Source organism: Solwaraspora sp. WMMD406 (assembly GCF_029626025.1).
In the GTDB taxonomy this organism is placed as follows: domain Bacteria; phylum Actinomycetota; class Actinomycetes; order Mycobacteriales; family Micromonosporaceae; genus Micromonospora_E.
Map to the genome: position 1 here is coordinate 6,745,979 of NZ_JARUBF010000001.1, position 55,994 is coordinate 6,801,972.

Consider the following 55,994-nt stretch of genomic DNA (forward strand, 5'->3'; position numbering starts at 1 on the left):
TGGTCCCCGAGTGCGTCGCGACGAACCCGCTCGGTCTGGACCAGTGCCATGTGCGGAGGACCGGCGCCTTCGACATCGAACGCCGCGCCGCCGCGACCCAGACCCTGCAGAACCTGGGGGTCATCGTGATCGATCCGACCCCGTGGTTCTGCACCGACTCCGTCTGCCCGGTCGTGATCGGCAACACGCTGGTCTACCGGGACAACAACCACGTCAGTACGACCTACATCAAGCTGCTGACGCCGCTGCTCGCCGACCAGCTGCCCGCCTGACCACCCCTGCGGACCCCGGTCATTCGCGGGTGGTGGCATCGCTGGTCGAGCCGCCGGCCGGCGTACCCATGCCGCCGCTGGTCGCGTCGCCGGTCGTCGTCGGTGTCACCTTGCCCCGGCCCCGGCCCCGGCCCCGGCCCTGCTCGCCTCGCCCGGATTCCTTGCCCCGGCCAGGTTCTTTGCCCCGCCCGGGACCGGCTGCGCGACGGACGCTGGCCGGTCCGGCGGTGCCGCCGGTCGTGGTCAGCCCGCCACCGGAGCGGGTAGGGCCGCCGTCGCGCAACACCTCGGGCGGGATCGGCACGTCGGCCGGGTCGTCGAGGTCGCGGTCCTTCGCCTCCCGGACCGGGTCGGTCGGCGGGACGGTGACGTCGTCGAGGATCCCTTCCCGGTACGCCGACCGCTGCTCCAGCTCGTCGACGAACGCCTGCCCCTCGTCACCGGCCCAACGGGTGTCACCGTCTCGACGTGCCATATCGCCACCTCTTCCGTCCGTCCCGTCCCGGCCGGATGCCCCGATCGGCGGCGGCAAAACCCGCGCCGGTGAGCCTGCGCTGCCGGTGCTCGGTGGTGAGGGTAGCGTCGGCCCCTCGAAACGAGGAATCGGGCGGGAGTGAGGCGTTCGTGGGCAAGAACAGCAGGGACCGGCACAAGGCCAAGCGGAAGGCCGCCGCGGCGGCCCAGCGGCGCCGGGCCGCCGAGTCACCGGCCGGCGACCCGCTGGGCCGGTTCGACGACCCGCTGGGCCGGTTCGACGGGCCGTCGGGACTGTTCGACGGGCCGTCGGTGCCGCCCCAGGCGGCCGAGCGCCAACTCGCGGAGCAGATCTTCGCGCAAGCGGTGCACGCCCAGAACGACGAGGACATCGACGAGCGGGACCGCTGCCTCGACCTGCTCGTCACCGGCCCCGGCGGCGCGGCCGGACGCAAGGTCGTCGACCGGGCGGTGCTGGCCGTCCTGATGCGCGCGGTCGAAAACGCGTGGCTACGCGGTTGGCAGCCGGCCGAGCTCGTCCGGGCCGGCCGCCGCGAGTACGCCGTACGGCACGGCCGGCTGGTGGCCGACGTCATCGCCGGCCAGATGCGCTCCTATTCGGCGGCGACCGTCGACCACCGGTGGCGGGCCCAGCTGGCCGCTGTCGACGCGCGAGTGTGGTGGGAGCACGACGACCACTTCGTGACCGCGTTCGGCGAGCAGCACGGCCTGGACCGGGCGGCGGTGCTCGGCACCGCGATCGACGTACTGCATCTGATTTCGGTGATGCCGCCGGTCGAACACGTCGGCCCGTTGCCCGGTGCCGCCGCGCCGGCCCCGGCGCAGTCCGACGTGGACCAGCGGATGCTCGACCGGGTGCGGGCGCTGCTGGCCAAGGCGGAGTCGACCGATTTTCCGGAGGAGGCCGACGCGTTCACCGCCAAGGCACAGGAGTTGATGGCCCGGCACCGTATCGACCATGCGCTGTTGGTGGCAAGCCGGGGCACCACCGCGGAGACGCCGGTGACCCGCCGGATCGCCATCGACAACCCGTACGAGGCTCCGAAGACGCTGTTGTTGCAGGTCGTCGCGGAGGCGAACAGTTGTCGGGCGGTGTGGATGAAGCGGTTCGGCCTGACGACTGTCGTCGGTTTCCCGGCCGATCTGGAGTCGACCGAGCTGCTGTTCACGTCGCTGCTGGTGCAGGCGACGAGGGCGATGACGCAGGCCAAGCCGAGCACCGACGCGTACGGGCGCAACACGACCCGGTCGTTCCGGCAGTCGTTCCTGACCGCGTACGCGTCGCGGATCGGGGAACGGCTGAGTGAAACGACGCAGGGGGTCGACCGGGAGGCGGCCGAGTCGACAGGTGCCGCCAACCTGCTGCCGGTGTTGGCGGCCCGGGACGACGCGGTACGTGATGCCTTCGAGAAGCAGTTCCCGGAGCTGGCCCGGACCACGGCGACGATCAACAACCGGCAGGGCTGGGCGTCGGGTCGGGCGGCGGCGGACCGGGCGTCGTTGCAGGGGCGGCAGGCGGTCGCCCACGGGTGAACCGCGCCTGCCGTGCCCGCGCCCCCGTGCCGGGCTGGGCCGTCACACGTGCGTGACGAAGTGGTAGTTACCCGCGCCGACTGTGGACTCCAGAGTCTGCACGATCGCGCGCGGGTCGTCGTACGGCCCGGAGATGTAGAGCGGCTGGCCGTCGCGGCCGAACCGGATCGGGGTGGGGGTGGCCGGCCCGCCGAGGTAGGGGGCCGTCGGGGCGAAGTCCGGGTGCGGTTCGAAACCCAGACCCCGGGCGTACGCCGCCGCCCCGTGCACCAGGTGCTGGGCGAGTTCCAGCGGTGCGACCAGCGGTGGGGCGTCCAGTGCGCTGAAGAACTGGCGGCGGAAGTCGTCGATGGCGCCGGCGCTCATCGGCACCGGGCCGACGGCGTTCTTGACACCGAGGCAGTAGACGTCGACCAGAAAGCCGCAGACGGTGGCGCGGCTGGCGCGTTCCTGGCGGGCGACGAGCACGTGCACCAGGCCGCTGGGGCCGGCTTCGACCCCGGCCTGCGGGTCGGCGGCCGCCCATTCCTCGGGTGCTTCGGCCAGGCCGAGGCCGACGCTCCAGCCGGGGCTGATCCAGCAGCCGAGCAGGGCCCGGTCGGCCGGGTCGGCCTGCGCCTGCTGGGCGGCCGCGATCTGGCGAACCAGTGGCGCCACGGCCGACGGCGCCATGCCGAGGGCTTTGGCGATCTGCTTGGGTGAGCTGCCCCGGTCGCGCAGTTCGCGGACGCGGGCGAGAAGGTCCTGATCGGTCACCCGCGCAATTATGCCGCCCGTCGACCCGGCCGGCCGACCGCCTCCGGCGTCGCGATCCTGGATGGTTCGGGTCAGTCGGCCAGCAGCGACCAGGTGCCGGCCCCGTGGGCACCTCGACCTGACCGTCCGCAACCTCTCCGGTGCCGACCAGCAGTGGTCGCGTACGGCCGTTTGACGAACCGCCCGAGCCCGGTCCCAAGCCGACCCCAGCGGCTGGCGGTCACGCCAGCGTCGACACGACCCGGTCGTTCCGGCAGTCATTCCACACCGGGCTCCGCGCGACGGGCGGGGTCGACGGGCCGCCGCCACCACGTCTCCGGAGGATCCGGGTTACCCGCTGTCGTCAGCGACGCCCGCCAGCAGCGCGGCACCGACGAGCACGGCGGCGTTGCCGAGCCGCGCGGTACGCAACGGCAGCTGGTCGATCCCGGGCAACGCCGCCGTGTGCAGCGCGGCGCCCACGCCCGCGACGAACCGGTCACCCAGTCCGACCACGCCACCGCCGAGCACGACGACCTCGGGATCGAGCAGGTTCGCGGCAGTGGCCAGACCAGCACCCAGCACCCGGGCCGCCAGGTCGATCACCTCGACCGCGACCGGATCGCCGGCGGCCGCCGCCGCCGCGACCTCCTCCAGCGGAGGTGCCGTATCGCGACCGGTCCTGGCCGCGTACTCGGCGGCGATCGCCGGGCCGGCGGCGTACGCCTCGACGTGGTCGATCGCGCCGCAACCGCAGCGCCGGCCGAGGTGCCGGGCCGCTGGCAGGTGGCCGACGCTGCCGGCGTACCCGTGCCGGCCCGCGACCACCTCGCCCCCGACCACGATCGCCCCGCCGATCCCGGTGCCGACAGCGACGACGAGCGCGTCCCGTGCGTCGGCGGCGGCACCACGCCGTGCCTCGCCAGCGGCCATCGCGTGTACGTCGTTGGACACGACGACCCGCAGGCCGAGGGCGGCGGTGAACGCCGCCCGCACGTCGGTGCCCCGCCAGCCGGGCAACGTGTCGGTGGCATGAGTGATCCGGCCCGCCGGGTCGACGGTGCCGGCGGTGCCTACCCCGCAGGCGACGGGGGTTCCCGCCGCGTCCCGCCTGGCCTGACTGGCCAGGTCGACCGCGGCGGCGAGGACTGCGGCCGCGCCGTCGGCCGCTGGTGTCGGCACCCGACGCAGCGGTCCGACGGCACCGTCGACACCGACGAGCGCCGCGGCGATCTTCGTGCCGCCGATGTCGACGCCGATCGTGACCCCGTCGTCCGGACCGGTCGTGTCCGCGTCCATCAGCACTGCCTCGCCGGGCTGGCGGTACCGGCCGCGCCGACCGGGTTCGCCGCGCCGGCAGCGCGCGGAGCGACCGCGGCGAGGCTCCGGGTCAACGCGACCGGGTCGGTGATCGCGGTTCCGACGACCGTCGCGTACGCGCCCACGGCGAACGCGGCGCGCACCTGGTCGGGAGTACGGAACCGCCCTTCGGCCACGGTGCGGACCCCGGCGGCGGTAAGCGCCGCGACAAGGTCGAGGTCCGGTGCCGACTGTCGTGGGCTGTCCGGGGTGTACCCGGACAGCGTCGTGGCCACGAGGTCCGCGCCGGCCGCCCAGGCGGCGAGGCCCTGGTCGACAGTCGCCACGTCGGCCATCACGGGCAGATCGAGCTGGCCGTGGACGCGAGCGACCAGCGCGTCGACCGGCAGCTCGGCCCGCCCGGTGGCCTCGACAGCGACCACGTCGGCACCGGCGGCTGCCAGTGCCTCGACCAGTTCCCAGCGCGGGGTGATGAGGTCGCGGTCGGCGGCGCGCTCCTTGTGCAGCGCGATCACCGGCAGATCCACGACGGACTTCACGGCCCGTACGTCGTCGGGGTGGTTGACCCGCACGGCGGCGGCACCACCGAGGGCGGCGCACACGGCGAGCCGGGCGATGACCGACGGCACCCGCAGCGGATGTCCCTCGGGTGCCTGGCAGGAGACCACCAGGCCGGCGGCGATCGCCGCCACCGGGTCCCGCAGCGGGGTCACCGGGTCCGACGGCGGGCTCATCGGGCACCCCGCGAGGTGAGGAACTCGCCGTATCGGTCGTAGAGGTTGCGTGCCGCCGGCCACACCGAGTTGGGGCTGAGGAAGTGGGAGAACTCGAAGGTGATGATTTTCTCCACGTACGGTTGGACCGCGTCGAGCTTGTGCGCGAGCTTGCGCCAGTCCGTCGGGGGGAACCGGATCGGCATGTCCCGGTCGAAGGTCTCGATGTTGGCCCAGGAGACGATGCCGTGCCGGCTCGCCGCCTCGGCCGTCGCGGCGAAGTACTCGGCCGACCGGGCCAGTTCCACGGTGCCGTCCTGGAACGCGCAGTAGTCGACGAGTCCGGCGTACCGCTGGAAGATCTCTTCCCAGATCCGTACGTGCTCCTCGGGCGAGCGGGGCCGCTGGCGGGGATCGGTGCTGGTGGCCATGTCGGCGCGGCCGTGGAAGAACGGCGAGACCAGGACGGGCAGGTCGCTGACCTCGCGCAGCCGGGCCGCCAGAGTGGTGTTGATGTCGACGATCCGCAGACTGCTGTCGGTGGTCTCGTGCGGCAGGTACCAGCCGCGCAACGCCGGCGAATCGCCGTACCGCTGCCACATCTCGTCGATCACGGCGAGGTTGACGTCGATCTCGGTCTGCCAGTCGTAGCGGTACCAGTGGTAGTGCGAGTCGTAGAGACCGAGGAAGAAGTCGATGTTCCGTTCGGCGGCGAGGTCGAGGAAGAGCCGGACCAGGTCGACGTGGACCGGCAGCGTGGGCAGCCGGTCGCTCACCGCGCGGCTCGGGCAGGCCAGCCGCTCGCCCAGGCCGAGCCGGATGAGTACGACGGTGTCGATCCCGGCGTCGACGAAGGTGTCGAACTCGCGGGCCCATTCCCGCTCGCCCCAGTTCTGTGACGGGATGTCGACGCTGATCTCGTCGAGGAAGGTGCCGCTGATCGCCTGGTACGGCATGGACGTTCCTTTCGCGGTTGGTGCGGTCGCGGTTGGTGCGGTCGTGGTCACTTCAGTCCCTTGGTCGCGATGCCCTCGACGAAGTACCGCTGCCCCAACAGGAAAATGATCAAGGCGGGGAGGGTGAACATGACGCTGGCCGCCATCAGCGGCCCCCAGTCGACGCCGCGCTCGGAGAAGAACGCGTACAGCCCGACCGACAGCGTGTACTGGCTGCTGTCGCTGAGGTAGATCAGCGGGTTGAGGAAGTCGGTCCAGGTCCAGACGAACTGGAACACCGCCACGGTGGCCAGCGCCGGCCGAGCCAGCGGAAGCACGATCCGCCAGTACACCCGGAACTCCGAGGCGCCGTCGAGCCGCGCCGCGTCGAGCAGCTCGTCCGGGATCCCGACGAGGAACTGGCGAAGCATGAAGATGAAGAACGGGATGCCGAAGAAGCTCGGCACGATCAACGGGAAGTAGGTGCCGACCAGGCCGATCTTGTTCCACAACAGGTACAGCGGGACGAGGGTCACCTGCGGTGGCAGCATCATCGAGCCGAGGACGAGCGCCAACATCAGGCCGCGTCCCGGCCAGTGCAGCTTCGCCAGGGAGTACGCCACCAGCGGACAGGACACCAGGCTGCCGACGACGCAGAGCCCGGAGACCAGCAGGGTGTTGCCGAGGTAGCGCCAGAACGGCATCGCCGACAGGGCCGCCTCGAAGTTGCCGAACTCCCACTGCTCGGGCAGCAGTCGCGGCGGAAGCGAGAACACCTCGGCCGGCGGCTTCAGCGCGGTGCCGATCATGACGACGAACGGGAACAGCATGCCGAGCGCGATCGCCCAGACGAGCGCGTGGCGGCCGGCGAACCGTGCTTTTCTATCCATAGTGTACCCATCGCCGCGAGGTAAGCATCAGGACCGCGGTGACCGCGAGCGTGACGAGGAACAGCACCCAGGCCAGCGCCGACGCGTAGCCCATCTTCAGGAACACGAACGCGTTCTGGTACACGTACATCCCGTAGGTGAGCAGCGAGTCGTCGGGACCGCCGGCGGCCGCGTTGAGCCGGGTCTGCGCCAGCAGGTACGGCTGGGTGAACATCTGCAGGCTGGTGATCAGCCCGACGATCAGCTGGAACAGGGTCACCGGGCTGATCGCCGGCCAGGTGACCGCCCGGAACCGCTGCCACGGTCCGGCGCCGTCGACCATCGCCGCCTCGTAGGTCTCGCTCGGCACGTCCTTGAGCGCGGCCAGGTAGATGACGGTCGTGCCGCCGACCATCCACAGCCCGATCAGGATGATCGCCGGCTTGGTGAACGTCGGATCCTCCAACCAGTTCGGCTGCGGCAGGTGCAGCAGGCCGAGGATTCGGTTGAAATAGCCGTACTGGGCGTTGAGCAGCCAACGCCACACGTACACACTGACCACGAGCGGAATGATCGTCGGCAGGTAGACGATGGCCCGGTAGAGCGGCAGGCCGCGTACCCGCGAATTGAGCGCCAGCGCGAACGCCAGCGACAGGGCCAAGGCGAGCGGTACGCCGAACACGGTCAGGTAGACCGTGTTGAACAACGCCCTGGCGAACCGTTCGTCGCCGACCATCACGCGGTAGTTGTCGACGCCGACGAAGGTCGGCGGCTGGAAAAGGTTGAAGTCGGTGAAGCTGTAGTACCCGGACGCGACGATCGGTCCGAGGATCAACACCACGAAGCCGACCAGCCAGGGGCTCGCGAACGCCAGCCCCAACCGGAGCTGGCGTCGCGAGGTCGTGGACCTACGGGGCATAGGAGCTGACCTTGTCCGCCACGTCAGCGAGCCCTTCGGCGGGCGACGTGCGTTGTTGGGCGATGTCGTCGAAGGCCTGGCCGAGGTCACTGGTGTACTCGGCGGACCACGGCGTGCTCGCCAGCGACTGTACGTTCGGGCTGCGAAGGGCGTCGAGCCAGGTCGAGAACTGCGGCAGCGTGTCGTAGCGCGGGTCGTCGAGCAACGAGATGCGGGCCGGCAGGTTGCCCAGCGCCAGGGTGAACTGGACCATGGCGTCCTCGGACAGCAGGTACTTCATGAACTCCCACGCCTCCTCGGGGTGCTTGGCGTTGCGCGGGATGAACAGGGTGCTGGTGGTGACCTGGGTGGTGTCGGCGAGTTCCGGCCGCGCCGCCGGGTACGGCAGCGGTGCCACGCCCCAGTCCAGGTTGGGGGCGTATTGGTCGATGAACACCGACTGCCACTCGCCGTCGATGATGGTGGCCACCTTGTCGACGTAGAACGGATTCTGCGCGGAGGCGTACTCGCCGAAGCCGGAGGTGAAGTCCCGGACCTGCTCCACGCCGTAGGCGCCGGGGATGTTCTCGGTGTAGAACTCCAGGCCGGCGACGTTGCCGGGGTCGGCCGGGGTGGGCCGGCCGGACTGGTCGTCCCAGGCGCCGCCGAACATGAACCCGAGCGTGGTGAACGACGTGTTGATCTCGGCGTTGGCGTAGCCGAGCTGGGTGATCGTGCCGTCGGCCTCCTGCTTGGTGAGCTTGGCGATCTGCTCCGCCCACTCCTCGGTGGTCTCCGGCGGCCCCTCGATGCCGGCCTCGGCGTAGAGCTTCTTGTTGTACAGCAGCATCTGCGCGTGCAGGGCGATCGGCATCGAGTAGGTCTGACCCTCGTACCTCATCTGGGACATCGCCGCCGGCACGAAGTCGTCGGTGTCGAGCCGGTCCGCCTCGATGAAATCGTCCAGCGGGGCCAGGATGCCCTTGCTGGCCCAGGCGCCGACGCCGTTGCCGAAGTGGTCGGAGATGTCGAAGCTGCCCTGCGCACCGGACATCGACGTCAACTGCTTCTGGAAGTCCGGGTTGGAGACCCCGCGGACCTCGATCTCGTCCTGGCTGTCGTTGAAGTCGGCGATGATCCGCTCAAGCGCGGCGGCCTCCGCACCGGCCCAGAGGTAGGAGAAGACCACCTCGACCCTGTCGTCGCCGCCGTCCGACCCGCCACAGGCACCCAGCGCCGCGGCGAGGACGCCGGCCATCGCCGCGGCGGTGACCCGCCGGAAGTAATCCCGTCTCACGTGCACCTCCAAAGATCATCTCTGGTCTAGTCCAATTGTCAGTTCGGGTAGCGTAGACCGGCAGACCGCGCAGCGCTAGTATCATTTTGGTTTAGACCAGCCACTCCCCTGGAGCTGACATCTCGGATGACCGCGACCAAGCACGAGCTGCTCCGCAGCCATTTGCAGAACCTCATCGAGCGCGAGCTCGCCCCAGATGAGCGGCTACCCACCGAGCGAGACCTGGCCCAGGAGTTCGGCGTCAGCCGAATGACCGTGCGCCAAGCCCTCGAACGCCTGGAGAACGAACGGCTGGTCTACCGGGTGCGCGGAGCCGGCACCTTCGTAGCCCGACCAGCAATCACGAAGAGTATCGAGCTTACGTCTTTCAGTGATGACATGCGGCGACGCGGCCTGACACCCGGTGCCCAACTGCGCACCGCCGAGGCGATACCGGCGGGCGCGAGCGTCGGCTTCGCGCTGGGCCTGAGCCCGGCCCACGAGGTGGTACACCTGGAACGGGTCCGCACCGCCGACGGCGTCCCGATGTGCATCGAGCACACCTACCTCTCGGCCGCCCTCGTCCCCAAGCTACTCGACCGACCGTTCGACAACTCGCTCTACGACCTGCTCCGCGACCATTACCACATCCGGCTCGTCCGAGCCGAGCAGTCCATCCGCGCCACGGTCCTGGACGAGGAGGCGGCCACCCTGCTGCAGGTGCCCGCTTTCAGCCCAGCCCTGCTGGTCGAACGAACGGCCTACGACCAGCGAAACCGCCCAGTGGAGCGGGCCATGTCGACATATCGGGGCGACCGCTACGCCTTCGAGATCGAGGTCGTCCGCCCCACGACCGACGGCGCCCAGTAAGGTTCCGCGACGTCACTTCGCCCTCGACCATCGCGGTCGAGGGCGCTCGACTGACGAACGCGCCCCGCTCGCCGGTTGGGCGGCCCGCCCGGCCGAGGCCACGGACCCGCAGGCGGCACCGCAGGCGATGAACACCCCTTCGGGCCGCCGATTCCGACGATTGCCTTATACGTCGCACCGCACGCTTTTTTTGCTGCTCTCCGACCGCTCTAATATCGATCAACTTATATGCTTTCCTGGTTGGTCCACCAGCGTTGCCCGTGATCCCTTTCTCGGCATGCTGGCGGAACCTGGACCCAAGGGGAGGATGGGAATGAATCTCTCGCGCGTCCACTGGCGTCGACTGGCTGCGGCCGGCGTCGCCACGACCATGCTCGCCGCCCTGGCGGGCAGCCCCGCCGCCGCCGCGCCGCCGACCGGCGAGATCCGCCAGGCAGTCGGGGCGCAGGCCGTACCGAACAGTTATGTCGTCGTCCTCAAGGACAGCGCCGTCGGGGGCCGGGCCGGCACCCGCCAGGCCACCGTCCGGGACCTGGCCGCGAAGCTGACCACCCGGTACGGCGGCAGCACCGGCCAGATCTACGGCGACGCGCTCAACGGCTTCGAGGCGCGGCTGTCCGAACTGGCCGCCAGGCGGCTCGCCGCCAACCCGGCGGTCGCCTACGTCGAGGAGAACCACGTCGTCCGTACGACGGTCACCCAGTTCAACCCGCCGTGGGGACTCGACCGTATCGACCAGCTCAGTCTTCCGCTGAGCGGCACCTACAGCTGGGTCAGCCAGGGTACGGGCGTCACCGCGTACATCATCGACACCGGGATCCGGATCACCCACCCCGAGTTCGGCGGGCAGGCGGTGTACGGCATCAACGCGGTCACCGGCGGCACGAACGCCGACGACTGCAACGGTCACGGTACGCACGTGGCCGGTACCGTCGGGGCCACCACCTACGGCGTGGCGAAGGACGTCAAGCTGGTCGCGGTGAAGGTGCTCGACTGCGTGGGTGCGGGCACCCTCACCAGCGTGATCACCGGAGTCAACTGGGTGACCGCCAACCACCTGCCGGGTCAACCGGCCGTGGCGAACATGAGCCTCGGCGGTTCCTACAGCTCGAGCCTCAACGCGACCGTGAACAACTCGATCAACGACGGCGTCACCTACGTCGTCGCCGCCGGGAACTCGGCCGCCAACGCCTGCAACTATTCCCCGGCCAGCGTGCCGGCCGCGATCACCGTCGGTGCCACCCAGGCGAACGACGCCCAACCGGCCTTCTCCAACTGGGGCCCTTGTGTGGACATCCGGGCACCGGGCGTGGGCATCCTCTCCACCTGGATCGGCCCGGCCACGAACACCCTGTCCGGTACGTCGATGGCGGCACCGCACGTGGCCGGCGCGGCGGCCCGGGTGCTCCAGATCAATCCGGGCTGGCCTCCCGCCCAGGTGCACGCCTTCCTGGTCGGCACCGCCGGGCCGACCGGCATCGTGTACCTGCCTCCGATCTACTGATGACAGCCGATCCCCGTACCTGAGGCCGAGACGGGTTCCCGGGCCGTCAGCCGGCCGGCTCGGCCCGGGGACCCATACTCCGTTCGGCACTGATCCCGCTGCGGGATCATGATCCCGCAGGGGGATCACAGCGGAACACATATTCGTTCCCGAGGGCGGGCCGTGGGGTCGCCCAGTAGCAGGTCCAGGTCGTACCGGCTGCACAGGTTCTGCATCGACCCGGGGTTGGCAGAGCGCCTAACATCGGCATACGTGGTCTCATACGTACTGTCGGCCACGTCACCGGCAGACGACCCGCCGGTGCTGCTGACCGCCGCCGTGTGGTCCGTGGTGGTGATGGCCGCACTACTGGTCAGCAGCCTAATGGCCGGGGTACCTGGGTTGGCTCCTCGGAATGCCGCTCCCGGTCGTGATGGTCGCGTGGGTCACTATTCGGAGCATTCGGCAAAGCCAGTTCGATGAGCAATGGCCGCCAGTGGACGTGTCTGCGGACGATCCGGTCAAGGTCCGTCGCGCCCTACGCCAAGTCGTCGACAAGGGCGCCGACGAGGAGCACCAGAATTCCATCGAATTCTACCAAACTCTTACCCACCTGCTGGATGAGGTGGTACCAGCGCTGCGGACCCGCCGGGCCGAGCGCCGATTCGGCATTTCCGCCACCGACGTCGGCCCGTGCCGAGGACGAATCCTTACCTGATACCGCAGGTTGACGCGTGCCCCGGCTCCTCGGATGTCCGGACCCCGAGGTTCGCCGGGCGCTGGCCCGGTCGCCGCTGTCGACCGGGCCAGCGCCTCGGCCCGGGGACCCATACTCCGTCTGGCGCTGATCCCCCTGCGGGATCATGATCCCGCAGGGGGATCACGGCGGAACGCACATTCGTTTACCGCCGGGGGCCGCCCGGGGTAGCTGGCAGCCGGGGTCAGGGTGCGGGCTTCCTCGGGTGGTCGGTGGTGGTGGTGTGGGTGCCGTCGGGGTGGAAGCGGACGGTAGCGGGGCGGCCGGGCTGGGTCGCGGCGAGGTGGCGTACGGCGGCGATGAAGGCCGTGGTGTCGGGTGCCGGACCGGCGGTCGCGGCCCGGTGTGGGACGGGCATCGGGGTTTCGGGGTTGGTGGGGATGGTGGCGCGCAGTGCGCCGTGCAGGTAGCGGTAGCAGAGGGCGACGGCTTCGGGCAGGCAGGCGCAGGTCGGCATCGGATCGACGGTCAGCGGCGCGGCCGGGTCGACGACCCGTACCGCCCAGGAGTGGCCTTGGGACAGTCCGGGCCGGCCGGTGTTGCGGTGGTGGTCGGTGACGGTGACGTCCAGGGCGAGGCCGAGTCCGGCGATGAGGCGGGCGAGGTCGGCGAGGGTGGGGCCGGGCCAGTCGGTGGCGCGGACCAGGAGTCGGCCGCCGTCGTGGGTGGCGCCGACGTCGGCGAGGTACGCGGTAACCGGGTCGGTGTCGGGGTGGACGACCATGCTGACCCCGTTGCGCAGGTGCTGGTAGATGACGTGTTCGCCGTCGATGTCGGTGAGGTCGGTCGGTACGACGCCGAACTGCGCTGCCAGCGAACCGATCTGGTAGTGCTCGGCGAGTTGCCAGACGGTGGCGCGGCTGGGTGGTGCGGCGAGCGCCTGGGTCGGCGGCGGCTGGTCGTCGTCGGGTCGCCAGTTGCGGTGCACGGTCCGGCCGCGTAGGTCGGTGACGGTGACGACCGCGCCGCGCCGGACCCGCCGGGTGCCGTGGCAGTCCACACAGTACGGCGGGTCGAGCGTGTCGGCACAGCGGGCACAGGGGTGGGTGGGGATCGCCTCGCCCCAGTATTTCGGGTGGGGTGGTTCCCAGCCGCGTACGTACCGGCCGGCGGTGTCGGCCGGTCGGAGGCTGCTGTGCCACCAGTGCCGGTTGCGCCAGACAGCCTGCGCGCCGCCGTGCTGGTCGGCGTCGGCGATCATCCGGCGTTCGAGTTGGTCGAGGTCGTGGCCGCCGGGATGTCCGTCGAGCCCGACCGGCACCGGGTGTGGGGTGAGCGCGTCCTCGGTCAGGTAGTGGGCGGGTAGCTGCGAGTTCGCGGTCGTCAGGCCGGTGACGGCCTTGTCGGCGGGGATGGCGGCGAGCGCTGTGGGCAGGTCGGCCGCCCAGCGGTGCGGGTAGTCGGGCACCGGGCCGCCGGCGAGTTCGAACCGGATGTCCCAGCTCAGCCGGCCTTTCGTGGAGCTGGGTCGGGCTTCCAGGACCAGGTCGACGTGCAGCTGGTCGGCGAGCGCGCACAGCCGGCCGAGCAGCCGGGCCGGGTCCGCCGGTGGCGGCGGCTCGGTGGCACGGCCGATCAGGACCAGCCAGGGTGAGGTGGTGCGCTCGGCGAGCGCCGCCGCTTCCCACCGCAGGCGTTCCCGCTGCGGGGCGGTGGGCTGCCATTGCATGGGTAGGCTCAGCCCGGACGACGGCAGCCGGCCGGGTTCGTCGGGGAAATCCGGGTCCCGCAACGTCGACGCGGCCACGCCCGCGCGGCGCGCGAGGTCGGTGACGATCGGCGCGTACGGCAGCCACCAGGTGCCGTTCGGGGTCGGCAGCGGCGTGAACGAGCCGGGGACGAGGCTGGTCGACGCGACTGCCCCGGTGTCGAGGTTGGCGACGGTGAAGACGAGTTGCGCCCGCCGCCGCTCCGACCCCGACCCGGTGACGTAGAGGGAGCCGGCCGACACCCGGTCGACCCCGGTCACGCCGCGACCCCCACCCCGGTCAGGCTGGTCTGGGCCTGCTGGAACTGCTGTGACTGCCAGTCCCGCAACGCCTGCTTGATCCGGGCGTTCTCCTCCTGGGTCGAGTGCAGTTCGGCGCGCAGGGCGGCGAGTTCGTCGGCGACCAGGTGCAGGAAGGCCCGTACCTCGGTGGGGTCGAAGCCGTGCCGGGTGCGGTCGCCGAACCGGCGGTCGCGGACCAGGCCGGGGCTGATCGACGGCCGTACGGCGGTGCCGTACAGCCGGGCGGCGGTGTTGGGGCCGGACCGGATCTGCGGACGCGGCCGGCCGGCGGCCGCCGCTGTCGTGTCGCGGCTGTGCTGGGTGATTTCGGCGAGCAACCGCCGGGTGCGCCGGCTGCGGACAGGCCGGCGGAACAGGTCGAAGAGGCCACGCACGGGAGGACCACCTTTCCAGGTCACGGGTCAGACAGGAACATCAGAGGGAGTACGGGTGGGGAAACGTGGTTCACGTCGTGGTGCCGCCGGGTCGGCGTTGGGCGGGGGTGCGTACCCAGCGCAGCCCGGCCCGTTGGACGAAGATCTCGCGCCGTTCGCGGGCTTCGCCGTCGGGTGCCAGCACGTAGCCGGTCAACCACAACCAGCCGTGGTACGTCGGCTTCGGGTCCACAGTCGTCACCCGGAACACGAAGCCTCTACCGGCCGCGAACTGCACACTCGCCCGCCGATCGATGATCAACAAGTCACCGGGCCGGGGATCCGCCGGAGGCTGACCGGCCGACACGCTATCGATCCGCCGTCGACACCGTCGTACCGAAGAAGTCGAGGAGTCTGCTCACGGTAGGACCGCCTTTCGAGGTCACATATCGGGCAAGGACTTCGGGGAGGGACAGGTGGAAGGGCGGCCCGACCCCGAGCGGGAGCAGAGGTCGGGCCGCCCGCCCTGCGAGCGCAGCCTCGATCGGCGGTACGCCCGCAGGGCAGTCAGATACAGCCGAGGCGGGTCGCTTCACTGAAGGAATGGGTCGCCCTATCCAGCGACGCGGCCCCGCCCCGGCTGCCGGGCTGGGCACACCCGGAGGGTGGAAGGCCAAGCTGCCGAGCGAGGCGTTCCGGGAAGCAATGTTAGGTAGCTAAGTTACCTGAGTCAACATCGGTCTTGTAGGTAGCGAAGTTCCATGGTCAAATCGAGGTGCCGAGCGAGGAGTACCTTGAAATGCCCAGTCGAACCGCCGACTACCTGCGTGTCGTCGAGGACATCACCAAACAGATCCGGTCCGGCAAGCTGTCGCCGGGCGACAAGCTGCCGACCTACGCCCAGCTTTCCGACACGTACAAGGTCAGCGTCTCCACCGCCCAGGCCGCCCTGCGGCTGCTGCGCGACCGTGGCCTGGTCGAAGGCCACCAGGGTAAGGGCACCTACGTCGCCGAGGGAGCGACGGAGATCTGATCTCCACCGCCCGGCTCGCAGCCAAGCACCACGCTCCCGCTCAGCCCACGGCCCGGCGGCCGAGGTGGCGTAATCGAGATTCCTGTGCACGCTGGAACCGCCTCTCAAGATCACTAGCAGGCATGATCGAAGATCACGCAAGGTCAGTGAGCAACCCGACCCCGACCGGCGCATGGAGGCCGGACAGCCCACCCTGCGAGCACACAGCCCCGATCGGCGGTACGCCCCCAGGGCCGCTTTGCGGCGTGGGCCAGATCTAGCAGCGACTGCCGTGGTCAAGTACCTCCTGCTCTGAGGCGCTGCCGTACCGGGGAGCAGCACAGTTACGGATTGCCGGAGTGACATCGGGCAGCAAGGTAGCGATGAAGCAACGCTCCTTCGCGTCCGACGCCACCCCGGCAGGACGCCCACAGTGCCTAGCTGGGGGGACCCAGGAGCCACTTTACCGACGTTGTTGGTAAAGTCAACGTTGCGCTTGAAGTCATCTCACAGCTTGTGATCGAATGTGTGGGCCTAGCTGGGGGTTCCCGCATGCCCACACGTCAGTTCGAGCCGCACTACCGACGCATCATTGCCGACATCCGGCAGCGCATCGCCTCTGGCGAGTGGCCGCCGGGGCACCGGCTTCCCTCAACGCGGGAGCTGGCCGACCTGTACCAGGTCAGGAGCCAATCGACCGTCCGACAGGCCATCACCATTCTGATCGAGACGGGCGAGCTGTACGGACACCAAGGACTCGGAGTCTTCGTCCCCAACGAGACCTCGGCCCAGTAGGTTGGCGACACCTGTGGATCCGAGTTGGACAACCGGCCAGCTCACTGCTGAGGGATTGGCTGCGTCCCTGCCGGATGTCCTGCGGCCTGCTCGCCGAGTGCAGGTCTTCGACCGCAGAGGCGAGATCCGGACAGCACGGAAACGCCACAACCGCGAGCCGTCATCACTTCTAGCTGCTGTAACAGAAGAGAATTTGAGCAGTCGCGGTCCTCGACAAGGACTACCATGAAGAGACACATGGGCTGGCGTTTGACCACCTCCGCGCGACCGCGCTCTCACCCGCCGAATCGCTGGCCTTCCTGCGGTTGAGGGCCGAGGCGATACCGGCGCAGTGAGCAAGGGAGAGCACCGAATGACCACCACCCCCCGTGGCCTGGATCAAGCGATCTGGCGCAAGAGTTCCCGCAGCAACGGACAGGGTCAGTGCGTCGAGGTGGCCACCAACGTCCCCGCCACAGTCCTCATACGCGACAGCAAGGACCCCGCTGGCCCGGCACTCACCTTCTCCCCCGCTGGCTGGACGTCCTTCCTCATCACCCTCAACCCCGACACCCGCCCCTGACCCGAGACTCTGACCGACTCCGGCCCCCCGAGCGTAGGCCGTTCCCCGATCGAGGTGCGCTGGACGCAGCGCAGGGGCATCGCTAGATATCCACTTGGCAACAAGAGCAAGTGATAATCACCACAGAACTTCCACCCACCGGTCATTGACTTCACCGATGCATCGGACTCGGCGGACGAAGCTGTCCCAAAGAGGATCTTGCAATACGTGATTGACATACAGCGATGGGATAGATACCGTCTGTATCAGAGAAGGTCCCGGTTCGAATCAACAGATAAACTGTGCGTCCTACTCACTGCCAGTCGGCGACTTAACGTCCGACCATACAACGATCTCGGCCCACAGCTGGACATCGTTAAGCTATTGCTAATCAAATACGCGGAGGTGAGACGCGCACCTGTTGATACAGAGACAGTTCACCGCACTCCTGAAAGGAACCAGCATCGTGAAGCTAATGACTCGCGCCTTTTTCTACACGATCGCCGCAGTCCTGGTAGCTGTTGGCCTCACAGCCTCTCCGGCTCATGCAATCAATGTCAACGACTGCAGCAACACAGGCGGATCATGGAGGGGAAGCGCAACTGGACAACTCTCGAACGGTGAGCTTCAAGCCGGATTTTGCGTGGATTCTGACCGAAAAGCAACCCGTACTACGGTCCAGTACGTAAAAACGGGTGGTTCGACCGTGACCCTACGATTTGGCTGGCAAATCATCAACAGCTCTGGAACAACAGTTGAATACACAGCATGGGACCAAGGGGCATTCACGCAATCCGCAGGTCAGACGAAATACTTTCGGTTTGAGTACCCAACATGGCGACCCTCGTACGATAGCAACTATCCATGTGGCCGCGGAATTATGCGGGACCAGAACACCGAGGTAACATACGTTACCAAGTTAGTGTGCAACATGTGAGATCGGAGCTATGATGGCCTGGCCAGTGAAGGGCCAGGCCATCGATTGTGGAGGTTTCGTGTTAGAGCAGTGGCTATTAGCTCAGTGGCTGATTAGTCCGACAACGATCACGGCTTGGACGGTTGGGACCGCACTCGCTGTCGCCATCTCACTAAGAATTGCCCGATCGAAGGGATTTCCCGTACTACCGGCCGCTGCGGCCGCCGTATCAATAGTTCCAATATTGGTACTATCAGTCCTTCCATTTCCCGGATCTTCTTATTCAACACCAGCAAGCGGTGCCCTTGGCAGCTTTCTTGGCCAGTTTACCGACCCCTCCCTGATCTGGTACATTATCATCAATTTTGGGAACTCTGCCGAAAAGGTCGCTAACATTGCGATCTTCACACCTGTCACCCACTTTGCCACAATCGCCACGCGCAGTCCCGGTCGGGTTCTACTTTTTCTAACGACAATGTCGCTGCTCATTGAGGCGTTCCAGACAGCCACCGGAAGGCTCGGCGACGTAGGCGATGTGCTTCACAATTCCGCCGGAGCATTGATAGGACTACTTCTTGCCCTTCTTACCCAGGCGGGCAAGAAGTCCATCCAGCAGATCAAAATGCGACCGGCATCACATATTGATGGCGCGAGATAGAAGCACATTTGATGCACAGGGACAGGAATTGCCTTCTCGGACATTCTCCCTGTAGCGCGCTACCGGAACTCGATGACGTGCGCTCTGAAGCGCTCAGGTCGCAGCCTACCGAGCATCAGAGTCGATTTGCCGTATCGACAGCACTGGCGAGCATGGCGTCGATCTCGGGGTCGAAGTCCGACTCGACATCCGGATCGAGTGCCGCCTTCACCAAGAGTTCAGCAGCGTTGGCGTCGATCTCGTGCGCGTTCACCGGAGCAGCTGCACGTAGCTCGGCAACAAGCCGCAACCCAACACCATCACGACCGCCCGACCCCACACCAACTGTCCGAGTTACACACCGTCACCCACGGGACTTGGGACTACTTACCTTCAGAGGAGTCGGCCTTCTGCACGAAACGGCGCGCGAATCGATCGGCCCGGCTGCCGGCCCCCTGTGCTTCCTCTACGAGCCGCTCGCCGGAGACATCGATTCTGGGTCCAGCCGGAGGCGCTACACCTGGAGCAATGTGGCCGACGTACTCGACGATGTGCTCGCAGATATCGTTCAGGATTCCGGCGACCCGGTCGGCTTTAGCCCCAGCGATCTTTACCTCGCTGATCGCCGTCTTGATTGACTTATCGTCGCTTCCCTGAGCAGCTTCGGGGTAGTGAGCCGCTGCCTGGTCGGCGTCGGCTTGTGCGCGGTTGGCGGTCACGGCTGCCGCGATGAGACGCTCACGCCCGGCGTAGAGCTGTGCCACCACGTCGCCCAGGGTCCCAGACATCAGAGCTTCGCCACGTACTCGTTCGCGTTCTGCATCGCAGCCTCGAACCGCCGGATCGCCAACTCGACCTCACGTTCCAACGAGTCAACCTTCGCCTTTGCCTTCTCCACCTCGTCATGGGTGCTGTCATGCATCGTGGCCCGAGCCAGAGCACCCGCCTCCACTGCTTCGGCGAGCGCCTGCTCAAGGATCTGGCACCCCTGCCGGACTGCTTCGTTGCCCAGCTCGACGGTGCGCTTCACATCGTCAACGCTCATTGACCACCGCTCCGTCGCCTCCCGCCACAAGCCGAACCTACCGAACCCTGGCACCGTCCAACAGGGTCGGACAGTGTCGGGTCCTACTCGGGGAGGCCGCAGAGCAGGGACAGGGCGGTGCGGTCCGCGCTGAGGGTGGACAGCTCGGTGTTGATGAAGTCGGTGTAGAACTGTGCCGGCGATCCGGATAGCCGGCACCTTCGTCGGCGTACCACTGGTGTAGCCACAACTCCAGCTCCCGCAACACCCGCTTCCGCAGCCCGGACGGCTTGTAGCGCTGCTTCGACAATAACACCCACCAGGCGCATTGCGACGGCGGTACGGCCGGTAGCACCGGACACGACAAACACGGCGAGCCTCACTCGCAGTGCGACGTTGCGGTGGCTGGCTATTCGGTCGGCAGGTCGCGGCCTGGCCGGGCCGGGAGCCAACCGTAGTGGCGAGCCGTGTTTCTGAGGATGTCCATCAGTTGGGGCGCGAGGCCGAACCGCTCGCAGTGGATCTCCAGAGCCTGTGCGAGGTCGCCGTCCCGGCCGCGTTCGGCAGCCGCCTTCCAGTCGGCAAGCATCTCGATCAGATCGACCAGGGTCATGTCGCGGACGCCGTTGGGAAAGTGCTCCGGATGGTGCCGGTTGTTCGCGTAGTGGTGGGCAAGGCCGTCACCCATCGCCGCCACCACGGCCTGGTACTCCTCGCTGCCGTACGTCGCGGTGTTCAGCTTCGGCACGAACTCGTCGTACGTCGACCGCTCCGGCTCGATGGTCTTGCTCAGGTCGTGACGGATGGACCGGTCGAGCAGTTCCTTGATCGGCGAGCTCATGAGGTCAGCGACGCGCAGGCTGTGCCGGAGTGTGTCGGCGGTGGAATCGAACGGCGTAGTCATGTTGGCTCCCAGGAAGCGGACGCGGTCGGTTCGCCCTATCCTTGCGCGATCGGGACGGACGTGTCGTCGGACCATGAGCGCTCCGACCGGACCCAGCGGCACAGCGCCGGTGACGGATATCCGTCGCTCAGGATCCCGCTCCCGCGAGGTGTCGGCCCGGCACAGGTAGCTGTCACGTCTGGCCTGCCCACTCGGGGAGCAGCGGAGCAGGGACAGGGCGGTGCGGTCCGAGCCGCGACCAGCAGTTACCGCAGAACGCGATGATCCTGCGACCACCGCACCCCCTCGCGGCGTGCCGACCAGAGCCTGCGGCAGCACGAGGTGATCATTACTGCGGGTACGCGTCTCATCACTCACATCTTGCCCAAGAGCGGGTAGATAGTTAGACTTCGAAGCCTCCCGGTTCCTCGGAGGATCCCCTTCAGCGCGATCATTGGAGATTCATGAGGCGCTATCTGCGACGCGTCCTGGCATTCTTCGCCGTGGCTTTTCTGGTCGCCGGATCGTCGACACTGGTCGCCGCGACACCCGCTCAGGCGTTCGGCAACGAGACCTTTGGCTGCCGCGTGGTGCCGGGGTCAGATGCCATTTGGCGGACCTACTGCCTCAACACGGTTCCTGCATATTCCTACAATGTCGGCTTCGCGGTCCTCAACCAATCGGGCGGCGGGTACACCTACTCGTGGAACATCAGCGGGACCTACCAGCACGTGATCACCGGTTGCACCTCCACGTCGTCATCGTGCGCGGTGGCCGTGTCGAACAACCAGGATCACTTCATCGACGCCACGGTCACCTACAGCAAAGACGGACAGAGCGCGACCAGGCACGCCTCGGCCGCCATCCTCATGTACTGCGGCGACCTCCTCTGCTGACCCATGCTGCTGCCGGGCGCAGTGGTCGATCAGACTCGCCGGCATCCCGATACGAGGTCACGCGGGCTAGGGTCCTCGGCGTGGATGACGATCCCCGGAGCATTGACGATCCCCGGAGCATTGTGGCTGGCCTCGCCGAGCTGGGCGACGTGACGGGGGTGTGGGAGCTCGCCGAGCAGAATCTCAGTGCCGGCGACGCGCGCTTCGTCGCGGATCTCGGCATCGCGGCGTGGCGCAGGTACGGGGGCGACCCGACAGCGCCGTGGCAGTACCGCAGCTTTTTCGACCGGACGCTGCGGCTGCTGACTTTGACGCCAGGGGCGATCGACCAGGCTGTCCGGCTGATCGCCGTCGTGCAGGACCGTCGCCAGGTCCGGTACGCCGCGTCCCTGCTCGCTTCGGCCCACACCGTCGCCGACTTGGACGTCGTGTTCGACGCGGGCAGATCGGAGGAGCTGCGGGCCTGCCTGCTGCAGGAACTGGTGTTGCGCGGAGCCGAGGTACACCATCGATGGGCTGTCTCGCCGCATTGGCGCCATCATCCGCTCGGCTGGCTTCCGTTGTCGTTGACTCCGATCGAAGGACGCCCCGGCCTTCCCCGGTACCACATCGGAGGGGAAAGCCAGGACCTACCAGCCATGGCGGCGGAGCCCGTTCACGGGCACGGTCCTGTTCCCCGTTGGCAGGAGACGACCGCATCCAACGAGGCGGTCCCGCTCAGTGCGGCGGTCCACAACTGGGCCGACGAATCCAACGGCCGTATCGAGGCACGGACGTTCGCGTTCGACGACGACCTCCCGCCGGACGCGGTCGGTGATGCGCTGGTGAGCGTCGGCCTGGAATGCGCCCAGGGCATGACAACCGGACTCGGCGCATGCTCGGCGCTGCAGGCATGGCAGCAGTTGTTCTCAGCGGCGTCGACCGGGGGCGCGTACAACCGCGGCGAGTACGGAGCGTACGGAAGGTTGCTGGCCTGGCGGTCCGTTGCGGCGCTGGCCGGTGCCGCGCACGACGCCCCTGCCGGTGACGTCGAGACGCTGGCGCATCGCTGCTCGTGGTTTTCGTTCGCCCGCTCCACCGCATGGTTCGACAACATCGCCTGGGACATCGGTCTGGCAGTGGTGTCACCGGACCGGCGGCGACTGGCAGTGCTGGCTGCCAGTGACACCGACTGATCCAGACGCATGGGGCTGCCCGTACCCATGTGTCTGTTGCGGTTACCAGACGATGACTGAACCACCGGGATCGCACGAAACCTGTCGTCCGACAGCAGGAAACGCCGGATCGGGGCCCTCGACGAGCGCGGCGACGATCGGCTCCGGGCAGTGCGGTGCACCCGGTACGGTCGCTCCATGGCTGGTGGCAGGGCATCTGGAGAGCTACTGCGGCTCTGGCACCGTACGCCGCCGTTTCGTTGGTTGCTGGTCGACGAGGACGAAGACGAGGACAGCCCGAGCAAGGCGATCGCCGCGTGCGTCGACATCGAGGGGCTGTTCGACGAGAGCCAGTCCCCCTCGCTAGCGGTGGCTCGGCCGGCGGTGCTGCTCGGATGCCAGCCGATGCCGCCGATGGGACGTGCTCTCGACGCGCTAGCTCTCGACGTGGGCAACCCTGGTGGGGCGGCCTGGCGCCGGCGGATTCGTGCCTCCATCGCCAGCCTGGCAGACGACGGCAGCGCAACCAAGGTGGTCGGCGTCCATCTCCAAGGTGCGGTGACGGCGGTCCGCCCATCGGCCCTCGGCGGTGGTCTGGTCGATGTCACCCTCGACACCCCCATCGCCAATCCCATGCCGTACGGGGCACGAAGCATCTGGGAGCTCTGGCGATCCGGCCGACCGGCCAAACCCGGCCGATGGGCGGGCTACGACCGCGATCTCCGGCACCAGTGGACGATGACAGCGCTGGCGTACCACCGCCACGACGCCCCGGACAAGCCGGCCGGCAGCATCTACGAGGTCGACGGACGGAACGTCACCGACGTCGGAGGCTTCTACTGCGCCATCGGTGAAGCGGTCAACGGGCCGGGCGGCTACTTCGGCTCGAACCCCGACGCGCTACACGACTGCGCCCGAGGCGGCTGGGGCGCGGCGTCGCCGTTCAGGCTGGTCTGGCGGCACTCGACCGTGGCTCGGGAGCACCTGGACCGGCCCGACCGTGCCACCGACCCCACGTTCGGGCAACTGCTGGGCTGGCTCACCGAAGACAGCATCGACGTCCGTACGGACTGACCCGTACGACATGGTGGCTTGCCTGCGGGTAACGCCGTCTAGCGGGCCAGCACGCCGCGAATCCTGGGCGACGGGTGACGCAGCATCGCGTTCCGTACCGGCGGCGGCAGCTCACGACGGCGGCGTAAGCCCGCACCCGCCGGCTGCCGATGGCGCGGGCATCTGTCGTCCGCGCGGCGAGTGCCACCGTGTAGCACCCCGTGCTACACCATGCTAGGCTTCCGGTGTGGCAGCGGAACTCACTCAACGGGATCTCCGGGCGAAATCGGGACAGATCATGGATGCGGTGGAGCACGGTGAGTCGTTCATCGTCACTCGCAACGGCACCCCCATCGGCGAGCTGATCCCGCTGCGTCGGCACCGGGTGGTCACCCGTGAGCAGTTCGCGGGCGTGTCAGCCAACGCACCGGTCATGGATGCTGCGCGGTTCCGTGCCGACGCAGACAGCGCCATGGACGGTGGCCTCCGGGACCCGTATGAAGTCTGAGACGCACGGCCTACTCGACACCAACATCCTTATCCTGCGCCGGCAGATCGACCATGCCCGGCTGCCGGACACGATGTCGATCAGCAGCGTCACCCTCGCGGAGCTGTCGGCAGGTCCGCATCACACCGATGATCCAGCCGAGCGCGCCCGCCGGTTGGACGTACTTCAGCGGGCCGAATCCGAGTTCGATGCGCTGCCGTTCGACGCGGAGGCGGCACGAGCGTTCGGCAGAGTGGTCGCGGCCGTGCTGGCGGCAGGTCGCAAGCCGAGAGCACGGACGGCTGATCTCATGATCGCGAGTGTCGCCATCGGAAACCGCCTACCGCTCTACACCACCAATCCCGACGACTTCGCCGGTCTGAACACCCTGATGACGGTGGTGGCGGTGCCGCTTCCTGACTGACACGGGACGGATATGGCCGATCTCCACGATGTGGCGACGGAATACATGGTCGGACGATAGCGGAGCCTACACACTGTCCATACCTGCCAGCTCGCCATGCCGAAATCCCTATAACATCGTCGGGGTGGTTACGCGGCTGGTGCAGATCAACATGAAGGCCCGGAGCGACTCCGCGTTGGGCGGTTTCTGGGCGGACGTGCTCGGCTGGGAAGTCTCCAGCGAGGGACCGGGCGTGACCAACCTCGAACCCGAAGGCTTCGTCTACCCCGACCCGGTTGCCGTCTGCATCGACCTGGTCGTCTCACCGGAACCCAAGACGGTGAAGAACCGCGTACACCTCGACCTCGCCACCACCTCGACGGCCCATCAGGCAGAGCTGGTCGCCCGGCTGCGGAAGCTCGGCGCGACCCCCGTCGACATCGGCCAGGGTGACGTGCCGTGGACCGTCCTGGCCGACCCGGAAGGCAACGAGTTCTGCGTGTTGGAGCCCCGGCCGATCTACGCAGACACCGGGCCGATCGCCGCGGTCGTGGTCGACTGCGTGGACCCGCGAGCCATGGCCCGCTTCTGGAGCCAGGTCACGGACTGGACCCTGTACGAGGTGACCGACGACACCGCGCGGCTGCGCTCCGCCGCTGGTGTCGGCCCGTACCTGGAGTTCGTCCGTACGCCGGACGTGAAAATTGGGTGGAACCGCGTCCACCTCGACGTCCGCCCGTACCCGGATGACGACCTCGACGCCGAAGCGGCCCGACTGCGTGCCCTCGGCGCCGCCCCTGTCGATCTCGGCCGAGACGACATCCCGTGGAGGGTCTTCGCCGACCCGGAAGGCAACGAATTCTGCCTGCTCACCCCCGGCTGACCGGCCGTGGCGTGCCGGCTCTACCACTGACGGATGCGAATCGCAGGGGCGTAACCGCACGATCGTACGGCTGGTGGCTGGTGTTGTCCGCCCGCCCCGCACCGCCTTCGGACGGCCGACAAACGCTCACTCGGCTGGTTGTGGCCACATGATCCTGGTCGGGTGCGGGCTGGGCCCAGTTAAGCGCATTCTCCCAGTGTGCCGGTCAAGGTGCATGAGGTGGAGGCGGCCGGCGCGAGGTACATCATCGTGTAGAAGACCTGCGTCTGCGTGTCGGCATACGTCGAAATGACCAGGATACTTCCGTCGGGGAACAGCTCCGGCTGCATGGTGTACCCGTCGGTGGAGACCGGTTTGCCCTCGGGCCCGAGCCGGTTGAGCGCCTCACTCGTGTAGCCCCGGGCATCGACACCGGGGCAGAAGCGCTCCGGCAGCCCGGTGCGTACCTCGGTCGGTACGCCGGCTTGGCGCAGGTCGGCGGCGAGACCAGCTGGATCATCAAGCCGGTCCCACTCCACGATCAGCTCCACCGAGCCGTCCGGGTTCGTGGTCACCGCGTACGCGGGGGTGGTACCGCCGGGGCCGCCTGAGACGATTCGGCGTCCACCCGCCAGTCCGCGACGGGATCCGCGCCGCACATCAATCGATCGGTCTCCATCATTGTCCTCCTTCGTTTGCCAGCGGGGAGAGCGCGGCGTCCGCAGGCGTCCTGGTCGCGGTCGGCGCCAACACGGCCGCCAGGCGCCGCCGGGCCCGAAACAACCGCACCTTGTACGCGGTACGACTGCACCCCATGACGGTGGCGGCGGCGGTGGCGTCGAGCCCTTCCCAGGCGGCCAGCCGCAGCGCCTCCTGGTCTGCTTCGGACAGTTGTGCCAGCGCGTGGCGTACCCGTACCTGGTCGATCACGACGTCGGCGTGGTCGGCCGTGACCGTCTCGACGACCGCGCCCAGCCGGGTCGTCAGCCTCGCCTGCCGCTCCCGGCCTCGGATCTCGTTGCCGATCAGGTGCCGGGTGGTGGCGTACAGCCAGGGCAGCGGGTCGGTGGCCGGCACGTCCGGCAGGCGTCGCCAGGCCACCAGAAACGCCTCGCTGACGAGGTCGGGCGTCGGGGTTACCGTCGGCACCAAGGAGCGCTACCACCCGTTCCCCTGTTGCTGCGATCGGTAGAGCACCGCGCTAACGAGGGACAGTCGTCAACGAGTTCGCGGTCGGGTCGGTCAGGAGGCGGAGTAGCGGCCCGGCAGGTCGGAGACGGCCGCTGGTGGGTCGTACTCCTCGTTGAGCCGATCCAGGACGTACGCGCGGGAGTCGAAGATGTCGAGCCTAGATGGACAGTGCAACCGGCCCCATCCGGAGCCGGGCGGCGGCGTTCCGGCTCCCACTTGAGCGGCACCGGCTCCACCTGCCGGTGAACGCGGGCGGCTGGACTCCCCCGCCGGGCGTACCCGGGTAGTCAGGTCGTGGGCTGACGACCAAAGCCCGTCGTCGGCCGCAGCATTTGGGCGCTGAACGTCTGGACCGAGTAGTCGCGCCGGCAGCGAACGAGGGTCTCGCATCGGCGGTGACCGTAGTTCCCGAGTATTGCCGCTGCTGGAGGCGGATGTCTTTTCTGCCGTGATCCCCTTGGGGGATCATGATCCCCCAAGGGGATCACGGCAGAAACGAGTATCGCCTCCCGGGCCACCCGGGCCACCCGGGCCTGGCGACCGAGCCCGCCGACCGGGCCTGGCGATCAGGGAATCCGGGCCACCGCGCCGTACATCGAGACGTCGGACGCCCCCGGGCGGGGCCGGGGCTCGTCGTCGGTGCGCCAGTCGCTCACCGGCACGATCCCGGGCGGTACGAGGTCCAAGCCCTCGAACAACGCGGCGAACTCGGCGCGGTCCCGGGGCCAGATGTCGGTCTGCCCGGCGGCCAACATCTTGTCGTAGACCGCCGCGATCGGCGCCGGCAGGAAATCCTTGGTCGCGTTGGTGACGGCCAGGTAGCTGCCCGACGGCAGCGCGTCGACCAGCTCGGCGACGACCGGTGCCGCCGCCCCCGCACCGGGCAGGAAGTGCAGCACCGCGACGAGCATCAGCCCCACCGGCCGGGACAGGTCCAGGGTGGCGAGCAGATCAGGATGATGCAGGATCTCGCCGGGCTCGCGCAGGTCAGCTTCGATGTACGACGTCCTGCCCTGCGGGGTGCTGGTCAACAGGGCCCGGGCGTGCACCATCACCATCGGATCGTTGTCGACGTACACCACCCGCGACTCCGGCGCGATCGCCTGCGCGATCTCGTGCGTGTTGTCGGCGGTCGGCAAGCCGGTGCCGATGTCGAGGAACTGCCGGATGCCGACCTCACCGGCCAGGAACCGAGTCGCCCGCCCCAGAAAACGACGGTTCTCCCGGGCGGCGATCGGCGCGCTCGGCCAAGCCGCCGCGATCTGGTCCGCCGAGGCCCGGTCGACGGCGAAGTTGTCCTTGCCGCCGAGCCAGTAGTTGTATCGGCGGGCCGGATGCGGCACCGACGTGTCGAGCCGGCTGGACAACGCGCCGTCGTGGTCGACCACGAAAACCTCCGGATCCCGATCCGTACGCCCGAACAGCCGGCTGTCGTACCACCGGCGCGACGGCTCGACCGATCCTACTGGACGGTCTACGGCCGGCTGACCCGCTCGTCGATCCAGGCGAGCAGCGGACGGATGTAGTCCATCCCCGGTTAGCCGCCGACGCGCTCGAATTCGGCAAGAAGATCGAGGACCTGAACCTGCCGCTGTCACCCAGCAACCGGGTCGTGTTCACGTCCGCGATCGCGACGCCGTGGTGGCCCGCGCACGGGGTGGCCGAACTGATCAACCGTACCGCCGAGGTGTTGCCGGAGGCCGCGCGCCGAACCCTGTCGGCGTTACAGAGGTACGACATCGCGCACAAACGCAAGATGGCCTGGGCCACCATCAGCGCGGCCGCCACCACCGCCGCCGGAATCGGGGCCGTGCCGATCCGCGCTGGTCGCCGCCGTGCTCGGTCCCGGCGCCGCCACCCTGATCGGCCGGTACGCCGCCGCCGGGCTCATCTGAAGCGGCGCTTCGCCGACGCTTTCCAGCGGGTCAAGACCGACGACGCCGGTAACCAGCAGCCGGGCGTGCCGGCCTAGCCCTGGTCGGTCCGTCGCTGGTGACTCCGCTGATCCGCGCGGAGTCACCAGCGACGGGGGTCGCCAAGCGGCGGCGTCACCAGGGGATGACGCCGTCGTCGTTGACGAACGTGCCGGTCGGGCCGCCGTCGGGCAGCGTGGCCAGCCGGATCGGGGTGGCGGCGGCCTCCTTGACCGGACGTCCGACACCGCCGGTGAAGTCGGTGGCGACCAGGCCGGGGCAGGCGACGTTGATCAGGATGTCGGTGTCGGCGAGGTGCCGTACGTAGTGCACGGTGATCGCGTTGAGGTACGTCTTCGTCGGCGAGTAGGCCGCCATGATCGGGCCGACGTTGATGTCCGGGTCCGACTGCCAGGTCAGTGAAGCGACGCTGCTGGAGACGTTGACGATGCGCGGCGACGGCGACCGACGCAGCATGGGCAGCATCGCGTTGGTCACCCGGATCACGCCGTACACGTTGGTGTCGACGATCTCGCGTACGGCGTCGATGTCGAGCGTGGTCGGGTCCTGCTCCCACCCCGGCCCGGTCTCCCCGGAGATGCCGGCGTTGTTGACCAGGACGTCCAGTCCGCCAGCGGTACGTTCGATCAGTCGTGCGGCTTCGGCGACGCTGCGGTCGTCGGTGACGTCCAGCGGTACGGCGAACGCGTCGACGCCGGCCGCGCGGAGCGCCTTGACGGCCGCCTCGCCACGGGCGGCGTCGCGCGCGCCCACCGCCACCCGGTGGCCCTTCGCGCCGAGCCCGGCGGCGATCTCGTAGCCCAGTCCCTTGTTCGCGCCGGTGACCAGCGCGGTCTTCGTGTCGGTCATGACGCCGATGGTGGCGCGGCGATCGACACCGTCGTTACACCGTTTCGGTGCTGCTGTCATACCCGGTGGGTATCACCGACGTATCGTTGTCGGCGTGGACACGCTGGAGACCCGTGAGCTGCGATATTTCGTCACGGTCGCCGAGGAGCTGCACTTCAGCCGAGCGGCCGACCGGCTCGGCATCGCCCAGCCGCCGCTGTCCCGCGCGATCGCCCAGCTGGAACGTCGGCTCGGCGTCACCCTGCTCGACCGCGACCGGCGGGGCGTGGCGCTGACCGACGCCGGTCAGGTGCTGCTCGACGAGGCCCGCGCGATCCTGGCCGCCACCGCCGCAGCCGCCCGGCGTACCCGCCGCGCCGCCGCCGGTGTCCACCGGCTGACCCTGGTCACGAAGGCCGGCGCGGGCCACGAACTGCTGCAGAAGCTGCTCGACGCGCACGCCGCCGAACCCGACGCCGCCGAGATCGACGTCGTGCTGTGCGGCCTGGGCGATCAGGCCCGGATGTTGCGCGACGGCCGCGCCGACGTCGCGCTCATGCAGCGGCCGTTCGACTCGCTCGCCGGGCTCGACACCGAGGATCTGCTGACCGAGCAACAGGTCGCGATCCTGCCGGCCGGGCATCCGCTCACCACCCGTACGTCGCTGACCATGGCCGACGTCAGTGACGTGCCGGGGCTGCCGCTCGCCCGCTGGCCGCGCCCCGACGGTACGTACGAGCCGGGGCCGGGGCCGGAAATCCACGACCAGTCGCAGTTGGCCCAGCTGATCGCCCTCGGGCACACGATGGCGGTGCTCTGTGCCTCGTCCCGGTCGTGGCTGTGGAGCGCGCACACCGCCGTACCGTTGACCGACGCGCCGCACGTCACGACCGTGCTGGCCTGGCTGCCGGACAACCGGTCCCGGGCCGTCGCCGGCCTCGTCCGTACGGCGATCCGGCGGTGACCGGCAGCTGGTCCGAACCGGGTGAGAGCGGGCTCGCACGCCCTGCTCAGCCGTAGCTGACGAGGACCGTGCTGAGCGCGGCGGCGTTCCACAGCCCGTGCGCCACCCTCGACAAGGTCCTGTCCGACGGCTGGCCCGGTCGGTGTCACCGGACTGTGGACAGGTCGGCGAGGAGGGTGTCCAGGACCAGCTCCTCCTCGACGCGCACACCGTGCCGGCGCATCAGGGCGGTCAGTTCGCCGTCCCAGCTGGCGTCGACCGGTTGGCCGGTCAGCGTTCCCGGCCTGGCACCCACCGTTCCCGCCGAGGTGCCCATCGCCGCCGTCCGGTAGGCGGCGGCGTCGTAGCGCCACGGCTGCCACGGCATCCGGGAGCGCAACAGGTTGGCGATCCGTACGCCGCCCCAGTCGAAGTCGCCGTGGTAACGCAACCGTGCGCCGCTGGCCGCGAGGCCGGCCAGCAGCCGCAGCGCCGCCGTGCTCGGCTGACCGTTGACGCAGACCAGCGGCGGACACGCCGGACCGAGCAGGTCGGCCGCCGCGGCCAGCACGGTCGGGTTCTCGCAAACGAAGACGGTGTCGGCCGGGAAAGTCGGTCGTTCCCGGCCGAGTTGGCGCAGGGTCAGCACGAGCGGCTCACCGGTCGTCGCGGCGGGCACGGTCAGCGCGTACAGCTGGCAACCCGGACTCGCCGCCACGTTGAGCGTCAGCACGGTCGACGAGAGTTCGTCGACGAGGACGCCGGCGCTGTCCCACAGCGCCCGCCGCCGCTGCGCCGGGGAGGTCGGTTCGTCGTCGCCGGGCCACCAGACGGCGCGTACGGCCGACAGCACGAGCGTGGCCAGCGGACGGTCGGCGTCGAGGGCGTGCGCGTCGCCGATGGTGTGCGCGGCGAGCCGGGCCAGCGGGGTCCCGTCGGCGGGCAACGCCGCCACCACCGCCACCAGGTGCTCGACGAGCCGGCCCGCCGCGTCCGGCGTACCGGACAGTCGACGAAGCAGCGTGAGCGTCGCACGATCGCCGCACCAATCGGCCAGGTCGGGCGCGCGGCGGCCGAGCCGGTCCAACGGCGCCAGCGCGGTACGCCAGGCGGCGTCCTCGGCGGCGCGGACCTCGGCGATCACCGGCACCGGCCCGGCGAGGGTCTCGACGGCGGCGGCCAACCCGCCCGGGTGCAGGCCGCTGCGGCGGACCACCTGGTCGAGGTCATCGAGGTTGACCGTCAACGACGTGCCCCGGCCGGGTGGGCGCCCCAGCAGTCGTTGCACTGCCAGCCGCTCAGCCGGCGTCGGCTGGCTCAGCGAGATGGTACCGGTCAGCGGCCGGCCCTGGGCCATCCGCTGGCGCAGCCGCTGGACGACCCGTTCGGTGTCGGCCGCGCCGAGTTGACGGCGCAGCCGATCAAGGTCCGGCCCGGTCACTCGGCGGACCACAGGCCGGGCTGCGCCGCGCCGTCAGGTCCGGCCCGGTCCGGCCCGGCCGGGTCCGGTTCGCCGTCCGGTCGGGTCGGCCGCTGCTGCGGCACTGACAACTCGACGCGACGCATCCGGTGCCGTTCCCGCCCGTCCCACCGCCACGGGGTGACCAGGACGGCGTCGATGCCGTCGTGCCGGGCAAGCTGCGCGATGCCCAGTCCGGGCACCTGCGGATAGCAGCCCCACTCCCGTTCGCTGGTCATCACCACGTCCAGATCGAAGGTGGCGAGCAGCCCGAGGCACTTGGCCCGGGAGTCGTCGTCGACCCCGGCGAACGCCTCGTCGAGGGCGATCAACCGAGGCGCGTACGGGTTTCCCGCCGAGCCGTAGTACGAGGAGGCGGCGGCGAACAGCGGAATGCTGGCGGCCAACACCCGCTCACCGCCGGAAGCGGGGCCGGTGGCCGGCCGCCACTGCCCGTCCTGGTGGCGCTGGATCGCGAATTCGTGCCAGGCCCGGTAGTCCAGCGCCCGGGTGAGCTGCTCGTGCCAGGTGGCCGCCTCGTCCCGCAGTCGTTCCCGGCTGATCTGCTCCTGCAGGAAATCGCCGATCGCCCGCCGGTCGGCGTCGTTCCACACGTCGGTGCTCTGCCGCAGCTGCCGGGCGCGCAGCTCGGTCAGGCCGGGCGGGGCGTCGCGGGTGGGCCGCCACAGCAGCCGCAGCCGCATGCCGGTGGAGGTGGGCCGGTCCTGCAACTCGTCGTTCATCGTCGCCACCTGCTGCTCGGCTCCGGCGACCAGCTCCTGCAACGCCCCGGCGACCTCGTTGACCAGGTGGGTTTCCAGCACCTCCCGTTCGTGGGCGGAGAGCACCCGCTGCCGTTCGTCGATCTCGGTGACCAGGGCGGCGGACAGGTCCGCGACGGAGCGGTTGTGCCCCTGGAACACCACCTCGACGATCATGGTGTCCTCTCGGACGGCGGGCAGCACCTGGTGTCCGTGTCGGGACAGGCTGTCGGTGAGCACCTTCATGTCGAGGCTGACCTGGTGCTGGATGCGTTCCCAGGGGCGGTCGCCGTCGTCGACGTCGGCGAGCAGCCGGTCGACGCCGCGCGCCACGGCGACCGCCGGGGTCGTCGCCCACAGCTGTCGGGTGTCCGGGAGTTCCTGCTCGGGGCAGGCCAGGGCGATCAGGCCGGTGTCAGCGAAGGCCCGCAGCACCTCGACGGCGGCGTCCCGGGTGGCGGTGGCCTCCGCCAGCTCGCCGGTCAGCCGGTCCCGTCGCCCGTCGGCGTCGCCCCGGGCACCCCAGGCGTCGCGTTCGCGCTGCCGGGTCTCCCGGCTTTCCCGCTGACACGCGTGTTCGGCGTCGGCCACCTCGCGGAGCTGGCGTTCCAGCTCGGCAACGGTCGCGCCGGCGGTCGCGTCCAACGTCTCGAACTCCACCCGGGCCAGCCGGGCCGTCTCGGCGGCCTCAGCCGCCTCGATCGCGGCCGGTTCGAGCTGCTCCTGCTTCTCCTCGTACGTGCGAAACGCCTCGGCACGGCGTCGCGTCGCGTCGCGTACCCCGGTCAGGGTGGGCCACCAGGCGGCCAGCGTCACCTGGTAGTTCTGCAGCCCGTCGCGGACCTCGGCCAGCCCGTCGGCGTCGTGGGGCAGACCCACGTCGTCGGCGAACTCGGTCGCCTCGGCCAGCGCCGTCCGCGCCGCCGAGACCGCCGTACGGTGTCGCGCCGCCGCCTCGCCACGCCGGCCGGCGGTGTCCCGGCGCAGCTGGTGGGCACCACGGACCAGGGTGTGCGCCTCGCGCAGTGGCTGGTCGGAGGGGAGACTCTCGGTTTCCTGGCCGGCCGTCTGCCGGCGATCGGCCAGTGTGGCGCGCCGCTCGGCGAGATCGGCCGACACGGTGGCGAGTTCATCGGCCTCGGCGCGCAGCGCGGCGATCCGGGCCCGGCGGGCCGCCTCCCGGGCACCGTCGCCGATGTGTTCCGCGTCCGGTTTGGTCCACCGCCCGGTGACGACGCCGATGCCGAAGCCGCCGTCGGTGCCGACCCAGGTCGGCGCGCCGGAGTCCGCGCCGAGGCCGATCGCGGCGAGAACGGCGGCGACGGTCCGCCCGGTCAACGCGGCGGCGTACGGGTCGGCGTCGTCGATGGCCGGGCGCAGCAGCGTGCCGAGGTTCGTCGCCACCTCGACGGTAGGACGCAGCAGCGCGTCGCCGCTGTCCGGGTCCCGGACCATGCCGTCCGGGTCGATCCACGCGTCGAGCACCCCGGCGGCCTCCAACGCCGCCTCGATGCCGGCGCGCACCTGCGGTGGCACGTCTTCGACGAAGTCGACGACCCGCCACAGTGGCGCACCCGGTCGGTCGAGGCGTACCTGCGGGGACCGGGTGTGCGGTGCCGGCGGCGGCTGGTGCGCCCCGTCTGTCAGCCGACGCAACTCGGCGTCGATCTCTCCGACCCGGTCGGCGACCCGCCGCTGCTCGGCCTCCACCGCCGCGTCGGCTCGGGCGATCGCCTCGGCGGCCGCCCGGCTGGCGGCGGTCACCTCCCGGGCTGCCGGGTTGTCCCCGTCCAGGGTGCTCACCCACGAGTCCAACCGGCCGAGCACCGCCTCCGGGTCAGCGATCGACAGCTCGACGAGCCCGGTCAGGTACTCGCCGGTCCGCCGTACCAGGGTCTCGCCCTGCTCGGCGGCGACGGTCTCGGCGTCGGTGACCGCTTCGTCGGCCGCCGCCATCTCGGCATCGAGCCGGTCGACCTCTTCCCGGGCGCGATCGGCCCGGATCCGGGCCAGCTCGGCGGCGGTACGGAGCCGATCGAGGGTACGCAGCGCGGCCCGCCGGTCTGCGACCAGCTGGTCGGCGGCCCGGCGCGCCTCGTCGAGCCCACCGGCCGGGCCGTCGGCCAGCCGGGGTTGGGGCCGGTCGCCGCGCAGCTCGTCCGGCAGAGCGGTGAGGACCCGGTCTCGGTGCCGGTCGGCGATCCGCGCAACCACCGCGCCGTCCGCCACCCGGGTCCGCGCCGCCGCCTCCTCCTCCTGGGCAGTCTGCAGTTCCTCGGCGGTCTGCTCGGCGGTACGCCGGGTCTGCGCCGCCTCCGCCTCGACGTCACGCAGGCGTTTAGCCTGCCGGTCGGCGAACGCGGCCAACTGATCGGCCGCCTCCCGCAGCCGACGCAGATGCTCGGCGGTGCGTGCCTGCGGGCTCTCGGCGAGGGCCCGCCGCCGCGCCTCCAACTCGGTGCCGCGCGCGTCCAGCGCCGCCAGCTGGACCTCGGCCTCGCGTACCGCCTGGTCAGCCTGCTCGTGCGCCCGCTGCGCCTCGCCCAGCTCGCGGCCCAGCTGCTCGTACCGGCTGTGCTGCTGCCGCAGCATCGCGGCCTTGCGCTTCGTCGCGATCCGCGCGTACTGCCGGTAACGGGTGAGGAAGTCGTCGGCGGCCTTCTTCGTCTCCCGCAGCTCGGTCAGCGTCTCCCGCTCGTCGTCGAGCCCCCGGAACGCCTCGGCGACCTGGGCGATCAGGTTCTCGTCCAGCGGTGGCAGCGCGTCGCCGAGCGCCCGGGACAGGGTCTTCTCGTCCGGACGCTTCGACAGCTGCGGCTGCCGCAGCTTGATCAGCAAGGACACCAGTGCGTCGTACCGGTCACCCAGGCCGAACAGTGCCTCGTCGACCGCCCGCCGGTAGTCGACGGCCCGGTCGTAGATCATCCCGGCCGGGCCGATCGCGTCCCGCAGCCGGTCCCGGGTGGACGCCGTACCGGTGGGGGTGAGCAACTGCAGATCGGCGCCGATCCGTTGGCTGGTGGTGAAGTACCAGTGCCGGGCGATTCCGCGCCCGGCCACCGCTTTCAGTCCACAGCCGATGGTCAGGTAGCGGGCGGTTCCGTCGGCGTCGCGGCGGCCGAACTCCAGCCAGGTGTAGCCGGTCCGCTCCGGGTGCGGGTGCCGGCCGCCGAGCAGCAGGTTCCACTCCATCCGTTTGTGTGGGTCTCCGTCGGGCTCCACCCGGTACGGTGCCAGCTCACCGTCCAACAGGAACGGTACGGTCAACGCGAGGACCTTCGACTTGCCGGTGCCGTTGTTGCCGCGCAACAGCAGACTGCCGCCGTGGAAGTGGAACTCCTCCTGGTCGTAGTAGAAGATGTCCACCAGCCCGGACCTCAGTGGCTGCCACCGTTCCCGGTCCGGCACCGGCAGGTCCCGGTCCGGTGTCCGCGCCGAAGCGGTGGCGGTGATGGCTGCGGCAGTCACGGTGACGGGTACTTCCTCTCGTCGGCGTAACGGATCATCGGTGGAACGCAATGGTCAGCGGGCGGCGGTACGGGTCTCCCGGATGGTCGGCTCCGCCAGCGCGTACCGGGCGATCGCCGGGCGGGCGACGACCAGCTGGTCGTCGCCCGGCTCGACCGAGATCAGCTTGAGAGCGCGCAGCGCGTCCACCGAGGTGGCGACCAGTTCGATCTCGGCACCCGGATCGGTGGCGTGCTTCCGCCAGTACGACCGGTGCGCCCGGGCCAGCTCACGGGTGTGCCGGTGCAGCTCGCTGACCCGCAGCCCGCCCGGGCCGGCCACCGCGATCCGCTCCGCCAGCAACAACGTCAGGTGGCTCTGCATCCCTTCGGCCGGCATCCGGACGTCGGTCAACTCGTCGGCCGGGTCCACCATCGCGACCCCTTCGGCCCGTACCTCGCCGACCAGCCCGGTCAGTTGGGCGATCCGGTTCAGGATGGCGTACCGCTGGCTGGTCAGGTAGGTCAGCTCGGCCTCGGTCAACTCGTCGTAGTAGACCACCGGCTGTTCGAGTAGCAGGCGGGTGAGCCGGTGCCGCAACGCCCGGTTGCGGGCGTCGTCGACGTCGGGCACGACCTCGACGATCAGCGCCGCCAACCGGCCGTCCGGTGCCACGTCACCGATCATCGACGGGCCACGACTGCTGGCCAGCAGCCCGGCGATCACCCGCCGGTCCACGTCGTAGAGGACGTCGCCGCTGGTGCCGAGGTACGCGTCCTCGTGGCCGGCCACCCGGCGCAGCACCCCCCAGTGCAGCAGCAGCCGCACCACCGCCACCATGTCGGCCCGCCGCTCCCGCCGGTCCAGGGCGAACGTGAACCCGGTGGCGGCCAGCGCCGGATCGGCGGCCGCCAGCACCACGTCCTCCGCCAGCCGGCCCAGGGTGATCTGCCCGTCGGCGCGTTCCAGCGCGGCCAGGGCGAGGCAGGTCAACACGTACCGTTGCCGGGAGAACGGGGTCTTGGCCTTCGGGTCCCGGGCCGGGTGGGTCTGGTCGTCCGGGTCGGCGGTCAGCTTCATCAGCCGGATCGTCTGGGCGTCGGCGACCAGCCGCCACCCGGTTTCCCGGTCGAACCACTCGCGCAGCTCCGCGGCGTACGTGCGGACCAGCCGGAACTCCTCGTCCGGGGTCAGCCCGGCGACCAGCAGCGGGCGGGCGAGCAGCAGCCGGGCGGCCCGCGGCAACCGGCCGGAGGAGTCGCCATCGGCCGGGCCGCGCGCCTTCATCCGGGCACCCCGACCGACGCGAGGTCAGCTCCGGCAGAGGCCAGGTCACCTCCGGCAGCGGCCAGGTCACCTCCGGTCGGAGCCAGGTCGGTGATGTCGACCAGATGTTCCGGCCCGGTGAGCACCCCGTCGGCGGTCACGATCCGCACCGGCGGTGCCCCGTCGACGCGGACCAGACGTACCCGCAGCGTGCCGTCGGAGGTGGTGGTGCTCACCTGCGCCGCGCCCGGCGGCTGGGCCGCCAGCGCGTCGCCCAGCAGCTGAAGGAAGAGTCGGAACTCGGCGGTGTCCAATTCACCGAGGCGCGACAGCGGAACGGGCCCGGCGGTCGCCAGCGCTGCCCGGGCGCGGGCCGTCTGCGCGGTCTCCCGCTCGGCGCGCTCGGCCAGCTGGCGTCGCTGTGTGGAACGGTCCAGCACCCGGCTCGGCGAGCCGCGCCGCTCGTACGATCCGGTCTTGCGCAGTCGGGGGCTGATTTCCAGCCGGGGTGCCAGGGCCCAGGACGTCGACGCCGGTACCGGTCGTTGCTCGACCATGGTCAGGGTTTCGGTGGTGACGGTCAGGTGCCGTACCGGCGACAGGCCGAACGCCGTGTGCCACAGCCGGTGCGCGGCCTCGTCGTCGGGGGCCTGCGCGAACCACAGCGCCAGCGACCGGAAGTCGGCCGACCGGTCCGAGCGGCCGGCCCGGCGTTCGTTGATCGACGCCACCGCGCCGAGGAGTTGCCGGATCGCGCCGATGGCGGCGGTACGCAGCAGCCGGGCCTGGGACTGCCGGCTGGCGTCGCCGCTGACGAACCAGTCCCGCAGCCCGTTCCAGCGTTGCTGCCAGACCACCCGCGCCTGGTGCAGTGCCTGGTCGTCGGCATCCTCGCCGGGTGCGGCGTCGGCGGCCTCCCGGCGGGCCGCGATCTCCAGGAGCGGGCCTACGCCGGTCGCTTCGATCTGGTGGGCGAGGCCGGCGATCTCCGCGCCCCGGTTGGCGAGGTCGGCGATGAACCGTTCGATGTAGGTGATCAGTTGTTCCTTGTACGCGAGGAAGGCCGCCACGTCCGCGTCGGCGAAGTCGACGGCCCGCCGCAGCGACGCCATGAACGCCTGAGCGTTGTCGGCCAGCCCGGTGAACCGCTCGACCAGGCTCAGCATCAGCAGGTGGGTCTTTGCCGGGTCGGACGCGGACCCGGTCGCGGCCTCGGTGGCGATCCCCAGCAGGGCGCGCAGCTGGTCGGCGATGTCGGACAGCGCCACCGACTGCAGGGCACCGCGCCGGCCGATCGCCTCCTCGTACGTGGTGATCGCCTGCTCTGCGGCGTGGCCGTGCGCGCTCAGCTGGTAGAGGTAGCGGGCGCGGTGGAAGTCTTCCACGGTGGTGACCCGTCCGGTGTCCGGGTCGGCCCGCAGGTTGCCCCAGTCGGCGAGTTGGGCCAGCGCCGCCGCGACGGCCTCCAATGACGCCCCGGGACCGATCTCGGCCAGGACGTCCTCCGGACGCAGATGTACGGTGAACCGACGTTTCGCCCGGACGAAGGCGTTCAGCACGTCCCGGTACAGCGCGACGTTCTGCGCTTGCAGGTGCGCGAACGGCTGGGCGGGCGAGGTGGCACCGGCGGACATCCCGCCATCATCGCAGAGACTGGTGTGATGGCCGGGTCCCCTCTCCCCCCGCGATGCCGGCCGCCCAGATCGGGCCACGACGTCGGCCGCCGTCCATGTGGCCACAAAATTGTGATACATTGGTGCCATGACTCTCAGTGAGCACTCGGTGGGTCTTCGGGAGCTACGCCACAACACCAGCGAGGTGCTGGCGCGGGTGCGACACGGCGAGACGATCGATGTGACGGAGTACGGAAGACTGGTGGCGCGGATCGTGCCGGTGGGCGAGCGTGAGCCCACGCCAGCGCTGGACCGCCTGGTCGAGGCAGGCCGGGCACAGTTGGCGGTACGGCCGGGATTCCGGCCACGGATGCGGGCCGGGGACGGCACCGACCGGCTGGGGGACACCCTAGCGGCGCTGCGCGACGAGGAAGACTGGTGAGTCTCTACTACATCGACACGTCTGCCGCGCTCAAGTTGCTGGCCGAAGAAAGCCATTCCCGCGCGTTCGCCGCGTTCTACGACGACAGCGGCGGCGCTTCGTGGGTCAGCTCGACGTTACTGCGGATCGAGGTGATCCGGGCCGTCAGCCGGGTCATGCCGGTGGCCCTGCCGGACGCGAGAGCCCTCCTGTCGGCCTTCGGCTACGTGAGCATCGACGACGAGGTCGTGAACGCGGCGATGGACGAGCCGGACCGGATGCTGCGGTCACTGGACGCGATTCACCTGGCCACCGCGCGGGTCCTCGGCACGGACCTGACCGGCCTGGCCACCTACGACGACCGGCTGGCTGCTGCCGCGAAGGACGCGGGAATCACGGTCGTCGACCCGCGAGATTGACCAGTCCCGCCGCCCGACCGGTCAGTCAGGACACGCGCGACGCGGTGGAGCGGGGACCGTCAGGTGCGACGATCCCCGCTCGTGTTCCGCCACGTGGCGCGACTACCGTTTCCAGCGATGCCACTGCCGGACCGGGCCGCAGGGCAGGGCCTGGTCAGCCGCCGTACGTCTCGAACTCGGCGACCCTCGGCGTACCGCTGGAACTGGTGATCTCGAAGTTGATCTTCCGGAGGGTGGTCGGCGAGAAGGTGATCACGCCGGCCCCGCTACCGGTGGCCAGGACAGCGCCGTTGTCGTTGTTGACGACCCGCCACGACCCGATGTTGCCGACGGCACCGGACGCCTCCCGGATGTTGATCGCGCCGACCCTGGTGTCGGACCCCCACTTGATCGAGATCCGGCCGGTCGATCCGTTCGGCGACCAGTAGCTGCCCATGTCACCATCGCGCACGTCGCCGTAGCTGGTGCCGCTGGCCTTGCTCGACCCGTCGGAGCCGGCCCCGATGCTCAGGTTGGTCCCGCCCGGGTTCGGCGGCGGGCTGGTGGGCGGGGCGGTCGTCGGCGGAGCGGTCGTCGGCGGGGCAGTCGTCGGCGGAGCGGTCGTCGGCGGAGCGGTCGTCGGCGGCGGGCTCTGCGGTGTGCAGCTGCCGTTCGACACCCGGTTGCCCTTGTTCGCGCCGGCGAGCTGCCGGACCAGGTTGGGCACGCAGCTCGCCCCGTCCATCGGGTACGAGTACGGAATGCTGACGCTGGTGTTGGACTGCGGGTTCGGCCCGGCCGGGTTGGTGTCCCCACCACGGCTCGACCAGCTCACGTTGTCGAAGATGTTGCCGCCGACCTGCCAGTAGCCGGCCTCGCTGGTGTAGAAGGTGCCGAGGACGTCCTTGGAGTCCTCGAAGTAGTTGTTGTCCACCTTGGCCCGCGCACCCGCCCGGGAGTTGATGCCGGACTCCCGCAGGTTGACGTAGTAGTTGTTGTACATGTGGCCGATGCCGCCACGCAGCAACGGCGTACGGGAATCGATGTTCTCGTACAGGTTGTGGTGGTAGGTCACGTAGCCGTTCGAGCGGTCGCTCTCGCTGGAACCGACCAGACCACCCCGGCCCGAGTTGCGCAGGATGCTGTAGGACAGCGTCACGTACTGGGTGTTGTTCTTCATGTCGAACAGACCGTCGAAGCCCTCCGACTCGCCACCTGACGCCTCCAGGGTCACGTGGTCGACCCACACGTTGCGGACGTCGGACTCCATCCCGATCGCGTCACCGCCGTTGGACGTCGGCGAACCCGACTTCTTGACGTTACGCACCGTCACGTTCTGGATGATGATGTTGCTGGCCTCGCGGATGTGGATGCCCACCTGGTCGAAAACGGCCCCACCGCCGACCCCGACGATCGACACGTTGCTGATCTGCTTGAGCTCGATCACCCCGTCGGCGGTGTTGCAGCTGTCACCGGACACCTTGCTGGTGTTGCCGTGGTTGATCGTGCCCTGCACCTCGATGATGATCGGGGTACTGCTACTCGCCCGGTTGCACAGGGCGGCGTGGATCGCGGTCCCCGAGGTGGCGCGGACGACCTGCCCGCCCGCACCGCCGGTGGTGCCGCCGTTCTGGGTCGCGAAACCGGTCGCCCGGCCGGTGACCGACGCCGACGCCTGTGGGATGGACAGCGCCACGCCGACCGTGGCCGCCACGGCGGTGGCGGCACCCGCCGCCAGGAGCCGCAATGTGACAGGTCGTCTCATGTGTTGCCTCGCCTTCATCGTTGAACGCTGTGGGTTCGTGACTGGTTACCGCGTGTCGTCGGGCGAGCCGTTCGGGCTGCCGGCCCTCCGCCGGGCAGCACCCGGCACGCCACCGATGTGGAATGCACTTGTCGAGGTGGGTCGGCGTCCGGTTCGGGAACCGAATCGACCGATGAATGCGCAGCACGGGTCGCGAGATCGTGCTGACCGCGCCGAGGCCGCGACGACGTGCTTCGACATGTCGCGGCGGTGCGACCAACGCAGGCACTGGTGCCAACAACGGGTTGGGTGCGATGGATCTCCCGTGCCGTACGGACGACGCGGGATCGCCGTACGACTCTCACTCCGCTAGTGGCACTGCCCGATATGCCCCTGCCCGGCTACAGAGTGAAACATCAGTGAAACAACTATAGGAAAGCGGTTTCCGGGAGTGCAAGAGCTGGCGTTTGCAGGTTTTTTGCAGCGTCCGGTCCATCCGGACAGCACGATCGACCGCCCAGTGGTGAGATGACCGTCTGCGAACGTCGACTGCCGGTGACCGGACCGGACGTACCGACGATCGGCGGCGTACCGGACGTACCGACGATCGGCGGCGTCGGCGGCGCGCTGCTGCTCACCGGTGGCCTGTTGCTCCTGGCGGTACGACGTTCCCGTCCGACGGTGTCCGTCGACGACTGACCGAGACGACGCGGACGGCCGCGCCCCCGACTCTTTACATCGAAGTGTCTGAGATCCCAACGAGCACCTGACGTTGTCCGACCGCGACAACGGCCAGGATTCCCGCGCCATCTACGGGCTTCGTACCTTTGACCGTCGGGGCTGACCCGAACACCGGCGACACGGGCGAAGCCCTCGCGGCCACCGACGGCTTCGGTCAGCGGCGGCCGACGGTGAGGACCGGCTTGGTCACCTCGGCGTAGAAGTCGTTGCCCTTGTCGTCGACGACGATGAACGCCGGGAAGTCCTCCACCTCGATTTTCCAGATGGCTTCCATGCCCAGCTCCGGGTATTCGAGGACCTCCACGCGCCGGATGCAGTCCTGCGCCAGCCGGGCCGCCGGGCCGCCGATCGAGCCGAGGTAGAAGCCGCCGTGCGTACCGCAGGAGCGGGTGACCTGCGCGGACCGGTTGCCCTTGGCCAGCATGACGTGCGAACCGCCGGCGGCCTGGAACTTCTCCACGTACGCGTCCATCCGCCCGGCCGTGGTCGGGCCGAACGAGCCGGACGCGTACCCCTCGGGGGTCTTCGCCGGTCCGGCGTAGTAGACGGCGTGGTCGCGCAGGTACTGCGGCATCGGCTCACCGGCGTCCAGCCGTTCGGCGATCTTGGCGTGGGCGATGTCGCGGGCGACGACCAGCGGGCCGGTCAGCGACAGCCGGGTCTTCACCGGGTACTTCGACAGCTCGGCGCGGATCTCGGCCATCGGCCGGTTGAGGTCGACGCGGACCACGTCGGCGTCGGCGGAGGCGTCGGCGGCGAGGGTTTCGTCGGTGACGTCGGGCAGGAAGCGGGCCGGGTCGGTCTCCAGCTTCTCCAGCCAGACGCCGGACGGGGTGATCTTGGCGACGGCCTGCCGGTCGGCCGAGCAGGAGACGGCGATCGCCACCGGGCAGGAGGCGCCGTGCCGGGGCAGCCGGACCACCCGTACGTCGTGGCAGAAGTAGCGCCCGCCGAACTGCGCGCCGATGCCGAACTGACGGGTCAGTTCGAGTACCTGCGCCTCCAGCTCGACGTCCCGGAAGCCGTGCGCGCCGATGCTGCCGCTGGTCGGCAGGTTGTCCAGGTACTTGGCGCTGGCGTACTTGGCGGTCTTGAGCGCGAACTCGGCGGACGTGCCGCCGACGACGATGGCGAGGTGGTACGGCGGGCAGGCGGAGGTGCCGATCAGCCGCAGCTTCTCCTCCAGGAACTGAATCATCCTGGTCGGGTTCAGCAGTGCCTTGGTTTCCTGGTAGAGGTAGGACTTGTTGGCCGAGCCGCCGCCCTTGGCCATGAACAGGAACTTGTAGGCGTCCGGCTGCCCGCCCGGGTCCTCGGCGTACAGCTCGATCTGAGCCGGCAGGTTGGTCCCGGTGTTGCGCTCCTCCCACATGGTGATCGGCGCGAGCTGTGAGTAGCGCAGGTTGAGCTTGGTGTACGCCTCGTAGACCCCTTGGGCGATGGCCCGCTCGTCGGTGCCGTCGGTGAGCACGTGCCGGCCACGTTTGCCCATCACGATCGCGGTGCCGGTGTCCTGGCACATCGGCAGCACCCCGCCGGCCGCGATGTTGGCGTTGCGCAGCAGGTCGAGGGCGACGAACCGGTCGTTAGGTGACGCCTGCGGGTCGTCGATGATCGCCCGCAGCTGGGCCAGGTGCGCCGGGCGCAGATAGTGAGCGATGTCATGCATCGCCTCGGCGGTCAGCGCGGTCAGCACCGCCGGGTCGATGGTGAGGAACCGGCGCCTGCCGGGGCCGTGCACCACGTCGACGCCTTCGTCGCTGATCAGGCGGTATTCCGTCAGGTCGTTCCCGACGGGAAGCAGCGGGGTGTGGGAGAACGGGGCAGCACTGCTCATGAGCGGCAAGCCTAGGCCAGTCGCCGGCCGACCGGGTAACCGCTGCTCCTCGGCCGCCGCCGCCAGCCGAACCGGTATCCTCGCCGGCCGGATCAGCCGCCGCCGGCCGGATCAGCCGCCGCCGGCCGGATCAGCCGCCGGCCGGGTCAGCCGCCGCCGGCCGGGTCAGCCGCCGCCGGCCGGGTCAGCCGCCGCCGGCCGGGGAATCAGCCGTCCTTGCCAAGTTCGGGCGGACACTCCTGCTGTTTGACGCCGCCGCAGGTGGGACCAGGATCGGGGGCGTCGGGATCGTCCCGTCCGGTGCCGGGGTCCGACCCGGCGGCCCCGGCGAATCGGACGTAGCCGATCTCCCGGCCGTCGCCGATGACCATGCCGGCGGGGCCGACCGCGAGGACCTTTGCCTCGGTACGCAGGTTGGCCAGCTCGGCCCCGGTGGCCGGATCGAGGGCGATCACCCGGTCCGGTTTCTGGTCCACGACCAGCGCCGCGTGCCGGGTGAGCGCGAATCCGGCGTCGGGGTGCACCGGGCGGGTCCACCGGGCGGTCGGGTTCGGCAGGGCGTACGTCTGCAGGGTCTCGCCGTCGGCGGCACGGACCAGGGCGTACCGGTCGTCGACCGCCCGGACCTCCTGCCCGGCGGTCCCGCTCCACAGCACCCGGCCGTCGTAGGCGTCGAGCACTGTTTCCCGCATGTCAGGTGCGGTGCCGACGAGCACGCTGGCACCGCCGGTGGGGTTCTGCCGCTGGGCGCAACCGATCCGTTCGGCGGTCCGCAGGTTGATGCCGGTGCGCTGCCACACGGCCAGGTTGGTGATCGGGTCGTGGGCTCGCGCGCTGAAGTAGCAGGCCCCGTCGCGGGGGGTGGCGGTCAGGGTGAAGGCCCGGCCGGCGAACACCACGATCCGTTCGTGCCGGCCCTGCTCCAGCTCCTGGAGGGCACGGCCACGGATGGTTTCGACCACGTGGATCCGACCGTCGATCGGGAACCCGAGCATGGTCGGCATGGTCGGCGGCCCGCCGGCGTCCTCCGCCACGTCCGGGGTGGTCAGCGGCCGGCTGCCGAGCAGCTGCGGGTTGTCGGCGAACAGCACGAACCCCATGCCGGGCAAATTGGTGGTCCAGCGTGGGGTGCTTCCGCGTGGGTCCCAGGCGGTGAGCGTGCACTCGCGGGGGCTGGCGCAGCGGACGTCGAGCAGCGCGTCGCGGTAGGTCCAGACGGCGACCGCTTCGGAGTCGGCGCGCAGCACCGCGCCGGTGGCCGGGTTGACCACGTCGTAGCCGGGGACCAGTAGCTTGCCGCTGACGACGACCTGGTTGGTGGCGTCACCGGCGACGGCCGCCCAGTCGGCCTTGCGTTCCCAGATCCGGTTGCCGGAGGCGAGGCTGTGGCCCTCCACGGTGAGCCGGTGCTCGACGATCACCGCGCGATCGGTGATGGTGACGCTCTGGGGGGTGCCGCCGATGCGCTGTTGCCAGGTGACGTCGGGGCTGGCTAGTGGCTGGCTGCGGTTGACCCACTCCCACAGGTTGGGGAACGGGTTCCAGACGTTGGTGGCGGCGAGCACGATGACGATGACGAGCGCGAAGGCCAGGTAGCACTTCACGCACGGCGCGCTCCCCTTCGCCATCGGGCCACCGTAGCCGGGCCGGTCGACCAGACAGCCATCCGACCGAAATATGGCATTTAGGCGTGTCGGGGGACATTCATGCGCGGTACCCGGAGTTGTCGCCAGAGCAACAGGGTGGCGACCAGCGACAGCGCCCCGAACCCGGCCATCACCAGCCCCGGCGCCACCCACTCGGCGACCAGGCCGGCCGCCCCCGCCGCCAACCCCTGCCCGGTCATCATCCCCATGTGGGACAGCCCGAACGCCTGGCCGCGCCGCTGCGCCGGCACCGCGTCCAGGAACCGCCGGGCCAACCCCAGGTGGTACGAGAAACCGAACGTCGCCGCCCCGAACAGCACCGCCGCCACCACCAGCCCGAGATCGGCCACGAAGGCCAGCATCGGCAGCCCGAGCAGCAGCGCCAGCCACGGGGTGGCCGCCTCGCGCCGGGCCGGCGTCACCCACCGGCCGACCACCAGGTCACCGAGCAGCATCCCGGCCGCACCGGCCATGAACAACACCCCGGCCCCGTCACCACCGGTGTACGGCACCACCACCCCCTCCGCCCCGACCAGCAGCGAACCGGGCAACCAGTTGGCCAACAACAGCCCCCGGACCGGCCGGTCGGCGAGCAACTGCCGATTGACCCGCCAGGTCTCCCGGACCGCGCCCGGCCGGACCACCCCCGCCACCGCCGCCACCCGGGCCGGGCGGTCGGTCAACCCGAACCGGATCAGCGCCGCCGAGATCAGGCAGGTCACGGCGGTAGACCAGAGCGCGCCGTACGGGCCGAGCAGGCCGATCAACGCGCCACCGACCGCGAACCCGAGGACCTGGGTGGCCCCGGCGGTGATCGTGAACAACGCCCGACCCAGCACGTACCGGTCGCCGTCGAGCAGATCCGGCAGCAACGCCGTACGGGCGGCCGACGCCACCGGGGAGGCCAGCCCGACAACGAACACCAACGCCAGCGCGCCACCGGGCGGCAGCACCCCGAGCGCCAGCACCGCCACGGTCGCCACCCGGATCAGGTCGTAGCCGACCATCACCGCCCTCGGCCGCCAGCGGTCGGCGTACGCGAGCAGGAACATCCCGCCGAGCACGCTGGGCAGGAACCCGGCGACGTACGCCAGCGCGGCCAGCAGCGGCGACCCGGTGCGCTCGAAGACGAGTACGGACAGCGCCAGCATCTTCACCGTCTCGCCGATCATGAAGATGCCGTAGCTGGCGAAGATCACCCGGAACTCGGCCACCGCGAACAGGTCCCGGAAAGTGGCCCGCTCGGCCGGCGGCGCGCTACTGGTGGTGGGGGTGGTGGTCACCGGCGAAGCATGCCGTCGGGGTGCGGGTCGGCGGTAACCTTTCGGCGCACAGCGAAAGGTCGAGGCGGGCGAGCCACAGGCGGGCGAGCGACGGGTACGGCGCGGAACGGGCGGGCGAGGGGCGGGCACGGCGGATGCGGATCGAGGTGAGTTCCGGCGACATCGCGGCCAGCCGGTTCGCGATCTCGCCGCTGGGCGAGACGATGGCCGCGCTACGGCTGTTCGCCGGCACCACCGCCGCCGGGCCGCTGCTGCCCTGGGTGCACCGACATCGCGAGCGCTACCAGCTGCTGCGCCGCAGCCAGCCCGGCATCACGGCGATCCGGTCGCTCTACCACCGGCACGGCTACAACGCCGACTTCGTCCAGCCGCCGCCGGACGGGGTGGGGTTGACCTTCGCCGACCAGCTCGCCGTGGTCCGGGCCACCCCGCTGGCACAGGCCCGCGACGAAATCGCCCGCAGCCTCGCCGGCCGACCACCTCCCGCCGGAGCGGCCGGACGGCTACTCGCCGCCGACGACGTGGTGGACCGCTTCGCCGACGCGATCGACGCCGCCTGGCGGATGCTGATCGCCCCGGACTGGCCACGGCTGCGGGCCATCCTGGAGCGCGACGTGATCTACCGGGCCGGGCGGCTCACCACCTACGGCTGGTCCTCGGCGCTGGCCGACCTCGACGCCCGACTGCACTGGGAGCCGGACCCGGGCCTCATCACCGTCGACGGGTTCAGCCCCGGACGGCACCGGCTCGGTGGCCGGGGACTGCTGTTCGTACCGACGGTTTTCGGCACGTTGGCCCTGCACCTCGACCCGCCGTGGCCGTACGGGATCAGCTACCGGGCGCGCGGCGTCGCCGGGCTGTTCGGCCCGCCGGACGGCGACCGTACCGCCGACGGGCTGGACCGGCTGATCGGGCCGAGCCGGGCGGCGGTGCTGCGGGCCCTGGCCGTGCCGGCGACCACCAGTCAACTGGTCGCGCAGTCCGGCGCGGCACTGGGCACCGTCGGCGGGCATCTCGCCGTGCTCCGCGAGGCCGGGCTGGCCCGGCGGGTCCGGGCCGGGCGGGAGGTCCGCTACGAACGGACCGCGTTGGGCGACGCGCTCTGCGGGGATCCGTAGGGGGCGGTGCCGGGTCCCGTCCGGCACCGCCCCCTACGGCGTCAGTCGCCCGCGTACGTCGTCGAACAGCTGATCGGTCGACTCAACCAGATGACGCGACGGTTGCGGTACGCCCACTCCGGTGGTCCATGCGTAGCTCCGGACATCGATGGAGGCGTTTCGGACGATTTCCTCGACCGGCACGGGTGCGGCCACGACCGCACCCGCGGCGAATGCGTCCGCGAATGCGTCCGCCAATGCGTCGACGACCGTACCGGGGTAGGTATGTGATCCGTGGGTGACGATCTCTGCCGCATCCCGGCGCCTCCTCTGACGACCACTTCCCGGATCCACTCTAGAATCAATGAACGTCACCGCAATGCCGAACGAAACCCGTCCGCTGTGGTCAAATCATGGACAAACGTGCTGACCAGCGCGATCAATCCGGACCGGCCGCCTACGGGGCGGCCCGCGCGTCGCCCGGGGCGGCCCGGACCAACGGCAGGATCCGGTACGGGATCTGCTCAGCGAGCGCGATGATCGTCGACGCGCGGCGGATCCCGGCGTACGCCAGGATCCGGTCCAGCACCCGCTGCAGGTCGCTGTTGGACCGGGCGACGATCCGGCAGAGCAGATCCCCGGACCCGGTGATGGTGTGCGCCTCCAAGACCTCCGGGATGCCGCGCAGGTGGGCGGCTACCGGTTCGTGTCCGTGCCGCTGACCGATCTCCAGGGTGACGAAGGAGGTCACGCCGTACCCGATCGCGGCCGGCGCGACCTGTGGGCCGAATCCCTGGATCACCCCACGGGCGATCAACTTGTCCAGCCGGGCCTGGACCGTGCCCCGGGCGACCCGCAGCCGCCGGGAGCATTCCAGCACACCGATGCGGGGCTCGGTCGTGAGCAGGTCGATCAGGTCAGCGTCGAGCCGATCCAGCTGGACGTTGTGCACAGGATCCATGCCACACGACCTTACTTGCTGTACAGGGTGACCAGCGGATCTGGCGACACTTGCCCAACCGTCCCCACCCCGGCGATCCTGCCGTCAGGCGGACATCCACCCCACCAGCGCGCGAAGGGGGACACACAATGACCCACCTGACCGACACCACGAGCCGGGCCGGCACCACCACCGTGCACGACGGTGCCGCCCACTCCACCGACCCCCACGATCCGTTTCCGGTGCAGGGCGTCGACCACCTGACCTTCCTGGTCGGCAACGCCAAACAGGCGGCGCACTACTACTCGACCGCCTTCGGCATGACCTGTGTGGCGTACCGGGGTCCGGAGCAGGGTTTCCGCGACCACGCCGAGTACGTGTTGACCAGCGGCGCGGCCCGGTTCGTGCTGCGCGGCCCGGTGCGCCCCGACGCGCCCGGCGCCGACCACCTGGCCCGGCACAGCGACGGGGTGGTGGACATCGCGCTGGCCGTACCGGACGTGGACGCCGCGTACGCACACGCCATCACGCAGGGCGCGACCGGGCTGGTCGCCCCGGCCGAGCGGACCGACGACGGCGGAACGGTACGTACGGCGGCCATCGCCGCCTACGGCGACACCCGGCACACCCTGGTCGACCGGTCCCGCTACACCGGTCCGTTCCTGCCGGGCTTCGTGGCCCGTACCCCGATCGTCGACCGGCAGCCGATGATCGCCGCCGGTGCGCAGCCGAAGCGGTTCTTCCAAGCCGTCGACCACGTGGTCGGCAACGTCGAACTCGGCCGGATGGACGAATGGGTGGAGTTCTATCGACGGGTCATGGGCTTCACCAACATGGCCGAGTTCATCGGCGACGACATCGCCACCGACTACTCCGCGCTGATGAGCAAGGTGGTCGCCAACGGCAGCCGAAAGGTGAAGTTCCCGCTCAACGAACCGGCGGTCGCCCGACGCCGATCACAGATCGACGAATACCTGGAGTTCTACGGTGGGCCCGGGGTGCAGCACATCGCGCTGGCCACCAACGACATCATCGCGTCGGTCGACGCGATGCGCGCCGCCGGTGTCGAATTCCTGGACACCCCGGATTCGTACTACGACGACCCGGTGCTGCGGGCCAGGATCGGTGAGGTACGGGCACCGATCGAGCAGCTGAAGGCCCGCCGCATCCTGGTCGACCGGGACGAGGACGGTTACCTGCTGCAGATCTTCACCAAGCCGGTCCAGGACCGGCCGACGGTGTTCTTCGAACTCATCGAGCGGCACGGCTCACTCGGCTTCGGCAAGGGCAACTTCAAGGCACTGTTCGAGGCGATCGAGCGGGAGCAGGCCAGCCGGGGCAACCTCTGAGCACCCGCAACGTCCGTACGGGCTGCGAAGCGGACCGGGCCGGTCGTTAAGGTGCCATGGTGAGCTTGCACAACGCACCGCCGCGATCGGCCGGTCGTCCCGTGGGGTCCGTCCGGTGAGTGCGATCCCCCCGGGCTGGTACAAGGACCCCGCCGAACCCACGACTCAGCGGTACTGGGACGGTGGCGGGTGGATCGGTGCCGCGCTCCCGGCGGACGCCACCCCGCCGGACGGACCGCCACCGGTGGAAGAGCCGGCCGCGCAGTCGGCCACCCAGCCAGCCGGGCAGTCGGCCGGGCAGTCGGCCGGGCCCGGAACGGAACCGCCGGGCAACCCGCCGCCGATCCCGTCGGGTGCACCTGGTCATCCTGCTCCGCCGGCCGGACATCCGACGCCGGCCGACTACCCGCCACCGGCCGGATACCCGGCAGCACCGGGGTATCCACCGCCGGGGTATCCGCCAGCGGGCTACCCACCGCCGGGGTATCCGCCGCCGGGCTACCCACCGCCGCCGCCCGGATGGCCGGCGTACCAGTTGCCGCCGCCGGAGCCCCGCCCACACGGCATGGCGTTGGCGCCGCTCGGGGCACGGTTCGTGGCGCGGCTGATCGACATCGGTGCCGTGCTGCTGCTCAACATCTTCATCAACGGCTGGTTCGTCTGGCAGTACGTGGTGGAGACCTGGCCGACGTTCGCCGAGATCTGGCGACGGTCGCTGGCCGGGGACCGCTCCGCCGAGGGCGTCCCGCAGGTCACCGAGCGGGCCTCCGGACTGCAGATGGTGATCATCCTGCTCGCGGCGGCGATCTGGTGGGCGTACGAGGTGCCGGCGACCGCCAACACCGGCCAGACCCTCGGCAAACGGCTGACCCGGCTCAAAGTGGTGCCGGTGGAGCCGGACGGGCAGCTCGGCTTCGCCCGGTCGTTCCGCCGCTGGAACACCCTCGGCCTGCCGACCCTGCTCTGGATCTGCTGTATCGGGTTCGTCTTCCAACTGATCGACTGCATCTATCTGCTCTTCGACCGGCCGCTGCGGCAGGCCCTGCACGACAAGTCCGCGCAGACCGTCGTGGTGCGGCTACCGGCGCCCGCGCCGACCACGCGCCGCGGTCAAGGCGATACCGGATCCTCCGGTCAAGACGACACGACTCCCGGCACCCCTGGCGGGGACCGCTCCACCACCCCTGGTAGCTCCGCATGACAGGAGGCTCCCCGATGCCCCCATCGCTCGGTCTGACCCGTGCCGACCTCGACGCCCTGCCCAGTTACGTACCCGGGCGCAGCCCGGTCGATCTGGCCCGCGACCTCGGTTTGCCGGAAGCGATCAAACTGGCCAGCAACGAGGTCCCGTACGGCCCGTTGCCGGGCGTGGTCGAGGCGGTGACCGAGGCCGCCGCGTCGACGCACCGCTACCCGGACATGGGGGTGCTGGCGCTGCGCGCCGAGCTGGCCGAGCGACTCGGGGTGGCCGCCGAGCGGATCGTCACCGGCTGCGGTTCGGTGGCGCTGTGCGAGCATCTGGTTCGCGCGACCTGCCTGCCCGGTGACGAGATCGTCTACTCGTGGCGGTCGTTCGAGGCGTACCCGATCATCGCCGCGACCACGGCGGCGAGCAGCCGGCGGGTGTCGAACACCGCGACGCACGGCCACGACCTGCCGGCGATGGCGGCGGCGGTCACCGAGCAGACCCGGTTGGTGCTGGTCTGCAACCCCAACAATCCGACCGGGACGAGCGTACGGCGGGCCGAGCTGGACCGGTTCCTCGACGCGGTGCCGGACGACGTGCTGGTGGTGCTGGACGAGGCGTACCGGGAGTTCGTCACCGACGCCGAGGTGCCCGACGGGCTGGCCGCCTACGGTGACCGGCCGAACGTGGTGGTGCTGCGGACGCTGTCCAAGGCGTGGGGGCTGGCCGGCCTGCGGGTCGGCTACCTGGTCGCGCATCCGGAGGTCGCGGCGGCGGTCCGCAAGGTGGCCACCCCGTTCGGCACGAGCGCGTTGGCGCAGGCGGCGGCGCTGGCCGCGCTCGGTCAGGCCGACGAGGTACGCCGCCGCTGTGATCTGGTGATCGCCGAGCGGACGCGGGTCACCGAGGCACTGCGCAAGCTGGTGCCGGACGTGCCGGAGAGTCAGGCCAACTTCGTCTGGTTGCCGTTGGGTGAGCGGGCGGCGGCGTTCGGCGCGGCCTGCGAGGCGCGCGGGGTGATCGTGCGGCCGTTCCCCGGTGACGGGGTCCGGGTCACCATTGGTACGCCGGCCGAGAACGACGCGTTCCTGGCGGCTGCCGAGACGGCGCTCTGACCTGCGGCGAATAACCCCCACTAGTTTACTTCAGCCACGAAAACGGTCATCCTGCTCGTATAGTGACTTACGTGCGTATCACTGTGATACTGCTCGGCGTGACACTGGTCGCGGCCGGCCTGAGCCACCGGCCGGCCGACGCGGTTGCCACCGCGTACCCGGCCAGCCGGCCGGCTGCCGCGCCAGCGTTCCTCGGGATGTTGCAACAGACCGGCCTCAACATCACCGTGCCGGGCACCCGCAGCTATGGCGCGGCGCCGGTCGGTGCTTCGATCAGCGGTCCGCTCGGGCCGGTCACGGTCAGGGATTTCCGGGGTCCGGTCAACCCCAACTCGTGGGTCGTCACCGTGACGTCGACGGCCTACACCACCGGGGCGGCCGGGCCGAGTCAGACCATCGCGAACAGTCGGGTCTCCTACTGGTCGGGGCCGGCGACTCGCTCGACCGGCGGCGGGACGCTCGTGCCCGGACAGCCGACGAGTGCCCAGGCCGTGGTGCTGAGCGCGCCCCGGATCGCGTTCCGCAAGACGACCGGAAACGGCAACAACAGGGTGACCTGGAATCCGACGGTCATCATCGCGGTGCCCACCGGGGTCACCGGTGGTACCTACACCGGACGGATCACCCACTCCGTCGCATGAGTTGGCCGTTTTAATCCGCTTATGTGGTTTAGCAGCTAGATTGTGGTGCATGCGGAAGATGATTCTCCTGGTCACCGCTGCGGTGACCGCGGTTGCTGTGGCAACGCCAGCGGCCGCCCAGCCATCCGGTGACACTCTCGTCACGTTCACTGTGTCCACATCGGACCTGACCATCCAGGTGCCGGCAGCGGTCAACCTGGGTTCCGCGTTCCCCGGCCAGACCCTGACCGGTCAACTCGGCAACGTGACGGTCAACGACCAGCGGGCGGCGCTGACCGCCACCTGGGTCGCCTCGGTGGTCTCCACCGCATTCACCACCGGCTCCGGCGGACCCGAAGAGACCATCCAACCGAACGTGGTCGACTACTGGTCCGGCCCGGCCGTTTCCACCACAGGTACGGGCACCTTCGTACCCGGCCAGCCGACCGCCGCCGACGCGGTGTCGCTCAGCATGCCTCGAACCGCGTTCTCGAAAACCGCTGGATCGGGCAACAACAGCGCCACCTGGAATCCCACGCTGGAGATCGCCATCCCGGGCGACTCGGTGGCCGGCCTCTACCAGGGCACGGTGACCCACTCCGTTGCGTAGCCGACTCGCCGCGCTCACCGTGCTCGCCCTGGTGCCACTGCTGGTCGGCACCGGTGCGGCCGCGCATGCGAAGCCGCACCAGGACGCCGATCCGACCGGCGTCGGCGTCCGACTGCTCGACGCGCCGCTGGAACGGCGTGACGACTACCGGGCGCACATCTACATCGTCGACCATCTCAAGCCCGGCGACGTCATCGAGCGGCGGATCGAGGTCACCAACTACTCGGCCAGCGCCCGGGAAATCGCCCTGTATCCGGGGGCGGCGGTCGTCGACAAGGACGGCTTCCTCTTCGGCGACGGCCGCGCCGACAACGAACTCACCGAGTGGATCACGCTCGACGAGACCGAGGTACGCCTGGACGCGGAACACCGCGCCCGGGTGCTCGCCCGGATCACCGTCCCGGACGACGCCACCAGCGGCGAGCACTACGGGGTGATCTGGGCCGAAGCCGGCGACCGACGCGACCCGAACGCCAACGTCCACAACGTCGCGCGCAGCGGAGTCCGGGTCTACCTGTCGATCGGAGCCGGTGGCGAACCGCCGTCGGACTTCACGCTCGGCGACCTGACCGCCCAGCGGACCTCCGACGGTCAACCGGTGATCAGCGTACGGGTCCGCAACACCGGACAGCGGGCGCTCGACCTGCGCGGCGAGCTGAAACTGACCGACGGACCGGGTGAGCTGTCCGCCGGCCCGTTCCCGGTCGAGATCGCCACCCTGGGCATCGGTGACGACCGGGTGATCGAGCTGCCGCTGGAAGCGGTCGTGCCGGACGGCCGCTGGACCGCGAAGCTGACCCTGACCAGCGGAAAGGTGCACCGGGAAACCACCGCGACGGTCGCGTTCGGCTCGGCGCTGGTGGAGTCGTCCGCCGCTATGAGTCCGACGGCTGTACTGGGGATCAGCGGGCTGGTCGCGCTGCTCGCCGTCGGCGCGCTCGGCGTCGTCGCCTATCGTCGCCGGGACCGGTTCAGCTGACCGACCGTTCCATTCGGGCCGGAGCCGCGCCGGGTCAGCTGACCTCCGGCCCGTCAGGTGGCTGCGACAAGCACCGTCTCCTGTAGCCGGTAGTAGCGGCCGTCGTCGGCGTCCGGGTCGACCGGCAGCCGGAGCCGTTCGACCACCACGAACCCGTCCTGTACGTACACGTAGCCGGGGGCCCAGTCGGTCATCCGCTCACTCGGCATGATCATGACGAACCGGGACAACTCAGCTCCACTGACCGCGTCGAAGGTGATCAACTCCCGGGACGCGGTCAGCACGTGAGCGCGACCCGGCTGCACCGCCAGCAGCCGATCACCGCCGTCCGCCGGGGCGGCTGCGTCCGTACCGGCCGGGTCGCCGACGGCCGGATCGTCGACGGTGCCGTCAGCGACGTCGTCGGCCGCACCGTCGGCCGACGGGTCCGGCTGCGGCAGCGGCCTGCGCCACGCCGTCGCACCGGTCCGGACCTCCTGGGCCACCACCTCGCCGGTCACCTGGTCGAGTCGGATCGCCATCCCGTCGACCAGCAGCGCGTCGACGGAGTCGAGCGAGGCGGCCGACACCGGATCCGGTCCGTCGAGCAGCCAGCCCCGCGACTGCCCCGCCCCGGTGGTACGCAACGCACCGCACTCGGAACGGCCCGCCGAACAGCCGAGTGGTTCCACCGCCAGACCGGGACCCGCTCCCTCCGGCTGCCAGGTCTGGGCCAGCTCCCCGGTCGCCAGGTCGTAGAACTCCACGGTCGGCGGGGCGGCACAGCTGTTGACCAGGGCGAGCTGCCCGCCGGTGGTGGTGAAGCCGGCGTCCCGGCAGGCGTCGCCCTGACCGGGCAGCGCGGTCCGCCACAACTGCCGACCGGTCGCCACATCGACGCCGTACACCTCGGAGTCACCGCGCGCCACCACCAGCGACCGCCCATCGGCGGCGCTGGTCGCCGTGTGCAGGCCCGCCGGGGCGTAGACGGTCTGCGCCCCGGTACGCCGACCGGCGTACCCGGTGTCCGCCGGTGCCGGGCCGGCGGTCCGCCAGGCCACCTCACCGCTGACCGCGTCGACGGCCACCAGTTCACCGTCGGACCAGCGGCTGACCACAGTGGTGCCGGTCGCCACCACGCCGACCAGCTGTTCGGGCCATCGGCGGAACGACCAGGCCGGGGTGACCTGGGTCCGCATGTCGATCGGCCCGTCGGCGCGGACCTGACGAGTGGTGGCGTACACCCGCAGGCGGCCGTCGACCAGCAGCGGCGCGGCGGAGAGCCGGGCCACCGGACCGGGCTGGGCGGTCGGCGGGGACGGCTGGTAGCCGGACGGGGTGACCACTTCGGCGGGCGCGAGGACCCGATAGGCGATGACGGCGGCGGCGCTCAGCAGCACGAGTCCGGCCAGCACACCGGCGGT

General features: G+C 70.0%; 58 protein-coding genes (2 of these 58 running past the window's edge). 27 read left to right on the plus strand and 31 right to left on the minus strand.

Annotated elements, in window-relative coordinates; all coding sequences use genetic code 11:
• Positions 1–272, plus strand: the 3' end of a protein-coding gene (locus O7632_RS30240) for an acyltransferase family protein (RefSeq protein WP_278119260.1). 1,909 nt of this gene lie to the left of the window's left edge; the window shows 272 of its 2,181 coding nt (coding positions 1,910–2,181); the start codon falls outside the window, past its left edge; the stop codon is at positions 270–272.
• 19 nt (positions 273–291) lie between these two features.
• Here the strand turns inward: O7632_RS30240 and O7632_RS30245 are convergent, their stop codons facing one another.
• Positions 292–747 carry a hypothetical protein gene (locus tag O7632_RS30245; protein WP_278119262.1) on the minus strand — a complete coding sequence of 152 codons (456 nt, stop codon included), beginning with the start codon at positions 745–747 and terminating at the stop codon, positions 292–294.
• A gap of 149 nt (positions 748–896) precedes the next feature.
• Here O7632_RS30245 and O7632_RS30250 point away from each other — a divergent pair, with 149 nt between their 5' ends.
• Positions 897–2,300 carry a DUF2786 domain-containing protein gene (locus tag O7632_RS30250; protein ID WP_278119263.1) on the plus strand — a complete coding sequence of 468 codons (1,404 nt, stop codon included), beginning with the start codon at positions 897–899 and terminating at the stop codon, positions 2,298–2,300.
• Between the two features lie 42 nt (positions 2,301–2,342).
• Here O7632_RS30250 and O7632_RS30255 read toward each other — a convergent pair whose 3' ends face one another.
• The 7 genes from O7632_RS30255 to O7632_RS30285 all read right to left on the minus strand — a co-directional run bounded on the left by O7632_RS30255 (position 2,343) and on the right by O7632_RS30285 (position 9,067).
• Positions 2,343–3,056, minus strand: coding sequence for a hypothetical protein (locus O7632_RS30255; protein WP_278119265.1), 714 nt, complete (start codon positions 3,054–3,056; stop codon positions 2,343–2,345).
• Between the two features lie 330 nt (positions 3,057–3,386).
• Positions 3,387–4,334, minus strand: a complete 948-nt coding sequence (locus tag O7632_RS30260) for an ROK family protein (RefSeq protein ID WP_278119267.1) — start codon at positions 4,332–4,334, stop codon at positions 3,387–3,389.
• A complete protein-coding gene (locus O7632_RS30265) occupies positions 4,334–5,089 on the minus strand; it encodes a putative N-acetylmannosamine-6-phosphate 2-epimerase (RefSeq protein WP_278119269.1) in 756 nt (251 codons plus the stop codon). Before O7632_RS30265 ends, O7632_RS30260 begins: the two co-directional genes overlap by 1 nt.
• The gene (locus tag O7632_RS30270; protein ID WP_278119271.1) at positions 5,086–6,024 is read right to left on the minus strand and encodes a DUF4434 domain-containing protein; all 939 of its coding nucleotides are present in this window, start codon (positions 6,022–6,024) and stop codon (positions 5,086–5,088) included. The genes O7632_RS30265 and O7632_RS30270 overlap by 4 nt, the downstream gene beginning before the upstream one ends.
• A gap of 47 nt (positions 6,025–6,071) precedes the next feature.
• Positions 6,072–6,893: a carbohydrate ABC transporter permease gene (locus O7632_RS30275; protein WP_278119273.1), complete on the minus strand. Its 822-nt coding sequence runs from the start codon at positions 6,891–6,893 to the stop codon at positions 6,072–6,074.
• On the minus strand, positions 6,886–7,791 hold the full coding sequence (locus O7632_RS30280) for a sugar ABC transporter permease (RefSeq protein ID WP_278119275.1): 906 nt from the start codon (positions 7,789–7,791) through the stop codon (positions 6,886–6,888). The genes O7632_RS30275 and O7632_RS30280 overlap by 8 nt, the downstream gene beginning before the upstream one ends.
• On the minus strand, positions 7,781–9,067 hold the full coding sequence (locus tag O7632_RS30285; protein WP_278119276.1) for an ABC transporter substrate-binding protein: 1,287 nt from the start codon (positions 9,065–9,067) through the stop codon (positions 7,781–7,783). The genes O7632_RS30280 and O7632_RS30285 overlap by 11 nt, the downstream gene beginning before the upstream one ends.
• Before the next feature lie 126 nt (positions 9,068–9,193).
• Here O7632_RS30285 and O7632_RS30290 point away from each other — a divergent pair, with 126 nt between their 5' ends.
• From O7632_RS30290 to O7632_RS30300, 3 genes are all read left to right on the plus strand, one after another.
• Complete coding sequence (locus tag O7632_RS30290) at positions 9,194–9,916, plus strand: GntR family transcriptional regulator (RefSeq protein WP_278119278.1); 723 nt, start codon at positions 9,194–9,196, stop codon at positions 9,914–9,916.
• Positions 9,917–10,229: 313 nt separating this feature from the next.
• Positions 10,230–11,420, plus strand: a complete 1,191-nt coding sequence (locus O7632_RS30295) for a S8 family peptidase (protein WP_278119280.1) — start codon at positions 10,230–10,232, stop codon at positions 11,418–11,420.
• A 394-nt stretch (positions 11,421–11,814) separates the two neighbouring features.
• Positions 11,815–12,117 (plus strand): hypothetical protein, encoded by a 303-nt coding sequence (locus O7632_RS30300; protein WP_278119281.1) that lies wholly within the window; start codon positions 11,815–11,817, stop codon positions 12,115–12,117.
• Between the two features lie 223 nt (positions 12,118–12,340).
• Here O7632_RS30300 and O7632_RS30305 read toward each other — a convergent pair whose 3' ends face one another.
• From O7632_RS30305 to O7632_RS30315, 3 genes are all read right to left on the minus strand, one after another.
• A complete protein-coding gene (locus O7632_RS30305) occupies positions 12,341–14,125 on the minus strand; it encodes a hypothetical protein (RefSeq protein ID WP_278119283.1) in 1,785 nt (594 codons plus the stop codon).
• Positions 14,122–14,541, minus strand: coding sequence for a DivIVA domain-containing protein (locus O7632_RS30310; RefSeq protein ID WP_278119285.1), 420 nt, complete (start codon positions 14,539–14,541; stop codon positions 14,122–14,124). The genes O7632_RS30305 and O7632_RS30310 overlap by 4 nt, the downstream gene beginning before the upstream one ends.
• 70 nt (positions 14,542–14,611) lie before the next feature.
• Positions 14,612–14,887 (minus strand): hypothetical protein, encoded by a 276-nt coding sequence (locus O7632_RS30315; RefSeq protein WP_278119286.1) that lies wholly within the window; start codon positions 14,885–14,887, stop codon positions 14,612–14,614.
• Between the two features lie 432 nt (positions 14,888–15,319).
• Between O7632_RS30315 and O7632_RS30320 the strand changes: the two genes are divergently transcribed.
• The 4 genes from O7632_RS30320 to O7632_RS30335 all read left to right on the plus strand — a co-directional run bounded on the left by O7632_RS30320 (position 15,320) and on the right by O7632_RS30335 (position 18,442).
• On the plus strand, positions 15,320–15,553 hold the full coding sequence (locus O7632_RS30320; RefSeq protein ID WP_278119288.1) for a winged helix-turn-helix domain-containing protein: 234 nt from the start codon (positions 15,320–15,322) through the stop codon (positions 15,551–15,553).
• Between the two features lie 531 nt (positions 15,554–16,084).
• Positions 16,085–16,327, plus strand: coding sequence for a winged helix-turn-helix domain-containing protein (locus tag O7632_RS30325; protein WP_278119290.1), 243 nt, complete (start codon positions 16,085–16,087; stop codon positions 16,325–16,327).
• 352 nt (positions 16,328–16,679) lie between these two features.
• Positions 16,680–16,889 (plus strand): DUF397 domain-containing protein, encoded by a 210-nt coding sequence (locus O7632_RS30330; RefSeq protein ID WP_278119292.1) that lies wholly within the window; start codon positions 16,680–16,682, stop codon positions 16,887–16,889.
• 974 nt (positions 16,890–17,863) lie between these two features.
• Positions 17,864–18,442 (plus strand): VanZ family protein, encoded by a 579-nt coding sequence (locus tag O7632_RS30335; RefSeq protein WP_278119294.1) that lies wholly within the window; start codon positions 17,864–17,866, stop codon positions 18,440–18,442.
• 115 nt (positions 18,443–18,557) lie between these two features.
• Here O7632_RS30335 and O7632_RS30340 read toward each other — a convergent pair whose 3' ends face one another.
• From O7632_RS30340 to O7632_RS30360, 5 genes are all read right to left on the minus strand, one after another.
• Positions 18,558–18,695 (minus strand): hypothetical protein, encoded by a 138-nt coding sequence (locus O7632_RS30340; RefSeq protein ID WP_278119296.1) that lies wholly within the window; start codon positions 18,693–18,695, stop codon positions 18,558–18,560.
• A gap of 109 nt (positions 18,696–18,804) precedes the next feature.
• Positions 18,805–19,188: a hypothetical protein gene (locus tag O7632_RS30345; RefSeq protein ID WP_278119297.1), complete on the minus strand. Its 384-nt coding sequence runs from the start codon at positions 19,186–19,188 to the stop codon at positions 18,805–18,807.
• Between the two features lie 20 nt (positions 19,189–19,208).
• Positions 19,209–19,466 carry a hypothetical protein gene (locus O7632_RS30350; protein WP_278119299.1) on the minus strand — a complete coding sequence of 86 codons (258 nt, stop codon included), beginning with the start codon at positions 19,464–19,466 and terminating at the stop codon, positions 19,209–19,211.
• Positions 19,467–19,549: 83 nt separating this feature from the next.
• Positions 19,550–19,693, minus strand: coding sequence for a hypothetical protein (locus O7632_RS30355; RefSeq protein WP_278119301.1), 144 nt, complete (start codon positions 19,691–19,693; stop codon positions 19,550–19,552).
• A 161-nt stretch (positions 19,694–19,854) separates the two neighbouring features.
• Positions 19,855–20,349 carry a DUF5662 family protein gene (locus O7632_RS30360; RefSeq protein WP_278119302.1) on the minus strand — a complete coding sequence of 165 codons (495 nt, stop codon included), beginning with the start codon at positions 20,347–20,349 and terminating at the stop codon, positions 19,855–19,857.
• Positions 20,350–20,792: 443 nt separating this feature from the next.
• Between O7632_RS30360 and O7632_RS30365 the strand changes: the two genes are divergently transcribed.
• The 6 genes from O7632_RS30365 to O7632_RS30390 all read left to right on the plus strand — a co-directional run bounded on the left by O7632_RS30365 (position 20,793) and on the right by O7632_RS30390 (position 25,204).
• A complete protein-coding gene (locus O7632_RS30365) occupies positions 20,793–21,224 on the plus strand; it encodes a hypothetical protein (RefSeq protein ID WP_278119304.1) in 432 nt (143 codons plus the stop codon).
• A gap of 80 nt (positions 21,225–21,304) precedes the next feature.
• Positions 21,305–22,399 (plus strand): DUF6183 family protein, encoded by a 1,095-nt coding sequence (locus O7632_RS30370; protein ID WP_278119306.1) that lies wholly within the window; start codon positions 21,305–21,307, stop codon positions 22,397–22,399.
• A gap of 177 nt (positions 22,400–22,576) precedes the next feature.
• On the plus strand, positions 22,577–23,452 hold the full coding sequence (locus O7632_RS30375; protein WP_278119307.1) for a barstar family protein: 876 nt from the start codon (positions 22,577–22,579) through the stop codon (positions 23,450–23,452).
• Between the two features lie 226 nt (positions 23,453–23,678).
• Positions 23,679–23,939, plus strand: coding sequence for a type II toxin-antitoxin system prevent-host-death family antitoxin (locus tag O7632_RS30380; protein ID WP_278119309.1), 261 nt, complete (start codon positions 23,679–23,681; stop codon positions 23,937–23,939).
• The gene (locus O7632_RS30385; protein ID WP_278119310.1) at positions 23,929–24,342 is read left to right on the plus strand and encodes a type II toxin-antitoxin system VapC family toxin; all 414 of its coding nucleotides are present in this window, start codon (positions 23,929–23,931) and stop codon (positions 24,340–24,342) included. Before O7632_RS30380 ends, O7632_RS30385 begins: the two co-directional genes overlap by 11 nt.
• Before the next feature lie 124 nt (positions 24,343–24,466).
• A complete protein-coding gene (locus O7632_RS30390; protein ID WP_278119312.1) occupies positions 24,467–25,204 on the plus strand; it encodes a VOC family protein in 738 nt (245 codons plus the stop codon).
• 179 nt (positions 25,205–25,383) lie between these two features.
• Here O7632_RS30390 and O7632_RS30395 read toward each other — a convergent pair whose 3' ends face one another.
• The 4 genes from O7632_RS30395 to O7632_RS30410 form a co-directional block, all read right to left on the minus strand.
• On the minus strand, positions 25,384–25,758 hold the full coding sequence (locus O7632_RS30395) for a hypothetical protein (RefSeq protein ID WP_278119314.1): 375 nt from the start codon (positions 25,756–25,758) through the stop codon (positions 25,384–25,386).
• 103 nt (positions 25,759–25,861) lie between these two features.
• Entirely contained in the window at positions 25,862–26,332 is a 471-nt protein-coding gene (locus O7632_RS30400) for a sigma-70 family RNA polymerase sigma factor (RefSeq protein ID WP_278119316.1), read from the minus strand.
• Between the two features lie 93 nt (positions 26,333–26,425).
• Positions 26,426–26,590, minus strand: a complete 165-nt coding sequence (locus O7632_RS30405) for a hypothetical protein (RefSeq protein WP_278119317.1) — start codon at positions 26,588–26,590, stop codon at positions 26,426–26,428.
• 350 nt (positions 26,591–26,940) lie between these two features.
• The gene (locus O7632_RS30410; protein WP_278119319.1) at positions 26,941–27,762 is read right to left on the minus strand and encodes an SAM-dependent methyltransferase; all 822 of its coding nucleotides are present in this window, start codon (positions 27,760–27,762) and stop codon (positions 26,941–26,943) included.
• Positions 27,763–27,986: 224 nt separating this feature from the next.
• Between O7632_RS30410 and O7632_RS30415 the strand changes: the two genes are divergently transcribed.
• Positions 27,987–28,346 (plus strand): hypothetical protein, encoded by a 360-nt coding sequence (locus tag O7632_RS30415; RefSeq protein ID WP_278119320.1) that lies wholly within the window; start codon positions 27,987–27,989, stop codon positions 28,344–28,346.
• Positions 28,347–28,422: 76 nt separating this feature from the next.
• Here O7632_RS30415 and O7632_RS30420 read toward each other — a convergent pair whose 3' ends face one another.
• Positions 28,423–29,157 (minus strand): SDR family oxidoreductase, encoded by a 735-nt coding sequence (locus tag O7632_RS30420; protein ID WP_278119322.1) that lies wholly within the window; start codon positions 29,155–29,157, stop codon positions 28,423–28,425.
• Positions 29,158–29,260: 103 nt separating this feature from the next.
• On the opposite strand from O7632_RS30420, the gene O7632_RS30425 reads away from it, so the two are divergent.
• Positions 29,261–30,100: a LysR family transcriptional regulator gene (locus O7632_RS30425; RefSeq protein WP_278120528.1), complete on the plus strand. Its 840-nt coding sequence runs from the start codon at positions 29,261–29,263 to the stop codon at positions 30,098–30,100.
• A 145-nt stretch (positions 30,101–30,245) separates the two neighbouring features.
• On the opposite strand, the gene O7632_RS30430 is transcribed toward O7632_RS30425, so the two are convergent.
• From O7632_RS30430 to O7632_RS30445, 4 genes are read right to left on the minus strand one after another with little or no spacing between them, the layout of a single operon-like run.
• Entirely contained in the window at positions 30,246–31,520 is a 1,275-nt protein-coding gene (locus O7632_RS30430; RefSeq protein ID WP_278119324.1) for a TIGR02679 family protein, read from the minus strand.
• The gene (locus O7632_RS30435; RefSeq protein ID WP_278119326.1) at positions 31,517–35,767 is read right to left on the minus strand and encodes a TIGR02680 family protein; all 4,251 of its coding nucleotides are present in this window, start codon (positions 35,765–35,767) and stop codon (positions 31,517–31,519) included. The genes O7632_RS30430 and O7632_RS30435 overlap by 4 nt, the downstream gene beginning before the upstream one ends.
• A 54-nt stretch (positions 35,768–35,821) precedes the next feature.
• Complete coding sequence (locus O7632_RS30440) at positions 35,822–37,033, minus strand: TIGR02678 family protein (protein WP_278119328.1); 1,212 nt, start codon at positions 37,031–37,033, stop codon at positions 35,822–35,824.
• Positions 37,030–38,646, minus strand: a complete 1,617-nt coding sequence (locus O7632_RS30445; protein WP_278119330.1) for a TIGR02677 family protein — start codon at positions 38,644–38,646, stop codon at positions 37,030–37,032. Before O7632_RS30445 ends, O7632_RS30440 begins: the two co-directional genes overlap by 4 nt.
• A gap of 127 nt (positions 38,647–38,773) precedes the next feature.
• Here O7632_RS30445 and O7632_RS30450 point away from each other — a divergent pair, with 127 nt between their 5' ends.
• Both O7632_RS30450 and O7632_RS30455 read left to right on the plus strand, forming a co-directional pair.
• Complete coding sequence (locus O7632_RS30450; protein ID WP_278119331.1) at positions 38,774–39,067, plus strand: type II toxin-antitoxin system prevent-host-death family antitoxin; 294 nt, start codon at positions 38,774–38,776, stop codon at positions 39,065–39,067.
• Positions 39,064–39,465: a type II toxin-antitoxin system VapC family toxin gene (locus O7632_RS30455; protein ID WP_278119332.1), complete on the plus strand. Its 402-nt coding sequence runs from the start codon at positions 39,064–39,066 to the stop codon at positions 39,463–39,465. The genes O7632_RS30450 and O7632_RS30455 overlap by 4 nt, the downstream gene beginning before the upstream one ends.
• Positions 39,466–39,619: 154 nt before the next feature.
• Here the strand turns inward: O7632_RS30455 and O7632_RS30460 are convergent, their stop codons facing one another.
• Positions 39,620–41,209, minus strand: a complete 1,590-nt coding sequence (locus tag O7632_RS30460; RefSeq protein ID WP_278119333.1) for a pectate lyase — start codon at positions 41,207–41,209, stop codon at positions 39,620–39,622.
• Positions 41,210–41,716: 507 nt separating this feature from the next.
• On the opposite strand from O7632_RS30460, the gene O7632_RS30465 reads away from it, so the two are divergent.
• The gene (locus O7632_RS30465; RefSeq protein WP_278119335.1) at positions 41,717–41,887 is read left to right on the plus strand and encodes a hypothetical protein; all 171 of its coding nucleotides are present in this window, start codon (positions 41,717–41,719) and stop codon (positions 41,885–41,887) included.
• A 196-nt stretch (positions 41,888–42,083) separates the two neighbouring features.
• Here O7632_RS30465 and O7632_RS30470 read toward each other — a convergent pair whose 3' ends face one another.
• From O7632_RS30470 to O7632_RS30480, 3 genes are all read right to left on the minus strand, one after another.
• Positions 42,084–43,766 (minus strand): fumarate hydratase, encoded by a 1,683-nt coding sequence (locus O7632_RS30470; RefSeq protein WP_278119336.1) that lies wholly within the window; start codon positions 43,764–43,766, stop codon positions 42,084–42,086.
• A 206-nt stretch (positions 43,767–43,972) separates the two neighbouring features.
• The gene (locus O7632_RS30475; RefSeq protein WP_278119338.1) at positions 43,973–45,394 is read right to left on the minus strand and encodes a PQQ-binding-like beta-propeller repeat protein; all 1,422 of its coding nucleotides are present in this window, start codon (positions 45,392–45,394) and stop codon (positions 43,973–43,975) included.
• A gap of 56 nt (positions 45,395–45,450) precedes the next feature.
• Positions 45,451–46,695: an MFS transporter gene (locus tag O7632_RS30480; protein WP_278119340.1), complete on the minus strand. Its 1,245-nt coding sequence runs from the start codon at positions 46,693–46,695 to the stop codon at positions 45,451–45,453.
• Between the two features lie 134 nt (positions 46,696–46,829).
• Here O7632_RS30480 and O7632_RS30485 point away from each other — a divergent pair, with 134 nt between their 5' ends.
• The gene (locus O7632_RS30485) at positions 46,830–47,813 is read left to right on the plus strand and encodes a DUF5937 family protein (RefSeq protein ID WP_278119342.1); all 984 of its coding nucleotides are present in this window, start codon (positions 46,830–46,832) and stop codon (positions 47,811–47,813) included.
• 436 nt (positions 47,814–48,249) lie between these two features.
• On the opposite strand, the gene O7632_RS30490 is transcribed toward O7632_RS30485, so the two are convergent.
• Entirely contained in the window at positions 48,250–48,753 is a 504-nt protein-coding gene (locus tag O7632_RS30490; RefSeq protein ID WP_278119344.1) for an Lrp/AsnC family transcriptional regulator, read from the minus strand.
• A 128-nt stretch (positions 48,754–48,881) separates the two neighbouring features.
• Here O7632_RS30490 and hppD point away from each other — a divergent pair, with 128 nt between their 5' ends.
• From hppD to O7632_RS30520, 6 genes are all read left to right on the plus strand, one after another.
• The gene (gene hppD, locus O7632_RS30495; protein ID WP_278119345.1) at positions 48,882–50,081 is read left to right on the plus strand and encodes a 4-hydroxyphenylpyruvate dioxygenase; all 1,200 of its coding nucleotides are present in this window, start codon (positions 48,882–48,884) and stop codon (positions 50,079–50,081) included.
• A gap of 115 nt (positions 50,082–50,196) precedes the next feature.
• A complete protein-coding gene (locus O7632_RS30500) occupies positions 50,197–51,282 on the plus strand; it encodes an RDD family protein (RefSeq protein ID WP_278119347.1) in 1,086 nt (361 codons plus the stop codon).
• Between the two features lie 14 nt (positions 51,283–51,296).
• Positions 51,297–52,382: a histidinol-phosphate transaminase gene (hisC, locus tag O7632_RS30505; RefSeq protein WP_278119349.1), complete on the plus strand. Its 1,086-nt coding sequence runs from the start codon at positions 51,297–51,299 to the stop codon at positions 52,380–52,382.
• Positions 52,383–52,453: 71 nt separating this feature from the next.
• Positions 52,454–53,023, plus strand: a complete 570-nt coding sequence (locus O7632_RS30510; protein ID WP_278119351.1) for a hypothetical protein — start codon at positions 52,454–52,456, stop codon at positions 53,021–53,023.
• A 49-nt stretch (positions 53,024–53,072) separates the two neighbouring features.
• A complete protein-coding gene (locus tag O7632_RS30515; protein WP_278119353.1) occupies positions 53,073–53,612 on the plus strand; it encodes a hypothetical protein in 540 nt (179 codons plus the stop codon).
• A complete protein-coding gene (locus tag O7632_RS30520; RefSeq protein ID WP_278119354.1) occupies positions 53,605–54,591 on the plus strand; it encodes a hypothetical protein in 987 nt (328 codons plus the stop codon). The genes O7632_RS30515 and O7632_RS30520 overlap by 8 nt, the downstream gene beginning before the upstream one ends.
• A 53-nt stretch (positions 54,592–54,644) precedes the next feature.
• On the opposite strand, the gene O7632_RS30525 is transcribed toward O7632_RS30520, so the two are convergent.
• On the minus strand, positions 54,645–55,994 hold the 3' portion of the coding sequence (locus tag O7632_RS30525; protein ID WP_278119356.1) for a PQQ-binding-like beta-propeller repeat protein. 84 nt of this gene lie beyond the right edge of the window; 1,350 of the gene's 1,434 nt are visible here — the last part of the coding sequence; its start codon lies beyond the right edge, outside the window — the gene reads right to left on this strand; the stop codon is at positions 54,645–54,647.

Bases quoted from the DNA above. Each gene is read 5' to 3' on its own strand.
- O7632_RS30360 (WP_278119302.1), bottom strand. From the start codon at position 20,349: ATGACTACGCCGTTCGATTCCACCGCCGACACACTCCGGCACAGCCTG.
- O7632_RS30265 (WP_278119269.1), bottom strand. From the start codon at position 5,089: ATGAGCCCGCCGTCGGACCCGGTGACCCCGCTGCGGGACCCGGTGGCG.
- O7632_RS30275 (WP_278119273.1), bottom strand. From the start codon at position 6,893: ATGGATAGAAAAGCACGGTTCGCCGGCCGCCACGCGCTCGTCTGGGCG.
- O7632_RS30325 (WP_278119290.1), top strand. From the start codon at position 16,085: ATGCCCACACGTCAGTTCGAGCCGCACTACCGACGCATCATTGCCGAC.
- O7632_RS30465 (WP_278119335.1), top strand. From the start codon at position 41,717: ATGACCGTCTGCGAACGTCGACTGCCGGTGACCGGACCGGACGTACCG.
- O7632_RS30350 (WP_278119299.1), bottom strand. From the start codon at position 19,466: ATGAGCGTTGACGATGTGAAGCGCACCGTCGAGCTGGGCAACGAAGCA.
- O7632_RS30245 (WP_278119262.1), bottom strand. From the start codon at position 747: ATGGCACGTCGAGACGGTGACACCCGTTGGGCCGGTGACGAGGGGCAG.
- O7632_RS30445 (WP_278119330.1), bottom strand. From the start codon at position 38,646: ATGTCCGCCGGTGCCACCTCGCCCGCCCAGCCGTTCGCGCACCTGCAA.
- O7632_RS30485 (WP_278119342.1), top strand. From the start codon at position 46,830: ATGCGGATCGAGGTGAGTTCCGGCGACATCGCGGCCAGCCGGTTCGCG.
- O7632_RS30375 (WP_278119307.1), top strand. From the start codon at position 22,577: ATGGCTGGTGGCAGGGCATCTGGAGAGCTACTGCGGCTCTGGCACCGT.
- O7632_RS30450 (WP_278119331.1), top strand. From the start codon at position 38,774: ATGACTCTCAGTGAGCACTCGGTGGGTCTTCGGGAGCTACGCCACAAC.
- O7632_RS30295 (WP_278119280.1), top strand. From the start codon at position 10,230: ATGAATCTCTCGCGCGTCCACTGGCGTCGACTGGCTGCGGCCGGCGTC.
- O7632_RS30320 (WP_278119288.1), top strand. From the start codon at position 15,320: ATGCCCAGTCGAACCGCCGACTACCTGCGTGTCGTCGAGGACATCACC.
- O7632_RS30440 (WP_278119328.1), bottom strand. From the start codon at position 37,033: ATGAAGGCGCGCGGCCCGGCCGATGGCGACTCCTCCGGCCGGTTGCCG.
- hisC (WP_278119349.1), top strand. From the start codon at position 51,297: ATGCCCCCATCGCTCGGTCTGACCCGTGCCGACCTCGACGCCCTGCCC.
- O7632_RS30420 (WP_278119322.1), bottom strand. From the start codon at position 29,157: ATGACCGACACGAAGACCGCGCTGGTCACCGGCGCGAACAAGGGACTG.
- O7632_RS30270 (WP_278119271.1), bottom strand. From the start codon at position 6,024: ATGCCGTACCAGGCGATCAGCGGCACCTTCCTCGACGAGATCAGCGTC.
- O7632_RS30460 (WP_278119333.1), bottom strand. From the start codon at position 41,209: ATGAGACGACCTGTCACATTGCGGCTCCTGGCGGCGGGTGCCGCCACC.
- O7632_RS30280 (WP_278119275.1), bottom strand. From the start codon at position 7,791: ATGCCCCGTAGGTCCACGACCTCGCGACGCCAGCTCCGGTTGGGGCTG.
- O7632_RS30515 (WP_278119353.1), top strand. From the start codon at position 53,073: ATGCGGAAGATGATTCTCCTGGTCACCGCTGCGGTGACCGCGGTTGCT.
- O7632_RS30470 (WP_278119336.1), bottom strand. From the start codon at position 43,766: ATGAGCAGTGCTGCCCCGTTCTCCCACACCCCGCTGCTTCCCGTCGGG.
- O7632_RS30290 (WP_278119278.1), top strand. From the start codon at position 9,194: ATGACCGCGACCAAGCACGAGCTGCTCCGCAGCCATTTGCAGAACCTC.
- O7632_RS30260 (WP_278119267.1), bottom strand. From the start codon at position 4,334: ATGGACGCGGACACGACCGGTCCGGACGACGGGGTCACGATCGGCGTC.
- O7632_RS30365 (WP_278119304.1), top strand. From the start codon at position 20,793: ATGAGGCGCTATCTGCGACGCGTCCTGGCATTCTTCGCCGTGGCTTTT.
- O7632_RS30490 (WP_278119344.1), bottom strand. From the start codon at position 48,753: ATGGATCCTGTGCACAACGTCCAGCTGGATCGGCTCGACGCTGACCTG.
- hppD (WP_278119345.1), top strand. From the start codon at position 48,882: ATGACCCACCTGACCGACACCACGAGCCGGGCCGGCACCACCACCGTG.
- O7632_RS30330 (WP_278119292.1), top strand. From the start codon at position 16,680: ATGACCACCACCCCCCGTGGCCTGGATCAAGCGATCTGGCGCAAGAGT.
- O7632_RS30385 (WP_278119310.1), top strand. From the start codon at position 23,929: ATGAAGTCTGAGACGCACGGCCTACTCGACACCAACATCCTTATCCTG.
- O7632_RS30475 (WP_278119338.1), bottom strand. From the start codon at position 45,394: ATGGCGAAGGGGAGCGCGCCGTGCGTGAAGTGCTACCTGGCCTTCGCG.
- O7632_RS30300 (WP_278119281.1), top strand. From the start codon at position 11,815: ATGCCGCTCCCGGTCGTGATGGTCGCGTGGGTCACTATTCGGAGCATT.